41 protein-coding genes and 1 tRNA gene are annotated in these 43,374 nt (G+C 64.8%); 22 read left to right on the top strand and 20 right to left on the bottom strand.

From position 1 onward, the window contains the following. Together ACEQXV_RS12895 and ACEQXV_RS12890 are read left to right on the top strand one after the other, a co-directional pair. The coding region (locus ACEQXV_RS12895) for an isocitrate/isopropylmalate family dehydrogenase (RefSeq protein ID WP_370269542.1) at positions 1 to 306 on the top strand (306 nt) is incomplete at its 5' end. Positions 307 to 378: 72 nt separating this feature from the next. Next, positions 379 to 1,149: a hypothetical protein gene (locus tag ACEQXV_RS12890; RefSeq protein WP_372525810.1), complete on the top strand. Its 771-nt coding sequence runs from the start codon at positions 379 to 381 to the stop codon at positions 1,147 to 1,149. Here ACEQXV_RS12890 and ACEQXV_RS12885 read toward each other — a convergent pair. Together ACEQXV_RS12885 and ACEQXV_RS12880 are read right to left on the bottom strand one after the other, a co-directional pair. Beyond that, positions 1,131 to 1,904 (bottom strand): class II glutamine amidotransferase, encoded by a 774-nt coding sequence (locus ACEQXV_RS12885; RefSeq protein WP_370251635.1) that lies wholly within the window; start codon positions 1,902 to 1,904, stop codon positions 1,131 to 1,133. The two genes, ACEQXV_RS12890 and ACEQXV_RS12885, sit on opposite strands and share 19 nt — an antisense overlap. A 63-nt stretch (positions 1,905 to 1,967) precedes the next feature. Next, positions 1,968 to 2,174, bottom strand: coding sequence for a DUF6356 family protein (locus ACEQXV_RS12880; protein ID WP_370251637.1), 207 nt, complete (start codon positions 2,172 to 2,174; stop codon positions 1,968 to 1,970). 132 nt (positions 2,175 to 2,306) lie between these two features. Between ACEQXV_RS12880 and ACEQXV_RS12875 the strand changes: the two genes are divergently transcribed. Next, entirely contained in the window at positions 2,307 to 2,765 is a 459-nt protein-coding gene (locus ACEQXV_RS12875; protein WP_370269541.1) for an Lrp/AsnC family transcriptional regulator, read from the top strand. Between the two features lie 85 nt (positions 2,766 to 2,850). On the opposite strand, the gene ACEQXV_RS12870 is transcribed toward ACEQXV_RS12875, so the two are convergent. The 3 genes from ACEQXV_RS12870 to recA form a co-directional block, all read right to left on the bottom strand. After that, positions 2,851 to 3,141, bottom strand: coding sequence for a DUF1330 domain-containing protein (locus ACEQXV_RS12870; protein WP_370251639.1), 291 nt, complete (start codon positions 3,139 to 3,141; stop codon positions 2,851 to 2,853). 3 nt (positions 3,142 to 3,144) lie between these two features. Next, complete coding sequence (alaS, locus tag ACEQXV_RS12865; protein ID WP_370269539.1) at positions 3,145 to 5,823, bottom strand: alanine--tRNA ligase; 2,679 nt, start codon at positions 5,821 to 5,823, stop codon at positions 3,145 to 3,147. Positions 5,824 to 5,980: 157 nt separating this feature from the next. Then, on the bottom strand, positions 5,981 to 7,048 hold the full coding sequence (recA, locus tag ACEQXV_RS12860; RefSeq protein WP_370269538.1) for a recombinase RecA: 1,068 nt from the start codon (positions 7,046 to 7,048) through the stop codon (positions 5,981 to 5,983). Positions 7,049 to 7,232: 184 nt separating this feature from the next. On the opposite strand from recA, the gene ACEQXV_RS12855 reads away from it, so the two are divergent. Beyond that, positions 7,233 to 7,832 carry a gamma-glutamyl kinase gene (locus tag ACEQXV_RS12855; RefSeq protein WP_370255021.1) on the top strand — a complete coding sequence of 200 codons (600 nt, stop codon included), beginning with the start codon at positions 7,233 to 7,235 and terminating at the stop codon, positions 7,830 to 7,832. A gap of 3 nt (positions 7,833 to 7,835) precedes the next feature. Here ACEQXV_RS12855 and ACEQXV_RS12850 read toward each other — a convergent pair whose 3' ends face one another. From ACEQXV_RS12850 to ACEQXV_RS12830, 5 genes are all read right to left on the bottom strand, one after another. After that, positions 7,836 to 10,136, bottom strand: a complete 2,301-nt coding sequence (locus ACEQXV_RS12850; RefSeq protein ID WP_370269537.1) for an ATP-binding protein — start codon at positions 10,134 to 10,136, stop codon at positions 7,836 to 7,838. Positions 10,137 to 10,200: 64 nt separating this feature from the next. After that, positions 10,201 to 11,355, bottom strand: a complete 1,155-nt coding sequence (locus tag ACEQXV_RS12845) for an RsmB/NOP family class I SAM-dependent RNA methyltransferase (protein WP_370269536.1) — start codon at positions 11,353 to 11,355, stop codon at positions 10,201 to 10,203. Positions 11,356 to 11,386: 31 nt separating this feature from the next. Continuing rightward, complete coding sequence (guaB, locus tag ACEQXV_RS12840; protein WP_370250912.1) at positions 11,387 to 12,841, bottom strand: IMP dehydrogenase; 1,455 nt, start codon at positions 12,839 to 12,841, stop codon at positions 11,387 to 11,389. A gap of 107 nt (positions 12,842 to 12,948) precedes the next feature. Next, positions 12,949 to 13,650, bottom strand: a complete 702-nt coding sequence (locus tag ACEQXV_RS12835; RefSeq protein WP_370250911.1) for an RlmE family RNA methyltransferase — start codon at positions 13,648 to 13,650, stop codon at positions 12,949 to 12,951. A gap of 201 nt (positions 13,651 to 13,851) precedes the next feature. Next, positions 13,852 to 14,958, bottom strand: a complete 1,107-nt coding sequence (locus tag ACEQXV_RS12830) for a Ppx/GppA phosphatase family protein (RefSeq protein ID WP_370269544.1) — start codon at positions 14,956 to 14,958, stop codon at positions 13,852 to 13,854. 338 nt (positions 14,959 to 15,296) lie between these two features. Here ACEQXV_RS12830 and ACEQXV_RS12825 point away from each other — a divergent pair, with 338 nt between their 5' ends. From ACEQXV_RS12825 to ACEQXV_RS12775, 11 genes are all read left to right on the top strand, one after another. Next, complete coding sequence (locus ACEQXV_RS12825) at positions 15,297 to 15,608, top strand: virulence factor (protein WP_370269534.1); 312 nt, start codon at positions 15,297 to 15,299, stop codon at positions 15,606 to 15,608. Positions 15,609 to 15,643: 35 nt separating this feature from the next. Then, entirely contained in the window at positions 15,644 to 16,582 is a 939-nt protein-coding gene (locus tag ACEQXV_RS12820) for a methylenetetrahydrofolate reductase (protein ID WP_370269533.1), read from the top strand. Between the two features lie 10 nt (positions 16,583 to 16,592). Beyond that, positions 16,593 to 17,558, top strand: a complete 966-nt coding sequence (locus ACEQXV_RS12815; RefSeq protein ID WP_370269532.1) for a methyltetrahydrofolate cobalamin methyltransferase — start codon at positions 16,593 to 16,595, stop codon at positions 17,556 to 17,558. Positions 17,559 to 17,593: 35 nt separating this feature from the next. Beyond that, a complete protein-coding gene (locus ACEQXV_RS12810; protein WP_370251412.1) occupies positions 17,594 to 17,824 on the top strand; it encodes an N-(5'-phosphoribosyl)anthranilate isomerase in 231 nt (76 codons plus the stop codon). A gap of 150 nt (positions 17,825 to 17,974) precedes the next feature. Continuing rightward, complete coding sequence (locus ACEQXV_RS12805; RefSeq protein WP_370269530.1) at positions 17,975 to 18,682, top strand: hypothetical protein; 708 nt, start codon at positions 17,975 to 17,977, stop codon at positions 18,680 to 18,682. 105 nt (positions 18,683 to 18,787) lie between these two features. Continuing rightward, the gene (locus tag ACEQXV_RS12800) at positions 18,788 to 20,833 is read left to right on the top strand and encodes an ASKHA domain-containing protein (RefSeq protein ID WP_370269529.1); all 2,046 of its coding nucleotides are present in this window, start codon (positions 18,788 to 18,790) and stop codon (positions 20,831 to 20,833) included. A 123-nt stretch (positions 20,834 to 20,956) separates the two neighbouring features. Next, entirely contained in the window at positions 20,957 to 21,514 is a 558-nt protein-coding gene (locus ACEQXV_RS12795; RefSeq protein ID WP_370269528.1) for a carboxymuconolactone decarboxylase family protein, read from the top strand. 70 nt (positions 21,515 to 21,584) lie between these two features. Then, positions 21,585 to 22,970 carry a DUF2235 domain-containing protein gene (locus tag ACEQXV_RS12790; RefSeq protein ID WP_370269526.1) on the top strand — a complete coding sequence of 462 codons (1,386 nt, stop codon included), beginning with the start codon at positions 21,585 to 21,587 and terminating at the stop codon, positions 22,968 to 22,970. 38 nt (positions 22,971 to 23,008) lie between these two features. Beyond that, positions 23,009 to 23,082 (top strand) — tRNA-Gly (locus tag ACEQXV_RS12785). Positions 23,083 to 23,567: 485 nt separating this feature from the next. Beyond that, positions 23,568 to 24,173 (top strand): LuxR C-terminal-related transcriptional regulator, encoded by a 606-nt coding sequence (locus ACEQXV_RS12780; protein ID WP_370253371.1) that lies wholly within the window; start codon positions 23,568 to 23,570, stop codon positions 24,171 to 24,173. Positions 24,174 to 24,595: 422 nt separating this feature from the next. Continuing rightward, positions 24,596 to 25,834: a hypothetical protein gene (locus ACEQXV_RS12775; RefSeq protein ID WP_370269525.1), complete on the top strand. Its 1,239-nt coding sequence runs from the start codon at positions 24,596 to 24,598 to the stop codon at positions 25,832 to 25,834. A gap of 10 nt (positions 25,835 to 25,844) precedes the next feature. Here the strand turns inward: ACEQXV_RS12775 and pgi are convergent, their stop codons facing one another. The 3 genes from pgi to zwf are packed head-to-tail and all read right to left on the bottom strand — an operon-like array spanning position 25,845 to position 29,627. Continuing rightward, positions 25,845 to 27,458 carry a glucose-6-phosphate isomerase gene (gene pgi / locus ACEQXV_RS12770; protein ID WP_370269524.1) on the bottom strand — a complete coding sequence of 538 codons (1,614 nt, stop codon included), beginning with the start codon at positions 27,456 to 27,458 and terminating at the stop codon, positions 25,845 to 25,847. A gap of 46 nt (positions 27,459 to 27,504) precedes the next feature. Then, positions 27,505 to 28,176: a 6-phosphogluconolactonase gene (gene pgl / locus ACEQXV_RS12765; protein ID WP_370269523.1), complete on the bottom strand. Its 672-nt coding sequence runs from the start codon at positions 28,174 to 28,176 to the stop codon at positions 27,505 to 27,507. Continuing rightward, positions 28,173 to 29,627 carry a glucose-6-phosphate dehydrogenase gene (zwf, locus tag ACEQXV_RS12760; RefSeq protein ID WP_370269521.1) on the bottom strand — a complete coding sequence of 485 codons (1,455 nt, stop codon included), beginning with the start codon at positions 29,625 to 29,627 and terminating at the stop codon, positions 28,173 to 28,175. The genes pgl and zwf overlap by 4 nt, the downstream gene beginning before the upstream one ends. Positions 29,628 to 29,844: 217 nt before the next feature. Here zwf and ACEQXV_RS12755 point away from each other — a divergent pair, with 217 nt between their 5' ends. Beyond that, the gene (locus ACEQXV_RS12755) at positions 29,845 to 30,786 is read left to right on the top strand and encodes a radical SAM protein (protein WP_370269520.1); all 942 of its coding nucleotides are present in this window, start codon (positions 29,845 to 29,847) and stop codon (positions 30,784 to 30,786) included. Between the two features lie 91 nt (positions 30,787 to 30,877). Here the strand turns inward: ACEQXV_RS12755 and speB are convergent, their stop codons facing one another. The 5 genes from speB to ACEQXV_RS12730 all read right to left on the bottom strand — a co-directional run bounded on the left by speB (position 30,878) and on the right by ACEQXV_RS12730 (position 35,303). Then, positions 30,878 to 31,825 (bottom strand): agmatinase, encoded by a 948-nt coding sequence (gene speB, locus ACEQXV_RS12750; RefSeq protein WP_370253731.1) that lies wholly within the window; start codon positions 31,823 to 31,825, stop codon positions 30,878 to 30,880. 31 nt (positions 31,826 to 31,856) lie between these two features. After that, a complete protein-coding gene (locus ACEQXV_RS12745) occupies positions 31,857 to 33,071 on the bottom strand; it encodes a reductive dehalogenase domain-containing protein (protein ID WP_370269519.1) in 1,215 nt (404 codons plus the stop codon). Positions 33,072 to 33,080: 9 nt separating this feature from the next. Next, entirely contained in the window at positions 33,081 to 33,671 is a 591-nt protein-coding gene (locus ACEQXV_RS12740) for an HNH endonuclease (RefSeq protein ID WP_370269517.1), read from the bottom strand. Between the two features lie 322 nt (positions 33,672 to 33,993). After that, a complete protein-coding gene (locus ACEQXV_RS12735) occupies positions 33,994 to 34,677 on the bottom strand; it encodes an alpha/beta hydrolase (protein WP_370269516.1) in 684 nt (227 codons plus the stop codon). Next, positions 34,674 to 35,303 carry a DNA-3-methyladenine glycosylase gene (locus ACEQXV_RS12730; RefSeq protein WP_370269515.1) on the bottom strand — a complete coding sequence of 210 codons (630 nt, stop codon included), beginning with the start codon at positions 35,301 to 35,303 and terminating at the stop codon, positions 34,674 to 34,676. The genes ACEQXV_RS12735 and ACEQXV_RS12730 overlap by 4 nt, the downstream gene beginning before the upstream one ends. Before the next feature lie 86 nt (positions 35,304 to 35,389). On the opposite strand from ACEQXV_RS12730, the gene ACEQXV_RS12725 reads away from it, so the two are divergent. Together ACEQXV_RS12725 and ACEQXV_RS12720 are read left to right on the top strand one after the other, a co-directional pair. Beyond that, on the top strand, positions 35,390 to 36,364 hold the full coding sequence (locus ACEQXV_RS12725; protein WP_370269514.1) for an arginase family protein: 975 nt from the start codon (positions 35,390 to 35,392) through the stop codon (positions 36,362 to 36,364). A 79-nt stretch (positions 36,365 to 36,443) separates the two neighbouring features. Next, on the top strand, positions 36,444 to 37,664 hold the full coding sequence (locus ACEQXV_RS12720; RefSeq protein WP_372525799.1) for an MFS transporter: 1,221 nt from the start codon (positions 36,444 to 36,446) through the stop codon (positions 37,662 to 37,664). A gap of 108 nt (positions 37,665 to 37,772) precedes the next feature. On the opposite strand, the gene ACEQXV_RS12715 is transcribed toward ACEQXV_RS12720, so the two are convergent. Further along, positions 37,773 to 38,639: a DUF6456 domain-containing protein gene (locus tag ACEQXV_RS12715; protein WP_370253344.1), complete on the bottom strand. Its 867-nt coding sequence runs from the start codon at positions 38,637 to 38,639 to the stop codon at positions 37,773 to 37,775. A gap of 491 nt (positions 38,640 to 39,130) precedes the next feature. Here ACEQXV_RS12715 and ACEQXV_RS12710 point away from each other — a divergent pair, with 491 nt between their 5' ends. Beyond that, positions 39,131 to 39,385, top strand: a complete 255-nt coding sequence (locus ACEQXV_RS12710) for a DUF6477 family protein (RefSeq protein ID WP_370269511.1) — start codon at positions 39,131 to 39,133, stop codon at positions 39,383 to 39,385. Positions 39,386 to 39,394: 9 nt separating this feature from the next. Here ACEQXV_RS12710 and ACEQXV_RS12705 read toward each other — a convergent pair whose 3' ends face one another. Next, entirely contained in the window at positions 39,395 to 40,942 is a 1,548-nt protein-coding gene (locus tag ACEQXV_RS12705) for a trimethylamine methyltransferase family protein (protein WP_370269510.1), read from the bottom strand. Between the two features lie 178 nt (positions 40,943 to 41,120). Here ACEQXV_RS12705 and ACEQXV_RS12700 point away from each other — a divergent pair, with 178 nt between their 5' ends. The 3 genes from ACEQXV_RS12700 to guaA form a co-directional block, all read left to right on the top strand. Next, positions 41,121 to 41,291 (top strand): hypothetical protein, encoded by a 171-nt coding sequence (locus tag ACEQXV_RS12700; RefSeq protein WP_370250782.1) that lies wholly within the window; start codon positions 41,121 to 41,123, stop codon positions 41,289 to 41,291. Between the two features lie 53 nt (positions 41,292 to 41,344). After that, a complete protein-coding gene (locus tag ACEQXV_RS12695; protein ID WP_370250783.1) occupies positions 41,345 to 41,881 on the top strand; it encodes an NUDIX domain-containing protein in 537 nt (178 codons plus the stop codon). A gap of 60 nt (positions 41,882 to 41,941) precedes the next feature. Then, positions 41,942 to 43,374: glutamine-hydrolyzing GMP synthase (gene guaA / locus ACEQXV_RS12690; protein ID WP_370269509.1), on the top strand; the 1,433-nt coding region annotated here is incomplete at its 3' end.

Genomic DNA, 43,374 nt, shown 5'->3' with positions numbered 1-43,374 from the left:
GAGGCCGCCCACGGCACCGTCACCCGCCATTACCGCCAGCACCAGGCCGGGCAGCAGACCTCGACCAACTCCATCGCTTCGATCTTCGCCTGGACCGGGGCGCTCAGGCACCGGGCCAAGCTCGATGACAACACCCCGCTCGCCAATTTTGCCGAGACGCTGGAACGGGTCATCGTCGAAACCGTGGAAGCGGGCCACATGACCAAGGACCTCGCGTTGCTCGTTGGCCCCGACCAGGGCTGGCACACGACGATGAGCTTCCTCGAGAAGATCGACGAGAACCTCAACAAGGCGCTCGCAGGGTAACTCACCGGCCCGGCGGCACTGGACAAGAGCCGCCGGGCTTGTCACCTCTAGCCCATGTTCTGGCGCGCCCTGTTGCTTCTCATCCTTGTCGTCGGCCTGTCGGTCCTGCTGACCCTGTGGCTCGGCGACGAGGTGCTGATCGCGCTTGGCCTCATTCTCGTGCAACTCAAGGTCATCGGGCAGAAGATCGTCTCGATCGAACTGCCCGCGGTGCTGGTCTGGCTGAAAACGCAAGCGGCGCTTTTCTTCCGGATCGAGCTTTTGAAGAAATGGGTGATGACCACCCTCCTGCCGCTTGTCATGGGATCGGCCCTGCGCAACCGGCTCGATGCGCTATTCCGCCGTTTCAAGGCCGCTGCATCCGACCGCTACGCGCGGATGATGGGCTGGTATGGCGGGCTGGAATGGTATGAACAGCTGGTCGCGGCGCTGATCGTGATCTTCGGTACGCTGGCGCTGTCCGTCAGTTCCATCGGGCTCTGGGTCATCCTCTTTTCCGTCAAGCTGCCCTTCATGATCGCCGCGGGCGTGGGCGCGCTCTGGCGGATGCTGTGGACGACGCTGGCGCGTTGGCTCTTCAAGCTCATCGCCTTCCTGCAACTGGGATGGGCCTGGAAATGGGTCCGGCGCCGCCTGCCCGCAAGCTACCTGGACCAGAAACGCCGGTGGGACTTTCGCGTGGCCCGCGCCGTGGTGCGCCGCCGCCGGATGACCGTACGCCAGTTGCACGAGCAGAAAGACAGCCTGTCACTGCGCCTGTCGTTGATCGCCGGCTATTTCCGCCAGGCCCGCCCCGAGATGCCGGACCCCGAAGGCCCGGAGGATCACAGCGGCAGGTCGTAAAGCGCCATCTGGTCGCCCTCGAACCGGGCGATCTTGCCTGGGCAAAGCGGCGTCCAGTCTGCTTCGCCCATTTCCAGAGGCTCCGACACCACGGCCCAGCCTTTGCGCGTCTCCGACCAGCGGTAATAGACCGTGGGCGAGATGGAATCGCAGGATCCGCGCGCGGCCCACAGCGCCTGCCCGTCGCTGAACGCCGCCGACAGGCGCAGATGCGGCCCCTCGCCATGATCCCGCGACAAGCCGGCCAGCTTGCCCGCCGCCCGCGCCAGTGCACCCGGCGCGTTCTCTTCCAGCCCCTCGGCCAGCGCCAGCAGGAACAGAACCTCGCTGTCGGTGGCCCCCTTGCGGAAACCGTAAAGGTGATCGGGCACCAGCATGTCGGCGCGCTTGCGGAAGGCCTCGAACCCGCCCACCTGGCCGTTATGCATGAAGCTCCAGCGCCCCACCACGAACGGGTGGCAATTATTGCGGCTGATGGCCGAGCCCGTCGAGGCCCGCACATGGGCGAGGAAGAGCCCCGAGCAGACCTGTTCCGCCAGGCTGCGCAGGTTCGGGTCCGACCAGGCCGGGTAGACGTCGCGATACAGCCCCGGTTCCGGCCTTCGGTCATACCAGGCCAGCCCGAAGCCGTCGCCATTGGTGGCGGTCTTGGCCTCGGCAGCGCTCTGGCTCTGGCGGATCAGAGAGTGGCCGGGGCGGCTGACCACCTCGTCCAGAAAGATCGGTTCCCCGATATAGGCGGCCCAACGGCACATTTGGCGGCTCCTTCGCGCGGATCCCTCTTTTCTGCCCCGGATCGGGGGCGGCGAAAAGGGGGCTCAGCGGCCGCGATTATGGGTCCGTTCGTAAAGCCGTGCAGTGATGCGGCTGGCGGTTTTCTCGAACAGGAAGGGCAGCACAGCGTGCACGGCGGCAGCGAAGGCAGCAAGGAAGAGCCAGCCCGAAAAGCGGGCCGCGAAGGCGGCATGTTCAAGATAGCTCTCGTCAACGCTTTGCGGATGATCGGTGAAAAGTCGTGCAATCATGTCCGGCGCTCCCTTGCTGCCCGTTCGCGTGGTGATGTCCGGACATCCTGCCGCGACGCGCCTGCAAAGGGATCCCAAATACTCAACTGATTAGGGGTTCTCATGGGATAATTTCCCAACTATCATTTAAATATGGAAAATTTAGACGCACAGGATCGAAAAATCCTAAACGCGCTTCAACGCGATGCCACCCTGTCGCTCGATGCGCTGGCCGAGCTTGCCGCGCTGTCGCGCAACGCGGTCTGGCGGCGGGTCAAGGCACTGGAGGATCGCGGGCTGATCCGGGCGCGCGTGGCCCTGCTGGACCCCAAGGCGCTTGGGCTTGGGCTGTCGGTCTTCATGCTGATCCGGGCGGGTGCCCACAGCCCCGACTGGTCCACGCGCTTCGCCCGTGCCACGCGCGAGATGCCCGAGATCCTGGCCGCGTATCGCATGACCGGAGAGCTCGACTACCTTCTGCATGCACGCGTGGCCGACATGGCCGGTTATGACCGGCTCTACCAGCGCCTCACCGCGAAGGTCGAGATCGCCGATGTTTCCGCCAGCTTCGTGATGGAAGAGATCAAGCACACCACCGCGCTGCCGTTGTGATCTGCGGCAACGCGGCCCGACGAGGGCCCCGACGGGGCCTGAGGAGGGCCGCCCCCGGTCGACGCCGGCAGGCGGCGAAATCGCCCTACTCGAATTCCTCGACGATCACGAGGTCGCGCTCGGACGCGCCGCGCGCGTGGCTCAGCGCCTCCTGGTAGCGCTCCGATTCATAGCAGGCATTGGCCGCCTCGACCGACGGGAAGCGGGCCACGACGTTTCGCGGGTGGTCGCGGCCTTCCTTCTGGATATGGCGTCCACCGCGCGCCAGGAAGACGCCGCCATGCGCGGCGATGGCCTCGGTCGCGATGGCGGCATATTTCGAATAGGCCGCCTCGTCGGTGACGGTCACGTGGGCGATCCACAGGGCTGATGGCATGTCTTACACTCCCTTCAACAGCGCTTCGGCCGCGGCGATGGCGGCATCCGCCCCGCCGATATCCCTGCCGCCGCCCTGGGCAAAGTCGGGCCGGCCACCGCCGCCCTTGCCGCCCAGTTCCACGACCGCAGCCTTGAGCAGATCCACGGCAGAGATGCGATCCGTCAGGTCAGCACTGACCCCCGCAGCCACCGCCACCTTGCCCCCTGCATCGGCCATGAGCAAGACCGCTGCCTTGTCGCCCATGCGCGCCTTGTGCTCGTCCACCAGCCCTGCCAGGTCCTTGCCAGTCACCCCTTCCAGCACCTGCGGCAGGAAGGTGATCCCGTTGACCTCGCGATCGGCCGGGGCGCCCGCGGCACTGCCACCGGCCATGGCCAGCTGGCGGCGCAGCTGTGCCACCTCGTTTTCCAGCGCCTTGCGCTCGGACATCAGCGCCTGCACCCGCTCGCCCACCTCGGCGGGCTGCGCCTTGAGGCTGCCGGCCACATCGCCCAGCATCCGGGCCTGCCCGCTGAGATAGTCGAAGGCCGCAGCCCCCGTCAGTGCCTCGATGCGGCGCACGCCCGCGCTTGACGCGCTGTCGCCAAGCGCCACGAAGACGCCGATATCGCCGGTCTGGCCCACATGGGTGCCGCCGCAGAGCTCCAGCGAATAGGTTTCGCCATCCGCACCTTTGCCGGACCCGGCAAGGTGGCCCATCGAGACCACGCGCACCTCGTCGCCGTATTTCTCGCCGAAGAGCGCCTGCGCCCCCAGTCCACGGGCATCGTCAGGCGTCATGATCCGGGTTTCGACCGGGGCGTTCTGGCGGATGAAGGCGTTCACCTCCTCCTCGACGCGGGTCAGTTCCTCGGCGCTCAGCCCCTTGGAGTGGCTGAAATCGAACCGCAGCCGGTCCGGCGCATTGAGCGAGCCGCGCTGCGCCACGTGATCGCCAAGCGCGCGCCGCAGCGCCTCGTGAAGCAGGTGCGTGGCCGAATGGTTGGCGCGGATCATGCCGCGACGGCCGTGATCGACCTCCAGCTCCACCGGATCGGACTTCACGATCGTGCCGCGTTCCACCGTCACCTTGTGGGCATAGATCTTGCCATCGGCAAACTTGCGGGTGTCCTCGACCAGTGCCACCTCGTCACGGTCCTCGATTCGGCGGATCACGCCGGTATCGCCCACCTGGCCGCCCGCCTCGCCATAAAACGGCGTCTGGTTCACCACGATCCAGCCCTCACCGCCTTCCGCGATCTTGTCGACAGGCTTGCCATCGACCACCAGCGCGATGACCTGGCCCTCGGCCTTCTCAGTGTCATAGCCCAGGAAATCGGTCGCGCCCGAGGCATCCGCTATGTCGAACCAGACGGCATTGTCCGCCGCCTCGCCCGAACCAGACCAGGCCGCGCGGGCCTTGGCCTTCTGCTCTTCCATCGCCTCATCGAAGCCCGCGGTGTCGACCGCCCGGCCCTTTTCGCGCAGCGCGTCCTGCGTCAGGTCGAGCGGGAAACCATAGGTGTCATAGAGCTTGAACGCCGTGCGCCCAGGCAGCTCTGCCCCGTCGGGAAGATCGCCCAGTTCCTCGTCCAGAAGCTTCAGGCCGCGGTCAAGCGTCTGGCGGAAACGGGTTTCCTCCAGCTTCAGGGTCTCCTCGATCAGCGCCTGCGCCCGGCCCAGTTCCGGGTAAGCCTGGCCCATCTGGCTGACCAGCGCCGGCACAAGGCGGTGCATCAGCGGGTCCTGTGCGCCCAGAAGATGCGCGTGGCGCATGGCGCGCCGCATGATCCGGCGCAGCACGTAGCCCCGGCCCTCGTTCGAGGGCATCACGCCATCGGCGATCAGGAAGGAGGTGGACCGCAGGTGATCGGCGATCACCCGGTGATGGACGTTCTTGTCACCATAGGGGTCGACGCTGGTGGCATGGGCCGAGGCCTCGATCAGCGCCTTGAACAGGTCCGTGTCATAGTTGTCGTGGCTGCCCTGCAACAGCGCGCCGATCCGCTCCAGCCCCATGCCGGTGTCGATCGACTGCATGTCCAGCTCGCGCATCGAGCCGTCCTCGAACTGCTCGTTCTGCATGAAAACGATGTTCCAGATCTCGATGAAGCGGTCGCCATCTTCCTCAGGGCTGCCCGGAGGTCCGCCCCAGATATGATCGCCATGATCGTAGAAGATCTCGGTGCAGGGGCCGCAGGGACCGGTCGGGCCCATTTGCCAGAAATTGTCAGAGGTCGCGATACGGATGATCCGGCTTTCAGGCACGCCCACCTTCTTCCAGATCTCGAAGGCCTCGTCATCGGTATGGTAAACCGTCGTGTAGAGCCGGTCCTTGGGAATGCCGAAATCCTTGGTGATCAGCTCCCAGGCGAATGGAATGGCCTCGTGCTTGAAGTAGTCGCCAAAGCTGAAATTGCCCAGCATCTCGAAGAAGGTGTGGTGGCGCGCGGTGTAACCCACGTTGTCGAGGTCGTTGTGCTTGCCGCCCGCGCGCACGCATTTCTGCGCGGTCGTCGCCCGCTTGTAGTCGCGGTGTTCGACCCCGGTGAAGAGGTTCTTGAACTGCACCATGCCCGAGTTGGTGAACATGAGCGTCGGATCGTTGCGCGGCACCAGCGGCGAGCTGGCAACGATCTCGTGTCCATTGCGGGCGAAGTAGTTGAGGAAGGTCGAGCGAATGTCGTTCAGGCTGGCCATCTGGCAGGGCCCCTTTCCGGCAGGCGAAGTGGCAAGTTTTCAGCGATGTAACCCCCACCCGGCCCTCTGTCCACAGGACAAAGCGGCCACGCGGGTGCTGAAACGCGAAAGGCGGCCCATTCGGGGCCGCCTTTCCGTGTGAAGCTGCGGGGGAAGGTCAGTCCTCGACCATGTCCCCGTCGTTGTCATCCATGTGGAAATCGAGCCCATGCGCGGCGCGGATCTTGTCCTCGATCTCGGTGGCCACCGGGGCATTGTCCTTCAGGAACTGCTTGGCATTCTCGCGGCCCTGGCCGATCCGCTCGTCCCCATAGGAATACCAGCTGCCCGATTTCTCGACCACGCCGGCCTTGACCCCGAGGTCCAGCAATTCGCCGGTCTTGGAAATGCCTTCGCCATACATGATGTCGAATTCGACCTGCTTGAAGGGCGGGGCCACCTTGTTTTTCACCACCTTGACGCGGGTAGCGTTGCCCACCACCTCGTCGCGATCCTTGATCGAACCGATGCGGCGGATGTCGAGGCGCACGGAGCTGTAGAATTTCAGCGCGTTGCCGCCCGTGGTGGTTTCGGGGCTGCCGAACATCACGCCGATCTTCATGCGGATCTGGTTGATGAAGATCACCATGCAGTTCGAGCGCGAGATGGAACCCGTCAGCTTGCGCTTCGCCTGGCTCATCAGGCGGGCCTGCACGCCGACCGAGCTGTCGCCCATGTCGCCTTCCAGTTCCGACTTCGGCGTCAGTGCCGCCACCGAGTCGACCACGACCATGCTGACCGCGCCCGAGCGCACCAGCGTGTCGGTGATTTCCAGCGCCTGTTCGCCGGTGTCGGGCTGGCTGATCAGAAGCTCGTCCAGATCGACGCCCAGCTTCTTGGCATAGAGCGGGTCAAGCGCGTGTTCGGCGTCGACGAAGGCGCAGACACCGCCCTTTTTCTGCTCTTCCGCGATGCAATGCAGCGTGAGCGTCGTCTTGCCCGAGCTTTCGGGACCGTAAATCTCGATGATCCGCCCCTTGGGCAGGCCGCCGATTCCAAGCGCGATGTCGAGCCAGAGCGAACCGGTCGAGGTCGCCTCGATCTCGGCCACCGGGTTGTCGGCGCCCAGTTTCATGATGGAGCCCTTGCCGAACTGACGTTCGATCTGGGCCAGGGCGCTGTCGAGCGCCTTTTGCTTGTCTGCGGATTTACGGTCGGTCATGTCGAGAAGGTTTGCCACTGCCATGTTTCCGGCTCCTTATTCCATACCGCATGTCCCGCGGCAATGATGCTCATGTTCGCCTCTTGTTCTCTCACTTCTTTTGAGACCAAAAAGAGAACATTTCAAGTAAAATCTTGTGGACCCCAGTTTTTACATGAAGGGTTAAGGAAGCGTTTAAGTTAGGGGTGACTCGGGAAAGGAGCTGTCGATGCTGGTGTTCTGGAAGCAGAGAATCGTTTTCCTCGCCGTTCCCAAGACCGGGACGACGGCTCTGGAACAGGCGCTCCTGCCCCATGCCAGCGCAGCCATCCTGCATCCGCCCGGCCAGAAGCACGTGAACCTGATGGGCTATCGCAACCGGCTCTCCAAGTTTTTCGAACAGCGGGGGGATCGCCCGATGCGCACCGTCGCGGTCATGCGGGAGCCCATCGACTGGCTTGGCAGCTGGTATCGGTATCGGTCGCGTCCCGACCACTCCAACCCGGAAAAATCCACCGCTGGAATGAGCTTCGACGATTTCGTGCTGGCCTGGCTGTCCGAGGATCAACCCGAGCTGGCGAGAGTTGGGTCCCAGGCACGGTTTCTCTCCGACCGCGATGGTGCCGCCGGGATCGATTACCTCTTCCGCTACGACCGACAAGACGCCCTGATCGACTTCTTCGAAGACAAGCTTGGCACATCGCTGGAACTCGGCCGCGAAAACGTGTCCCCGAGGAAGGCGCTCACCCTCTCCGCGGACGTGGAGGCGCGGCTGAGGGAGGAGGCCCGCGCCGAGTTTGACCTGTGGGAGCGCCTCTGCGCCAATTGAAGTTCAGTGCAACTGGCGTTGTACCGTCGCGGTAAGATCCGACAGGGTGAAGGGCTTGGCAAGGAAGACCGAGTTCGGCACGTCCTTGCCATTGCGCTCCAGCGCGTCCTCTGCATAGCCCGAGACGAAGACCACCCGAACATCGGGGCGATCCTTCAGCGCTTCGCGCACCCATGTCGGCCCGTCCATCCCCGGCATGATCACGTCCGTTACGAAAACATCCACCTCAAGATCGCTGTCGGCGAGCTTTTCCAGGGCGACTTCAGCGTTTTCCGCCTCGATCACCGTGAATCCCCGCATCCTGAGCGCACGAGACGCGAAGGCCCGCACCGAGGCTTCGTCTTCGACGAGCAAAACAACCGCATCACCGGAGAGATCCGTCGGACGCGCGGGTGCTGACGACTCGGGCTGCGAGTCCGGACTTTGACCCTTGGGCCGGTCGTAAACGGGGAAGTAGAGGGTGAAATCCGTTCCCCGCCCCGGCTCGCTGTCGGCAAAGATGAATCCGCCCGATTGCTTGACGATGCCATAGACCATGGACAGGCCGAGCCCGGTGCCCTTGCCCGTGCCCTTCGTGGTGAAGAAAGGCTCAAAGATCCGACCGATCTGGTCGGGGGGAATGCCCGTGCCTTCATCGCTGACACGAACGGTGACGTAGTGACCGGCCGGCACTTCTGCCTGGTCGCGGCGCAGCGGCTCTCTCAGGCGGGCCACGCGGGTTTCCACCAGCACCCTGCCCCCATCCGGCATCGCATCGCGCGCATTCACGATCAGGTTCATTATCACCTGTTCCATCTGGCGGCGATCCGCCCGGATCGGCAAGAGGTGCGGGTCATGATCCAGTTCCAGCCGCACCTTCTCTCCGATCAAACGGTTCAAAAGATGGGTGATATCGGACATCGTGTCCCGCAGGTCGACGACCTCCGGGCGCAGCGTCTGCTTGCGTGAAAAAGCCAAGAGCTGCCCCACGAGACTGGCGGCCCGATTGGCATTCTGGTTGATCTGGGCCAGGTCCGCATAGTCCGGATCGCCCTCGTCATGGCGCATCATCAGAAGATCACAGTGACCCGTGATCGCCGTGAGGAGATTGTTGAAATCATGGGCCACGCCGCCTGCAAGCTCGCCGATGGCCTGCATCTTCTGGCTTTGAACGAATTGCTGCTCCATGGATTTGAGCGCCGTTGCGTCATGAAGTACCCCAAGCAGGGTCGGCCCGCCTTCGCCCGCAATCCGCCCAAGGGTGATCTGCACGAAACAATCATCCTCCCTGAGCGTCGCCTGCACCATTTCCGGTCGCGAGGGGATGCGTTCGGCCAGCACATCCTCCACCCAGTCATTGATGGGCCGCCCGAGCCCTTCCACCACCGCCGAAAGCACCATCTCCCCGCCCGGATGCAGGTTGAGCAGGCTTTGGGCACGCGGGTTCGCCGCAAGGATTTCCCCGCCAGCGCCAATATGCACCAGCGCCACCGGCAACGCCCCGAAGGCGCGCGCGGCGATTTCATCTTCCATTGGCAGGAGATCGACCGGAAGAACATGAATCTCGCGCCGACCGTCTCCGGCCTGAAGCTCGATCACCATCACCTCGGTCCAATCCTCCGCCGCCCTGATGCGCGTGCGCTGCCCGGATTGGACCGGCAAGGTTTCGAACACCTCAGACAAGGCTTTGCGGCGCTCCCCGAGCGTTCGGCGCATTGCGTCATTCATCGACAGGATGGTGTCATTTCGGCTGACAACCATCATCGGCAGACCGTTGCTGGTAGGCGCGCGCCCCGCCCCATCTTCGGCCTCATCGACCCTCCACAGCGTTCCGGACCCGATCCGGAAGGCGGTGATCTTTACCGTACCGCGCCGCGTCACCACCGTTTCGCGTGCAGCACGGTCCCGCATCAGCGTCGTTTCATGGCGAAAGGCAATGGCCGAGGCATTGGGGATAAGCCCTGCCAAAGCGCGCGACATGGGCTGGCCCTCTCGCGGGCCGAAGCGATCGCGTGCGGCGGGGTTTTCAAACAGGATCTGCCCCTGGCTGTCGGTCAGGAAAACAAGCGCAGGGTCATCAGTCGCAAGCTCCGCCGCCTGGCGCATCGCGGCGCGCTCCGCCCGTTCGCGGCGAAAGCGCCAGATATTGAGCAAGGCCGCCGTCAGCGTGATCGAGGCCGCGACGGCAAAGCCCGTGATCCGGGCAAGAATGCCCTCGGCCAGGAACGCGACCGGCAAACAGCCCACGGCCAACAAAACAAGGGCCCAGGTCGCGCCATCCCCAGGCAGTCGCCGCCTGCGAGCCATCACCGCTTGATCCGCCACCCTGACCCTCCTGCTCGATTCGTCACGAGGATCAGACTGCAATTTCGTTAATTGGGGATTAATGTCAGCCCTTTGACGGGGCCGTCAGAACCCCGAGAAAGAACCCGTCAGAGGCATCACCAGGCAGAAAGCGGCGCTCGGTTTTCACCTGCCAGCCATGTCGCGCCTGGAACGCGCGCAGCTGCCCGCCGTTTTCCGCGTCCAGCAAGGAACAGGTCATGTAAACCAGCTGCCCGCCGGGGGCGACGAGGGCCGCAGCCGCGTCGAGGATCTCGGCCTGAACCTGCTCCAGATTGGTCAGCTTTTCCCGAGATAACAGCCACTTGGCCTCCGGGTCCCGGCGCCAGGTGCCTGAACCGGAACAGGGCACGTCGCAAAGGACGGCCGCGTAGGGGGCCTGCGCTTCGGGGCGCTCAAGCGCGGTCAGGCGCACACCGGCCCGATCGGCGCGGGCAGGAATGTCGGCCATGCGGCGCGGGTTGGCGTCATGGACGAAGACCTGCGCCTCGCTGACGGCCGCAATTGCCAGCGCCTTGCCGCCACCCCCGGCGCAGTAATCCAGCACGCGACCTGAACGGGGCCAGTCCACGGCTGCGCAGGCCAGTTGCGGCGAGAGATCCTGGATTTCGACCAACCCGTCCAGATAGGCCTGGGACTGCCGCAGGCGACGCGCGCCCTCAACCACTTCCAAGGCGTGAGGCAGAATGGTTTTTCTCGTTACTATTCCATCGCTTGCAAGCCATTCCTCAATTTCTCCTGCCGATCTGCGCGCATTGATCCGCAGATAGAGCGGGGCCCGCTCCTGCATGGCCGCAATCACCCGCTCGGCCTGCTCGTCGAGCGAGTCACGCAAGGGATCATGCAACCAGTCCGGAATATCAGACCAGGCCGTCAGCCCTTCTGCGCCAAGGTCACGTTCCGCCTCGCCAAGACCCGCAGGCGCATGGCCTTCGCCCGTAAAATACTCATCCGGGTCAAGGCCTTGCAGGCGCAGCAGCCCCAGAACAAGCGCGCGCCCGCTCCCCCCCCCGCCAAGCGCGGCACAGCTGCCCTTGCGGCGCAGAACATCGTAAACATGATCACGTACCGCGGCCCGATCCTTCGACCCGGCATAGCGCGCCCCGCGCGCCCACCCGGTCAGGGCCCGCTCAACCGGATTGCCGCCCGCCCAGGCATCCAGAACCCCGATGGCGGCGGCCAACCGCGCCGCCGGAGTCATGAATTCACCTTAGCTATGACATACAAACTACTCATCCAAAACGATAATTCGGACTTTCACGAGTGATCTGCACATCATGCACATGGCTTTCCTTCAGCCCGGCACCCGTGATCCGCACGAAGCTGCACCCGCTGCGCATCTGGTCCACCGTGGCCGAGCCGGTATAGCCCATGGCCGCTCGCAGGCCACCCACCAGCTGGTGAATCACCGCGCTCGCAGACCCCTTGTAGGGCACCTGCCCCTCGATCCCCTCGGGCACCAGCTTGTCGCTGGCCGCATCCTTCTGGAAATAGCGGTCGGCCGAGCCGCGCGCCATGGCTCCGAGCGACCCCATCCCGCGATAGGATTTGAAAGAACGGCCCTGGTAGAGGATGACCTCGCCGGGGCTTTCATCGGTGCCCGCGATCATGCTGCCCACCATGGCGCAGCTGGCGCCCGCCGCGATGGCCTTGGCGAAATCGCCCGAATACTTGATGCCGCCATCTGCGATGACGGGGGTGCCGCTGGCGTCGGCCGCCTTGGCGCAATCCATGATCGCGGTCAGCTGCGGCACGCCCACGCCCGCAACGATCCGGGTGGTGCAGATCGAACCAGGCCCGATTCCCACCTTGACCGCATCCGCGCCCGCGTCGATCAGCGCCTGCGTCGCCTCGCCCGTGGCCACGTTACCGGCGATGACCTGCACGTTGTTCGACAGTTGCTTGGCGCGTTTCACCGCGTCGATGACGCCCGCCGAATGGCCATGGGCGGTATCGACCACGACAATATCGACGCCCGCGTCGATCAGGGCCTCGGTGCGCGCAAAGCCCGCATCCCCCACCGAGGTCGCCGCAGCCACACGCAGCCGGCCCAGTTCGTCCTTGCACGCCGTGGGGTTCAGCACCGCCTGTTCGGTATCGCGCAGGGTCAAAAGCCCCGTCAGCTTGCCCTTGCCGTCATGGACCAGCAGCTTCTCGATCCGACGCGCCCGCATCAGGCTCTTGGCTTCTTCGAGGTCCGCGGGCTCGGCCAGCATCGCCAGGTTGTTCGAGGTCATCATGACATGCACCGGCGTATCGTCCGAGGAGGCAAAGCGCATGTCGCGGTTGGTCAGGATCCCCACCACGCGCCCCTCGGCATCCACCACCGGGAAGCCGGTGAAGTTGTAGCGTTCCACCAGTTCCTTGGCATCGGCCAGCGTCTGGTCGGCGCGCAGTGTTACCGGGTTGTAGACGATCCCGCTTTCAAAGCGTTTCACGCGCCGAACCTCGCGCGCCTGTTCCTCGACGCCCAGGTTCTTGTGAATGACCCCGATCCCCCCAGCCTGCGCCATGGCAATGGCCATGCGCGCCTCGGTCACCGTGTCCATGGCAGAGGACAGCAGCGGGATGTTCATCTTGATGGATTTCGTCACACGGGTGCGCGTGTCGGCTTCGCTCGGCAGCACCGAGGATGCGCCGGGCACCAGCAGAACGTCGTCGAAGGTAAGAGCCTCGCGAATCTCCATGGGGCCTCCTTGGGCAGGGAGTTACGGTTGGCACGTCCCTATCTCATGGGTTTGGCCCGAGGGAAAGCCCTAAATCCGCCCTTGGGGCCGAAGGACGCGGATGCGCCCTAGCCCCGAAAGCCGGTGGCAACCACAAACTTCTCGGACGAGTCGGAGCGGCTCGCTTCGGGTTTCACATTGGCGACCTTGGTGAACTTCTGCTTCAGCATCTGCTGAAGATCGCCTTCCGCGCCTCCTGCCAGCACCTTGGCCACGAAGGTCCCGCCCTCTTCCAGAACGTCAAAGGCGAAATAGGCCGCCGCCTCGCACAGCGCGATGATGCGCAGGTGATCGGTCTGCTTGTGCCCCGACGAGGCCGCCGCCATGTCGCTCATGACCACGTCGGCCTTGCCGCCAAGCCAGGTCTTCACCTTCTCGTCGGCATCGTCCTCCATGAAATCCAGCTGGTGAATCTCGCAGCCGGCAATGGGCTCCACCTCCTGCAGGTCCACCCCCAGGATCGTGCCCACCCGCTTGCCGGGCTTCTCGCCCAGCGCATTGACGCGCTTCACAGCCACCTGGCACCAGCCCCCCGGCGCGCAGCCCAGGTCCACCACCCGAGCCCCCGGCACCAGGAAACGATACTTGTCGTCCAGTTCCAGGATCTTGAACGCCGCCCGGCCCCGGTAGCCCTCGCGCTTGGCGCGCTGCACGTATGGGTCATTGAGCTGACGCTCCAGCCAGCGCGTCGAGGACAGCTTACGCCCCCGCGCGGTCTTGACCTTGACCTTCAGATCGCGCTGCCCGCGCCCGCTCGTGTTCTTCGCCATGGCTTTCATCACCTTTCCAGGGCCCCAATATAGGCAGCTCCGCCGCGAAGTAAGCCCCCGCTCCTTCTTCTTTGTGAAAATACTCCGGGGTCCGGGGCAGAGCCCCGCGCGGGCCGACGAGGCCCCCGCGTCAGCGGGGGGTGAGGCGGCCCGCCCCCGGGTCGACGCGCAAAGCGCGGCGAAACGGCCACCGGGATCGGTTCAGAAGGGTCCGTCCTCCAGCACCCCGTCCGAGGACATCTGCGCATAGAGCAGCCCCTCGCGCAGCCCCCGGTCGGCCACGCTCAGCCGGTCCGTGGGCCAGGCCCGCAAGAGCGCCTGCAGGATCGCGGCCCCCGACATGATCAGCGAATGCCGGTCGCGCCCGATGCGCGGGTCGCTGCGCCGGCCCGAGGGCCCCAGCACCAGGTAGTCCTGGATCACCGAATCGATCTGGTCCGAGGTCATGCGCAGACCGTCCACCTTGTTGCGGTCATAGCGGCGCAGACCCAGGTGCGAGGCCGCGACCGTGGTGACGGTGCCCGAGGTGCCGATGATCTGGAAGCCGTCGCGCGCCGGGTCGGCGGCGTCATCATAGGGCGAAAACTCGGCCAGCTGCTCTTCGAAATACCAGCTCATCAAGGCAAAGCGCGCGCCGTCATCGACCACGTCGCGATAGAGGTCCTTGAGCGTGGCAACGCCGAGCGGGATCGAGATCCAGTCCACCACCTTGGCCTTGGGAAACACCGTGTCGTGGTGATCGAAGCCCTGGTGCAGCCGCATGATAGCGCGCGGGCGTTCCACGCGCGGCACGCGGCTGAGGTCGATCCAGACCAGCTCGGTCGAGCCGCCGCCGATATCGACGACCAGCAGCTGTTCGGTGCGGGTGGACACCAGAGGCGCGCAGGCCACCACGGCCAGCCTTGCCTCTTCCTCGGGCTTGATGATTTCCAGCTCCAGCCCGGTCTCGCGCTTGACCAGCGAAATGAACTCGCCCGCATTCGTGGCCCGGCGGCAGGCTTCGGTCGCCACCAGCCGCATGCGCTTCACGTCATGGCGCTGCAGCTTCTTCTTGCAGATCTTCAGCGCCGCCACCGTGCGCGCCATCGAGTGGCGCGAAAGCTGCCCCGAGGCCTCCAGCCCCTGCCCCAGTTGCACGGATTTCGAAAAGCTGTCGACCACGTGCAGCTGGTTGCCCTTGGGCTGCGCGATCAGCATGCGGCAGGAATTGGTCCCCAGGTCGAGCGCGGCATAGAGATCGGCCGGGTCGGGCCGGGCGGGCGCTGCGGCCTGCGCGGGGGGCGGCTGAACGGGGGCGATCCGGGGCATGGGGGCTCCCACGCTCGGGGTCTGGTTTTCCTGCTTCGACTTGCCCCGGCGGGGGCGTCGGCGGCCCATCACGCGCGTCCTTTACTCGATCCTGCCCCGATCCTAGCCGATCCTTGGTGCGTCGCACAATGGCCCTGCCGCGACTTCGGGACCGATCGCTTCACGCCCCCTCATGATCTTCATGAGAATTTTGGGCCTCTCCGGCTCTGGCCGCGAGGGGGGGCAAGCGCCTATGCAAAAGACCGGCGCGTCGCAGGGGCGCGTCACGAGGTCGAAAACGGAACGGGCGGATGCCGCGGAGCGCCCTAAATTGATCCGAAGCAATGAGGGAGTTCACAATGCCTGCCGTCACCATCGTCTACTGGCGCGACATTCCTGCCCAGGTCATCGTGGGCAAGGGCCGTTCCGGTGCCAAGGCGCCGCTGCCCGAACGTTTCGAACAGGCGATCGACCGCGCCGCCATGAAGGTGGGCGCCAAGGATGACGACGCCTACCTGGCCGGGTTTCGCAAGGCCGCGCCCTTCGAGGTCGAAGGTGAGGCCCAGGAGGTCGCAAATGCTCAAGCTGCCTCGATCGATGCCGCATACGACGCGGACAAGCTGAAGCAGCTCATTGCCAATGACGGCTACGCCGAAGCCCCCGCCGAATGACCGACGCCCCGCCACCCTCTTTCCCGGAGAAACTGATGGCCCTGCTCAAATTCCGCTCCGCCGCCGCTACCGCGCCTGCCGCACCTGCTGGCGATCCCGCCGCTCTTGAGGCCTTCCTCCAGGGCTACTCGATCGAGGTGATGCCGCGCACCGCCGAGAAGGTGGAAAACTTCCGCGATCTGCTGCCCGAAGGCACCCGCGTCTACATCGCCCATATCGAGGGCACGCCGATTGCCGACATGGTGGCGACCGCCAAGCGCCTGAAGGGCGAAGGCTACGATGTGATGCCCCATTTCCCGGCCCGCATCATCAAGGATGCGGCAACGCTGGAAAACTGGATCGCCATGTACCAGGGCGAAGCGGATGTGAAACAGGCCCTGCTGCTGGCCGGTGGCGTCGAGACGCCCCACGGTGACTTCCACAGCTCCATGCAGCTGATGGAGACCGGGCTCTTCGACAAGGCAGGCTTCGAGCGGCTGCATGTCGCCGGCCACCCCGAGGGCAACCGTGACATCGACCCCAAGGGCGGTGACGCGGTGGTAATGGAAGCGCTGCGCTGGAAACAGGCCTTCTCAGACCGCACCGATGCACAGATGGCGCTGGCCACCCAGTTCGCCTTCGAGGCAGGCCCTGTCATCGAATGGGCCAACCGGCTCTCGGCCGAAGGGATCACCCTGCCCATCCATATCGGCATCGCGGGCCCCGCGAAGCTTCAGACCCTGATCAAGTTCGCCATCGCCTGCGGCGTCGGCCCCTCGCTCAAGGTCCTGCAAAAGCGCGCCAAGGACGTGACCAAGCTGCTGCTGCCCTTCGAGCCCACGGAAATCCTGAACCAGCTCGCCGCCCACAAGGCCGCCAATCCGGCGTTCAACATCGAGAAGGTCCACTTCTTCCCGCTTGGCGGCATCAAGACCAATGCCCAGTGGGCGATCGACAATGGCGGCGCATCCGGCCGCCCCGCAAACCAGAACTGAGAAAGAGCCAATGACCCGTACCGTTCTCGAATCCAAATCCAAGACCGTCGTCATCGGCTTTGACGAGCCCTTCTGCGTGATCGGCGAGCGCATCAACCCCACCGGCCGCAAGAAGCTGGCCGCCGAACTGGAAGCGGGCGATTTCTCGACCGTGGAAAAGGACGCGCTGGAACAGGTCGCCTGCGGGGCGATGGTGCTCGATGTGAACGCGGGCGTGGTCTATAACTCCAACCCCAACCCCAACGAGACCGAACCGCCTTTGATGCGCAAGATGATCGAGCTGGTGCAGGGGCTGGTCGACGTGCCGCTCTGCATCGACAGCTCGGTGCCCGGCGCACTTGAGGCGGGTCTCGCCGCCGCCGAGGGCCGTCCGCTTCTGAACTCGGTCACCGGGGAAGAGGACCGACTGGAACTGGTGCTGCCGCTGGTCAAGAAATACAACGTGCCGGTCGTGGCCATCTCGAATGACGACACCGGCATTTCCGAAGATCCCGACGTGCGCTTCGCCGTCGCCAAGAAGATCGTGGAACGCGCCGCCGATTTCGGCATTCCCGCCCATGACATCGTGGTCGATCCGCTGGTCATGCCCGTGGGCGCCATGGCGACCGCTGGCCAGCAGGTCTTCACCCTTGTGCGCAAGCTGCGCGAGGAACTGGGCGTGAACACCACCTGCGGGGCCTCGAACATTAGCTTCGGCCTGCCCAACCGTCACGGCATCAACGCGGCCTTCCTGCCAATGGCCATCGGCGCGGGCATGACCTCTGCGATCATGAACCCGGTGCGCCCGGTAGAGATGGAAGCGATCAACGCCGCCAACTTCCTGATGAACCACGACCCCAATGGCGGCAAGTGGATCAACTTCGCCAAGGTTCTGGACGCCACCAAGGAAGGCACCCCCTTCCCCGAGGCCGCCGCAGCGGCCATGGCCGCAGGCGGTGGACGCGGCGGGCGTCGCGGCGGACGTCGCCGCGCTTAAGCGCCTGTTACCCTGGATCAGGCGAAGGTGGCCGCATGAGCTACCTTCGCCCCATTCATAGCAATGACATCTGGTTCGATCAGGTCTTCTCGGCGAAGGCCGTGTCAAAGGGCGGTGTGATCCGCCGCAGCAAGGCGGATGTGGACCGCAAGATCGGCCGCGACAGGCTGGAACTTGAAGTGCGCAAGCGCGGCTTTCACCTGGTCGAAGCAGGCAACCAGTTTCTGATCATCTGCGACCGGGGCGACATCCGGCTGATCTGCTGAGAAAAATCTTCCAGAAGATTTTTCGAGGCACAGGGAAGAATTTTCCAGAAAATTCTTCCCGATCGATATGAAGATTTTTCCCGAAAAATCTTCTTTTTCCGGCCCAGAACCCCTACCTGTGCCCTGCGACCCCCAGACCAGGCTTCCACCATGTCCGCGCGCCCAGAGATTGACACGACGCCCCCGACATGGGGCGAGTCGCTGCCGCGGCTTGCCGTCAAGCTCGTCGTGCTGATCGCCATCGTCTTCCTGTCGCATTTCGTCATCGACTACGCGCTGTCCTGGGCCGAAAGCCTGCCCGCACGGGCCGAGGCACGCGCAGAGCGGCTGATCCTGCTGGCCATTTTCATCACCTACGCCCTGCTCATCGCCCTGCCATTCGTGCCGGGAATCGAGATCGCCATCGCGCTGCTGGTCCTGCGCGGACCGGAATTTGCCCTGCCCATCTACCTGGCGACCATGGGCGGGCTGTCACTGGCCTTCCTGGCCGGGCGGCTTGTTCCGATCCACTCGCTCAAGCGCTTCTTTCTCGACCTGCACCTGGTCAAGGCGGCTGCCCTGGTGGACCGGCTCGGTCCCATGGGCCCGGCGCAGCGCGTGCGCGAGCTTCAGCGCAGCCTGCCGCGCAAGCATGCGCGTTTTGCGCTGCGGTATCGCTACGTGGGGCTCGCGCTTCTGATCAACATGCCCGGCTCGGGGCTGATCGGCGGCGGCGGCGGCATCTGCCTCATGGCCGGGATGAGCGGCGTCTTCACCCCCCGTATCGCACTGCCCACGATCGCCATCGCGATCCTTCCGTTCCCGCTATTCATGTGGTTCGCGGGCAATAGCGGGCTGATGCCCTGGCTACCGGCCTGAGCCCTTTTTTCACCTCATGCCGCAACCCGGCCGGATTTTGCCGTTTCGCTCCTTTCCCTTTCCGGCCCGCGCGTTAAAACAGCCGCAAAGGAGAAAGGCGCGCGCATGTCTGACCATCCTCTGGTGATCTTCACGCCCTCGGGCAAACGGGGCCGTTTCCCTGTTGGAACCCCGGTTCTGACGGCGGCCCGCAAACTCGGCGTCGACCTCGATTCCGTCTGCGGCGGCCGGGGGATCTGCTCCAAGTGCCAGGTGGCCCCGTCCTATGGCGACTTCCCCAAGCACGGGGTGACCGTGCGCGAGGACGCGCTGTCGGAATGGAACGCGGTCGAGGCCCGCTATGACCGGGTGCGCGGCCTGAAGAAGGGCCGCAGGCTGGGCTGCCAGGCCACCGTGCAAGGCGATATCGTCATCGACGTTCCGGCCGAGAGCCAGGTCCACCGCCAGGTGGTCCGCAAGGCGGCCTCTGATCGTCCCATCGTCATGGACCCGGCAACGCGGCTGGTCTTCGTCGAAGTCGAAGAACCCGACATGCACGAACCTTCGGGCGATTTCGAGCGGCTGCGCAGCGCGCTCAAGGACCAGTGGCAGATCGAGAATGTCACCGCTGGCCTGCCGCTGATGCGCAAGCTGCAACCTGTTCTGCGCAAGGGCAAATGGCAGGTGACCGTGGCGCTGCACCAGGCGCAGGGCTCCGACGCGATGCGCATCCTCGACATCTGGCCCGGCCTGCACGAAGGCGGCATTTACGGGCTGGCGATCGACCTGGGGTCCACCACCATTGCGGCGCATCTGTGCGACCTCAGCGACGGGCGCGTTCTGGCCTCCTCGGGCCTCATGAACCCGCAGATCCGCTTCGGTGAAGACCTGATGAGCCGTGTCTCCTACGCGATGATGAACCCGGGCGGCGATGCCGAGATGACCAACGCGGTGCGCGAGGCCATCAACACGCTGGCGGGCGAGATTGCCGCCGAGGGCGGGATTGCCCCCGACCTCATCGTGGAAACCGTCTTCGTCTGCAATCCGGTCATGCATCACCTGCTTCTGGGCATCGACCCGGTGGAACTGGGCCAGGCGCCCTTCGCCCTGGCCACCTCCTCCGCGCTGTCGCTGCCCGCGCGCGACCTCGATCTCACCGCGCTCAACACCGAGGCTCAGGTCTACGTACTGCCCTGCATCGCGGGCCATGTCGGGGCCGATGCCGCCGCCGTCGCCCTGTCGGAAGAGCCAAACAAGTCGGAAGACCTGGTGCTGGTCGTCGACGTGGGCACCAATGCCGAAATCCTTCTGGGCAACACGAGCAAGGTCCTGGCCTGTTCCTCGCCCACTGGGCCCGCCTTCGAAGGGGCACAGATCAGTTCGGGCCAGCGCGCCGCCCCCGGCGCGATCGAACGGCTGGAAATCGACCCTGTCACCAAGGATCCGCGTTTCCGCATCATCGGTTGCGATCTGTGGTCCGACGATCCCGGCTTTGCCGAGGCAAGCGCCGCCACCGGAGTCACCGGCATCTGCGGATCGGGCATCATCGAGGCGGTGGCCGAGATGCGCCTTGCGGGCATTCTCGATGCCTCAGGCCTCATCGGGTCGGCAGACCAGGTCGGCACCCCCCGCTGCGAGCCAGAAGGCCGGACCCATGCCTATCTCATTCACGATGGCAGCGCCGATAGCGGACCGCGCATCACCGTCACGCAAGGCGATATCCGCGCAATCCAGCTGGCGAAGTCTGCGCTTTATGCCGGGGCGAAGCTCCTGATGGACGAAATGGGCGTCGAAACCGTGGACCGCGTCACGCTGGCCGGGGCCTTCGGGGCCCATATCAGCCCCAAGCACGCGATGGTGCTGGGCATGATCCCAGATGCGCCGCTGGACAAGGTCACGAGTGCAGGCAACGCTGCCGGCCATGGTGCGCGCATCGCGCTTTGCTCGCGCGAGGCGCGGGGACGCATCGAACAGGTGGTGCGCCAGATCCACAAGATCGAGACCGCGGTCGAACCCCGCTTCCAGGAGCATTTCGTGAACGCCTCGGCGATTCCCAACTCGGTCGAGCCCTTCCCGATCCTCAACAGCGTCGTTGACCTGCCCAAGGTGCATTACGGCGCGGCCGGGGCCGACGGCGGCGATGGCGGACGGCGCAGGCGTCGGCGCGGCTGATCGCCTTCGGTCGACGCGACCGTTGTCCACGAGGCTGGCAAGCGCCGATCCGGCAGGCTGCACAAGGGTGCACGCGGCGGGCAGATTACACTAGACTGGGCGGGCCACAATCGGAGCCCGCCCATGCCCCTCTTCCCCAGCCTGCCCAGCCCTGCCCGGCTGTCTGACCTTCTGACACGCCACCCGGCCCATGCGGGGCCCCTGCTGATGCATGTGGAAGCCGTCATGAAGGCGGGCGCGCCGCTGACCGCCGCGCAATGCGAGCTGATCGCCGCCTATGTCTCGGGCCTGAATGCCTGCGCCTTCTGCCTTGGCTCGCACCGCATCTATGCCGAGGCGCTTGGGGTTGCGCCGGGACTGGTCGAGGCGCTTCTGGATAATCCCGACACCGCCCCCGTCGCGCCCGAGATGCGCCCGCTGCTGGCCTATGTGAGGAAGCTGAACCACCTGCCTAGCCGCCTGACACGCGAGGATGTCCGCGCCGTGCTGGACGCAGGCTGGAGCGAAGAGGCGCTGTATCACGCAGTGCAGGTCTGTGCGCTTTTCAACCTGTTCAACCGGCTCGTCGAAGGCGCGGGCGTCGATTTCGCCTATGGCGACGGCGACGCGATGACCGAGGCAGACCGCAGCAGCGACTATCGCGGCTTTGCCGAACGGCTCGGGGTCGCGGGGCAAGGATAACCCCCCTTGCCCCCGGGCCACCCGCCCCGCCACACTGGGCACGGGTAACTAGTAGGCAAGGGTTTGGGTCATGAAAGCGCGCAAGATCGTCATCTGCTTTGACGGAACCGGCAACGAGGTCGGCGATTACCAGACCAATATCATCAAGCTTTACAATGCCTTGCGCAATGATGACCAGCAGATCACCCATTACGTTCCGGGGGTCGGCACCTTCGACGAACCCCGGTTGTTCGACTGGAAATGGCGGCAGAAGGCGCGCGCGGTGGCGGGTCTGGCCTTCGGGCTTGGGCTGGAAGATGACGTGCTGGACGCCTACCGTTTCCTGTGCCGCAACTACAAGAGCACGCAACAGAAGAACCGCGAATGGAACTTCGAACAGCGCCTGAAACGCGAGCTTGGCGGGAAGAAACCCGCCCCCCGCCCGGAGGCGCAGAAAGACCAGATCTACATTTTCGGCTTTTCGCGCGGGGCCTACGCGGCGCGCATCCTGGCGGGCTTCATCCACAATTTCGGGCTGATCGCGCCCGACAAGCTGCATCTTGCGACCGGGGCCTTCCGGGCCTATCGCGCCGTGACCGATACCGACCGCGCCCTGCCCCATTCGGTCACTTTCCGCCAGTTGCGGCGCTACGAGGACACGCTGAAACCCGATGCCAACGTGCCGATCCGGGCGCTTTGCCTGTTCGATACGGTCAGTTCCATGGTCAGCTTCCAGCGCCCGATCCGCAACCTGCCGCGCAACTTCAGCCCGATGGAGCTGCGGGTGCACGCGAACGTGGACTCGAACCCCTCGGTGCGCATTGTCCTGCACGCGCTGGCCACCGACGAAAAGCGCAGCATGTTCCGCCCCCTCTTCTGGACGCCCGACCCCGCCTATTACGGCAACCGCTTCCGCCACGAAGGCCAGAAGCGGCGCCAATACGTGCGCCAGCGCTGGTTCCCGGGCTACCATTCCGACATTGGCGGCAGCCCGCGCGAACGGGAATCCGGGATCGGCAAGCTGACGCTTCTATGGATGCTCGACGCGCTGCATGAGGCCGAGCTTGCCGCCAACCGCGAGGACCGCGCCAAGGCCCCGCCCGATCGCAGACGCGACCTGCCCCTGCCCGCGCCGGGGCTGCGGCTCAACCCGAAACGGCGCGAGGTGCATTTTGAGGGCAGGCGGCGCGAAGTCAAAAGCCTCGACGGCACGCCCTATGCCCGCCCCGACGCCATGGCCGAGATCCATGACAGCATGTCGATCTGGTGGTATCCGCTTGAAATCCTGCCCAAATCCATCAAGCGACGTGGCTGGCCGGGGCGAATTGCCTGGCTGTGGAAATGGTATCTGCCACTGGAAGAACCCCGCGCCATCCCCATGGGGCACGAATTGGACGACAGCCTGGCCGAGCGCACCCGCCGCTGGCCCTTCTACCAACCCCGAAATCTGCCACCGCCGGGGACGAAGGCATCTTGACGACAGCCGGGCATCCGATTACCTCAACCCTCCAGAGCGCGGGTATGGTGAAAAGGTATCACGCGAGCTTCCCAAGCTTAAGTTACGGGTTCGATTCCCGTTACCCGCTCCAAAGAAGGCGCCCCGCAGTGGGCGCTTTTTGTTTCCCCCATCTCAGGATGCGCATTGGCCAAGGTGCCGGTGAAGCGCTCGTGCAAGTCTTCCTAAATAGCTCACTTCTTGGGTAGCAGGTTGGAATCACGGGGCAGAGGTTCTGCTATCTTTAGCTGCAGCACACGGACTCTGATTGATCAAATTACGTCAGCGCATCCCAATTTTGCACTCAGTTTCGCAGATGTTACGTCACGGAATTTCACGTCATCCTTAAGAGGAAAAGCAGAAGCCTCCAGAGACACAAAGCATTGTAATATATATATAATTCACGAGAAATGCCGAAAAAAGCTTATCAGGCAGACCCTCGTGACTCCTCCTTAGATACAAAGCCATTCGATCGCATAGTTTTGGATTTCGGTTAATTTTGATCAAATCTTGCCCATCGAAACCGCGGTCTTCAAAATCTTCCGACTGCGCGAACAGACGCCTAGAAGGACCAACTCAATGTCCCGCATCCTCCTGATCGACGACAACGAACTCTTTGGCACCTCGATTTGTGTGGCCATGGAAGCGAAAAGCGACTTGGAACTTGTCCGGGCCTGCTCACTTGAACAGGCAGATGACATCCTGTCTGCGCCAGAACCCGTCGATCTCATCCTGTTGCGGCAGGACCTTCTGGGGCAGAACAGCGTCTCTGCCTTCCCAGGTTTCTTGAAGGATCACCCGGCTCATCCCGTGGCTCTCGTCTCGGATTGCCGCTCGTCCACAACGCTGAAACTGATGGAGGCCGGCGCATTCGGCATTATCTCCAGGTCCATGTCCCTGGACTCGGCGATCACCGCCATCCAGTACATGCTTACCGGTGCACGCTACTTCCCCTATGACCTGCACCAGGCGCTTGCGGTATCGGCGGCCAAGAACGACCTAACCTTGCGGGAATCCCTGACCCTGATGCACCTGAGCCAGGGCCTGTCCAACAAGGAAATCGCAAGACAGATGGGCTTGGAGGAAACCACCATCAAGTTGCAGGTCAAGCGGCTGATTTCCAAGCTCGGCGTCTCGAATCGAACCCAGGTCGCCGTGGCTGCCATCGGTCGGCAACTGGTCTGAGCCCATCCGACACGAAACGACCGGAGGCCCTCCCTGTGCTCCGGTCGCTTCTTGGCTGGTGCTGTCCCCGGGGCAAGCGGGCTTCCCCCCCAAAGCCCCGCCCCGGGGGCAGTATCAGCCCAAAGTGGTTTGCCGGGGCTTTCACGCGCGTCGCGCGCCTGCTCGGCCAGAAAGGCCTTCAGCGAAGGCCGCCAGCCCAGGCATCGAGCCGCCCTTGACCGGTTAACCTGCCCCTTGTCTTGGCTGTTGATGCCGGGAATCGCCCCCCCCCGACGAGACAGCGGTTCAGATCACGATCCGCGAAAATTGACTAGATCAACAAAAGTCGGGTTATACTCCCTGGCAATGCCGGGCGATGGCATTACCGGGGGCTTTTGACCGATATGACGATGAATGCCAGCTATAAAAAGCTATGCGATTTCATGTGGTTCGCATTCCTGCCAAGCTTGTCCAAGGCCGAGGAAAAAGCAGCTTTCTACCGCACCATCCTGACCGATGATGGCGTCGATTGCTTCGATCCTGCCTCGCCCGCCTCGGCGCGCGACCTTGCAGTGCGCATCTTCCGGGACCGGTTCGAGGAGACCGGCACCGAAAAGCTTCGCCTTGGCGTCACGTCCGGCATGGATTCCCGTGGGTTGCTTGGCGTCGCTCTGGAAGTCCTGCCCCCCGAAAACATCATCGCCTATACGACCGGCCAGAAAGGCAACAGGGATATCGAGCGTGCCCGCTACTTCACCGATCATGTTCTGCCCACCCATTTCCTGATCGAGACGCAAGGCGGCACCTATGATGTCGATGACTGGATCAAGCGGTTCCAGGCCCGTCCAGAGGGAACCGCCGGAACGCTCTACGGAATGAAGACCCAGCTCACCAATCCGCTGAAACCTTATTCTTCCTACCCGTCGATGTCCGGCTTTCTGGGGGATGCCACCAGCGGAAAGCGCCTGCATGGGGTCTGGCATGACAGCTGGCAGGACGCGCTGGCCGCCTTCGCCAAGAAGAACGAAGTGTTCCGCCCCTCCACCAAGCGGCTGGTCCAGACGATGGTGCCCGAGGACTACGACCCGTTCAGCGTTCTGCCCAAGGCTCCACTTCTTCCGCAAGAGATCATGGGCTACGACGACCAGCTGGACATGTGCTATCGCCAGCACCAGAGGATCGGGATCAACTTCATTGGCGATGGCGGCACAGCGCAGCATCAATCCGTGCGCAAGGGGATCATCACCATCTACAACGATCCGCGTTGGCAGAAATCCTATCTGACAATGGCCCCCGAAGAACGGCTGGGACAGGCCCACTATCATCGCATGCTGAAAGAGAATTGGCCCCGGATCTTCGACGACCTCGTGCACCCAGAAGATCCCCGCTACGCCCCTGAACCGGAACCAAAGACCCCGGAGGAAAAGCTGGAACGCTCGGCCAGGACGGCCCTTCACACCAATTGGGAGCTGCTGTGGACGAAGAACGCGCAGTTCAACGACTTCGCACACGGCCTGTTGAGCGATCTTGCGGAACGTGACGTGCTTTACTGGCTTGATGTGAAGGGGCTGATCGAGGAGTTCGACAAGAACATCCTCGGGCTTGGCAAGATGCTTTGGTGCCTGTGCTCGGTCGAACTGAACCTGCGCTCCGGCAACATACCAGTGCCGGAGCGCAGCTGATCCCCGCGCGTCAGCCCGCCCGCGACCCGGTCAGGAAGCGGACCAGCCCAAGCGTCGAGCCGTCCTTGCCCGCCCCGTCGCTCTCGCCGCTCAGCACCGGCTCCAGCGCCTTGGCCAGTTCCTTGCCCAGTTCCACGCCCCACTGGTCGTAGCTGTTTATGCCCAGGATCACGCCCTCGACGAACACCCGGTGTTCGTACAGCGCGATCAGCTGGCCCAGGACGAAGGGGGTGAGCTTGGGGTATATCAGCGTCGTGGAGGGCCTGTTGCCCGGGACGACGCGGTGGCGCGCCTGACGGTCGCGCTCGGCCCCGGTCAGTCCCTTGGCGGCCATGATCGCGGTTGCCTCTTCCAGCGACCGCCCCCGCATCAACGCCTCGGACTGCGCCAGGCAATTGGCGACCAGCAGACGGTGATGATGGGCCAGATCGGGCTCGTGCCCCTCTGCCCCCACCAGGAATTCGCACGGCACCACGCGGGTTCCCTGGTGGATCAACTGGTAGAATGCGTGCTGGCCGTTGGTGCCCGGCTCGCCCCAGACGATGGGGCCGGAATTCATCTCCAGGTCGGCGCCATCCATCGACACGCGCTTGCCGTTGCTCTCCATCTCCAGCTGCTGAAGATAGGCGGGCAGACGCAGCAGGCGTTGTTCATAGGGCAGCACGGCGCGGGTCGCATGGCCCTGCACCTGGTTATGCCAGATCCCCACAAGGGCGAGCAGAACCGGCAGGTTATCGGCAAGGTCGGCCTGGCGGAAATGCGTGTCCATGGCGTGACCGCCGGCCAGGAAGTCGCCAAATGCCTCCGGCCCCACGGCCAGCATCAGCCCAAGCCCGATGGGCCCCCACATGGAATAGCGCCCGCCAACCCAGTCCTCGAAGCCGAAGACGCGCTCGGGCGCGATGCCGAAATCGGCGGTCAGCTCAGCCGCCGTGGACAGCGCCGCGAATTGGTCGGCCGGGGTCTCGACCGTGCCCGCCATCCAGGCGCGCGCGGTGTCGGCATTGGTCATGGTTTCGATGGTGGTGAAGGTTTTTGACGCGACGATGACCAGCGTGCGCGCGGGATCGAGCCCCTTCAGCACGTCATGGATATGCGCCCCGTCCACGTTCGAGACATAGTGGATGCGCGGCCCGTCATGGTAGGGGGCCAGCGCCAGCGTGCCCATGACCGGGCCGAGGTCCGATCCGCCGATGCCGATATTGACCACGTCGGTATAGGCCCCGCCCTGCCCGGCAATCTCGCCCGAGCGCACGGCGCGGGCAAAACGCTCCATCCGGGCGCGGGTCTCCAGGACACCCGGCATGACGTTCTGCCCGTCCACCTCGACCACGCCGCCCGGTGCGCGCAGCGCCGTATGCAACACCGCGCGGCCCTCGGTTTCGTTGATCCTGGCACCGGTGAACATGGCCTCACGCCGATCCTCGACCTTTGCCTGGCGCGCCAGCTCGATCAGCAGAGACAGCGCCGCAGTGTCGATCGCGGTCTTGGAAAAGTCGAACAACAACCCGTCAGACTGACGGCTGAAACCCGCGAACCGGTCCGCGTCGGACAAGAACAGATCGGCAATCGTGCGGCCCGACTTGGCCGCGTTATGCGCTTTCAGATCGTCCCAGATGGACATGGGCGACTTCCTTCCAGTTTATATTTCAATATGTTGAGGGTCGTTCTTAAGGTGCCCAATGCACCGTTGCACCGGACAGGACCGCGCGCACCGGGGCTTCTTCCACGGGCAGGCTCTGCGCCTTTTCAAGCGCCGCACGCTTTTCCGCGCCGGTAATCACGATATGGGTGGACACCGCCGCCGCAAGCACCCGGGCCGACAGCGTGACGCGCGGCTCGGGCGCGCCGCCCCCGCGCATCGGCACCAGGATCGGCGCGTGATCGTCCAGCGCGTCGGCCAGCCGGTCGGCGCCGGGAAAGAGCGACGCCGTGTGCATGTCCGCCCCCATGCCAAGCAGCAGAAGGGTGATGGGCAGGTGCGGTTCCAGCCCGCGGGCCAGGTCGGTCACGTAATCCTCGGGCGTGGGCGCGGTGGCATAGAGCGGCACGAAATTGGCCTGCCGCGCCTTGGAGACCATCAGCCGTTCCATGATGAGCCGCGTGTTCGAGCGCGGATGATCGGCAGGGACCCACCGTTCGTCCGACAGGAAGACCGTCACCCGATCCCAATCCAGCGCCTGTTCGCTCAGAACGTCGAAGACAGGCCCCGGCGTGCTGCCGCCCGGCACGCAGAAGCTGACCGCATCCTCACGGCGCAGATGATCCGCCAATTCGCTGGCCAACGCGTCGGCCAGGTCCAGCATCATCATCTCGCTGTCGGGGTATTCGACCAGGTTCATGCGGAAATCTCCCTCCATCGCCGACCGTCGCGGTAGAGCAGGATAAGCGCATCCTCCGGCCCCGCCGACCCGGCCTCGTAGGGCAAGGGTACATCTTCGCGCGCCGTCCATCCAGAGATGATCGGGTCGGTCCAGGCCCAGGCTGCCTCGACCTCGTCGCCGCGCATGAACAGCGTCTGGTTGCCCCGGATCACGTCCATGATCAGGCGTTCATAGGCGTCGGGAATATCGGCCGCTTCGGGCCCGAGCGCCTCGGCGAAGGTCATGTCCATCGGCACCTCGACCAGGCGCATCCCGCCCGGCCCCGGTTCCTTGATGGTCATGCGCAGGTCGATGCCTTCATCGGGTTGCAGGCGGATGGTCAGGATATTGGCGCGCGGTTCCACCGCCTCGGTAAAGATGTTGTGGGGCGGTTCCTTGAAATGCACCACGATCTCGGACATGCGCGCCTTCATCCGCTTTCCGGTGCGCAGGTAGAAAGGCGTGCCGTTCCAGCGCCAGTTCGAGACATGCACCTTCATCGCTACGAAGCTTTCGGTCAGGCTGTCGGTGTTTTCCGCGTCCTCGCGGTAGCTCGCGCCATCCTTGCCGGCCCGGTATTGGCCCCGAACGATGTCACCCGGATCGACCGGATCAAGCGCCCGGATGACCTTGAGCTTCTCATCGCGCACGGCGTTCGGCTCGAAATGGGCGGGGGGCTCCATCGCCGTCAGGCACAAAAGCTGCATCAGGTGATTCTGCACCATGTCGCGCATCGCGCCCGACTTGTCATAGTAGGACCCACGCCCGCCGACGCCCACGGTTTCGGCCACGGTGATCTGAACGTGATCGACATATTGCGCGTTCCACAGCGGCTCGAAGAGCATGTTGGCAAAGCGCACCGCCATCAGGTTCTGAACCGTTTCCTTGCCCAGGTAATGATCGATCCGGTAGATCTGCGCCTCGTCGAAATGGGCCGCCAGCGTGGCGTTGAGCGCGCGGGCGGTTTCCAGGTCTCGCCCGAAGGGCTTTTCGACCACGATCCGCGCGTCGCCGCGCGCGATGCCATTGTCCTTGAGCCGTTCTGCGATCGAACCGAAAAGGCTGGGTGCAACCGAGAAATAGAACGCCTGCACCACGCCCTCGCGCATGTGGCCCTTCAATTCGGACCAGCCGCCGGTGCCCATGGCGTCGATCGGCACGTAGCTGAGGCAATCCAGGAAGGCCTCGATGGTCTTGGGGTCGCGCTTGCGTTCGGACACGAATGCCTCGATCGCCTCGCGCACGAAGGCGCGCCAGGCATCGCTGTCCTGCTCGGTGCGCGCGGCCCCGATGATGCGAGAGCCCGGCGGCATCTGCTCGGCCCAGAAGCGGCGGTAGAGGCCGGGCAGGATCTTGCGGCGGGCGAGATCGCCGGTGCCGCCGAAGATGACCAGATCGAATTGCTCTACCGGGATGACGCGCGCAACCATGGAACCTTCCTTCGGACTGCCGTGGGGCGGCGGGGCGCCGCCCGGAATTGCCTTGCCTATGTTAGCGCTATCAGGCGCTGTCGCGCAGGCTCTACACCGATAATTCTTTCACGTCCAGCCTTTCACGGAAAGATCACAATGGCGTGGTGGCGCATTTGCCCTGTTTTCATTTCGGGACCAAATGCTTAGCCATGGGGCAGCAAAAAGGCCGCATTCGATGAAAGACACGCTCGATCCCCAGAAATTCCGCGACCCCGAGGTGACCGCCAAGGGCGAGCCGCGCGCACGCGTGGCGCTGTCCAACCCGCAGACGCTGTGGTTCAACACCGGGACACTGTGCAACATCACCTGCGCCAATTGCTACATCCTGTCGAGCCCGACCAATGACGCGCTGGTCTATATCACCCGCGCCGAGGTGGAGACGTATCTCGACCAGCTCGAGGCGCAGAACTGGGGCGTGCGCGTGATCGGCTTCACCGGGGGCGAGCCCTTCTTGAACCCCGAGATGATCGACATGGCCGAGGCCGCCCTGGCGCGCGGCTACGCGGTTCTGATCCTCACCAATGCCATGCTGCCGATGATGCGGCGCAGTGTGCGCGAGGGGCTCGCGCGCCTCGATGCCGCCTATCCCGGGCAGATGACGCTGCGCGTTTCGCTCGATCACTGGTCCGAGGCCCGCCATGACGAGGAACGCGGGCCCGGAAGCTTCGCCAAGACGCTGGAGGGGATGGACTGGCTGCGCGACGCCGGGATTGCCATGGCGGTGGCCGCCCGCACGCTCTGGGGCGAGTCCGAGGCCGAGGCGCGTGCACGTTTCGCGTCCCTGTTCGAGACGCGGGGCTACCGGGTCGATGCCGCCGATCCCGGCGCGCTGGTGCTCTTCCCCGAGATGGATGCCGCGGTCGATGTGCCAGAGATCACGACCGCCTGCTGGGGCATCCTGGGCAAGTCGCCCGACAGCGTCATGTGCGCCTCGTCGCGCATGGTGGTCAAGCGCAAGGGGGCCGAGCGTCCGGTGGTGCTGGCCTGCACGCTCCTGGCCTATGACGAGGCTTTCGAAATGGGAGAGACCCTGCAAGAGGCCGAACGCGACGTGGCACTCAACCACCCCCATTGCGCCAAGTTCTGCGTCCTGGGCGGGGCAAGCTGTTCGGCCTGAGGGGATCGCCGCGCAAGGCGCGTCGATCCAGGCGGGGGGATCCTCCCCCCGCACCCCCCTGGAGTATTTATGCAAAGAAGAAGGCCCTGTGTCAGACCATGACGCAGAGCAGTTCGAACATGATCGATGCGCCGAGATAGGCCGTGCCACCCGAGGTATCGAAGGGGGGCGACACCTCGACGAGGTCGGCGCCAACGATGTTGACGCCCTGAAGCGCGCGCACCACCTCGAGCGCCTGCCAGCTGTTGGGCCCGCCCACTTCGGGCGTGCCAGTGCCCGGCGCGAAGGCGGGATCGACGAAGTCGATATCGTAGCTCACATAGGTATCGCCCGTGCCCGCGATCTCGCGCGCCTCGGCCATCACGTCTTCGACGCCGCGGGCATGGAATTCGCCGATGGGGATCACGCGAATGCCGACGCTGTCGGCAAAATCACGGTCCTCGCTGTCATAGGCCGTGCCGCGAATGCCGATCTGGACCACGCGCTTGGGGTCGAGCAGGCCTTCCTCGACCGCGCGCCGGAAGGGGGTGCCGTGGGTATACATGCGCCCGTCGAAATAGCTGTGGAAGAGATCCGTGTGGCTGTCGAAATGGATCATGCCAAGCGGCGCATCCTTGGCCAATGCGCGCAGGATCGGGAAGGAGGACAGGTGATCGCCCCCCGCCGTGAGCGGCTTGATGCCATGGGCCTTCACCCGGTCGTAGAACCGCGTGATCCGGTCGAGGCTGTCCATCAGGTCGGCCGGGTTGGGGCCGACATCGCCCAGATCGGCGCAATTCTTCGCCTCGAAGGGGCGGATGCCCGTGGCGTCGTTCTGGGCCCGGATCATCGTCGACATATCGCGGATCTGGCGGGGCCCGTGACGGGGACCGGGGCGATTGGTGGTGCCCGCATCCCAGGGCACGCCAATGAGCCCGATCTCCACCTCGTCGATGCGGGCATGGTCGAGCCCCACATGCGGCAGGCGCATGAAGCTGGGGATGCCTGCGAAGCGCGGCAGGTCGAAGCCCGAGATCGGGGTGAAGAACGGATCGGCCATGGATGACTCCCTGTCTGGATTTTGCGCGAGGCTAGCGGGGATTTTGCCACCAGTCACGCGGCTTTAGGCGGGGGCGGACGCCCTGGCGTTCTTGCCAGGCGCGGGCAAGCCGCACGCCCGTTCGCCCCGCCCCGCCCGTGGCCAGCCAGCGCCAGAGCCGGTCCTGCCAGCCGCCGCGCCGGTTGAAGGGGCAGACCCGCATGCAGATCGCGCAATCGGATTTCAGTTTCGCCCAGTAACCAAAGCAGGCCTCGCAATTGGCCGACCACTTGCGCACGCCGCGTTGCGTCGACGGGCTGCCCGCCGCTTTTTCTTCGCCGAAATCGGGCGCGCCGAAGGGCAGCGCCTTGGGCGGGCAGCTCTCGGCGCATTGGGTGCAGCCGTGGCAATAGGCAGCGAGCCCCAGGTTGCGCGGCCGATCGACCGCCAGCGGCATATCGGTGAAGATCTTGGAAAACCGCACGCGGGGGCCAAATTCGGGCGTCAGCACCATCTGGTTGCGCCCGTATTCGCCAAGCCCCGCCTTGACCGCATAGGGAATGACGAGGGCGGTGTCGTTCATGCTGGCCACCGCCTGATAGCCGAAGTTGCGGATATAGGCGGAAAGCTGCATGGCGATGGCCGCCTCGTGGGAATATTCGAGCCCCGTCGCGGCCCCTGCCAAGGCGCTTGGATAGGTCTCTACCAGGTCGAAATCCATGGCATGGGCCATCACGATCACATGGGTCAGGCCGTCGGGCAGGTCATTGGGCACAGGCGTCATGTCGCGCGTGTCGGGCCGGTCGGCATAGTGCCAGCGCAGGTCCAGATGGGTGATCCCCACCAGATCGGCCCCGAAAAGCCGGGCGATATGCTTGATGCCCTGCGCCTCCTCCTCGGGCGTGCCAAGGTCGGCCTTCTCGCTCGCGACCGGCGTGTCGCTGCGCAGGGGGGCCTGGAAGCCTTCCCGTTCGCCCTCCCCCGCGTGCCGTTCCGAGACCATGTCGGAGATGCGCCAGGCGGCATTGCGCAGCGCGAAATCGCGGGTCTGAAAGCCCTCGCCGCGGCGCGGGGCGGCCTCCATCCGGTAGGAGGCGAAAAACCCGTCACTGTCCTTCGAGCGCACCGCCGGGTCCCAGAAGGCCCGGGTGAAGATGTCGTTCATCTGGGAAAAGCGGGTGTAGGCGGGCGTGATCTCGAAGCCCGCCGCGCGGTCACTTTCGAGAAGATGCGGGGGCGTGTCGGTCTGATTGCGGGGCCAGGTCATGGCGCGAGCTTACGCTTCAAGCTCTGCATCCCAATAGAGAAAATCGAGCCAGCTGTCGTGCAAGTGACCTGGCGGAAACTTGCGGCCCATGTTGCGCAGCTCCTCGGCGCCGGGCTGGCGCGGCGGTTTGCGCAGCGAAAGCCCCGACTGGCGCAGGCTCTTCGAGCCCTTTCGCAGGTTGCAGCGCGAACAGGCCGCCACCACGTTTTCCCACGACGTGATGCCCCCCTTGGCCCGCGGCACCACGTGGTCGAAGGTCAAATCCCCCTTGCCGCCGCAATACTGGCAGGAAAACTCGTCGCGCAGGAAGAGGTTGAAGCGGGTGAAGGCCACGCGTTTCTGCGGCTTCACGTAGTCTTTCAGCACCACCACCGAGGGGATGCGGATGCGGGTCGTAGGCGAATGCACGAAGGCATCGTACTCGGCCACGATATCGACCCGGTCGAGGAACACGGCCTTGATTGCATCCTGCCAGGGCCAGAGCGACAGGGGGTAGTAGGAGAGCGGCCGGTAATCGGCGTTGAGCACCAAGGCCGGGTGATGCCGGAGCGATCCGGACTCTCTTACGAAACTGGTTCTGAAACTGCCGTCGCCGTCCATGAGTGACTCCGCTCTCGCCCTGTGCCTCGGTTGTTCCGGCATCAGAGCGGGAGCACCCGCTCCAGCCATGTAACCACTATATCTGCCAATAATCGGCTGACAAGCTCCACATTTTGGGTGGAGCGCTTTTGTCATAGGCGATCAGGATGACGGGCGCGTGACAGCCTGCGCCTGTTGGGGGGTCGCCCTGCCCTGCGGGCCGGGCGACCGGCGCGATCCGCTGCGGATCGCGGGCGTTTTCCGCCGCGGAAAACGGTCGGGGGGCGCTGCCCCCGTCGCCTTTCGGCGACTCCCCCGGGATATTTGGGGAACAATGAGGGGGTCAGTCCTCTTCGGGGCTGTCCTCGATATCCAGCACCTGGCGGATGAAGGCCAGCGCCACCGACAAGCCGTCGGGCGCGATGCCATGGGCCGTCCCGCGCATGATGTGGGCATAGACATCGATGCCCGCGCCCTGCAGCGCCTCGGCGGCCTGTGGCAGGCTTTGCGGCGGCACCACGTCGTCCTGGTCGCCATGGATGAGAAGCACCGGCGGCCGGCTGACGATTTCATCGGCCAGAAGTTCGGGCTCCATCAGGCGGCCCGAGAAGCCGACGACGCCCGCGAAGGGCGCGGCGCGGCGGGGGGCCACGTGCAGGCTCATCATCGTGCCCTGCGAGAAGCCCACCAGAACGGTGCGATGCGCGGGCACGCCTTCGGCCTCCATCGCGGCATCGAGGAAGGCGTTCAGATCATCTGCCGCACGCGCCATGCCCTCGGCGGCGGCCTCCTCAGAGGAGCCGTCGATCCAGGGAATCGGGAACCACTGGAAGCCCATCGGGTTCATCGCCGAGCGTTCCGGCGCATCGGGGGCCATGAAGACCGTGTTGGGCAGGTGCGGGCTGAGCGGATCGGCCAGGCCCAGAAGGTCGTTTCCGTCGGCGCCATAGCCGTGCAGGAAGATCACCAGGCTGTCGGCCTCGCCCGAGGCGGCGGGGCGTTTGGAGAATTCGAGCGTGCGGGTCATCTGATGCCTTCCCTGTCCTTTGCCACATGGTAGTAGGCCCAAAGCGCGCGGGCGGCAACCGCGCGCCAGGGCGACCAGGCCTCGGCCATCTGCCGCAGGGCGCGCTCGGTGGGGCGCTCGGGCAGATCGAACAGAAGCCGCGCCGATTCCTGCAAGGCCAGGTCAGCCGGCGCGAAGACATCGGCCCGCCCGAGCGAGAACATGGCATAGATCTCGGCGGTCCATCGGCCAATGCCCGGTACCTCGGTCAGCACGGCAATGACATCCTCCGTGGGGGCATGGCGCAGGCGGGGAAAATCGATCCGCGCCTCGGCCAGGGCCCTTGCGTAGCGGATCTTCTGGCGGCTGAGGCCACAGGCGCGCAGGTCCTCGTCGCTGGCCCAGGCAATCTTGCGTGGCCCGGTGAGCCGCGCGTTTTTCAGCCGTCCCCAGATCGCATCTGCCGCCGCGACCGAGACCTGCTGGCTGACAATGGCCGAAAGCACCTGGTCGAACCCGTCCTTGCGGCGGCGTAAGGGCAACGGCCCGGTCTGGCGCAGGGCATGGGCAAAGCGCGGCTCGGCTGCCGCCAGCCAGGCCGCGCCCTCGGCCACGCATTCAGGGGTTTCGATAATCCGTCCAACCATGGGGGCCACCCTTTCAGAGCGGAAATGTTTTGCCAAGCAAGCAAAGCCGCGCCACGCTGCCCGAAAACCGCAAGGGGAGATGGGGCATGGCCCAGGAACATGACGCCAGCATGATGAACAACCTCTACTGGTGGGGCATTCCCACCTTCTTTCGTGCACCCAACGAGGTGCCCGAGGGGGCCGATATCGCTCTGGTCGGCGTGCCACATTCTACGGGCAACGGCACGACGGAGCGTGACCAGCACCTTGGCCCGCGCGCGGTGCGCCATGTCTCGGCGGTGCAGCGGCGGGTGCATGGCGGTTTTGGCATCGACCCCTGGGCGCGCAAGGTGGTCGATGTCGGCGACGTGCCCTTCCCGCGCGCCAATGACAACGAACACTGCATCCAGCAGATCACGGATTTCTATGAAACCATAGACGCCAGCGGCGCGCGGCCCGTGTCGATCGGGGGCGATCATTCGATTACCGGGGGGATCGTGCAGGCGCTTGGGAAGGGAAAGATCGCGGGGGGCGAACCGATCAGCTTCCTTCACCTTGATGCGCATACGGACGTGTTCACCAAGGTCGATCACTTCCTGGGCGCGGAAAAGTCGGCGGCCCATTGGGGGGCCTACCTGGCCGACCAGGGCAAGGTCGATCCGACCCGGTCGATGCAGATCGGCCTGCGCGGCCACCCGCGCACGCTCGACTGGCTGCAACCCTCTTACGACTATGGCTACAACGTCGTGACCATGGCCGACTATCGCAGGCGTGGTGCGGCGGACGTGATTGCCCAGGCAAAGGACGTACTGGCCGGCCGGCCCGTCTACATCACCTTCGATCTCGACTGCCTCGACCCCACGGTCGCCCCCGCGGTGTCGAATATCGAGCCCGGCGTGAAGGGCTTCGATATCGACGAGGTAATGGCGTTGCTGCATGCGGCGCGCGGGCTCAACATCGTGGGCGGCGACGTGGTCTGCCTGATGCCCACCAAGGACAGCCCCAACAACATCACCGCGATGGTCGCGGGCGCGGTCATGTTCGAAATGATCTCTATGATCGCCGAAAACTGCGAAAGCTGACCCTGATCAGGACTTAACAACACAAGTATTTTGCCCTGCCCCCTTTTCATCGGCTGGAAACGGGTCTAGCGATTTTGCCATGAGCGATATGTCCGAGTCCCAACACGACAATGCACGTGCCTGGCGCAACGTGAGCGTCCTGGTGCTGGCGCAGGCGATCCTGGGCAGCCAGATGCCGATGATCTTCGTCGTGGGCGGGCTGGCGGGCCAGATGCTGGCACCCAATCCCTGCCTTGCAACCTTGCCGATCTCGCTGATTGTCTTCGGTTCGATGACCACGGCACCGTGGCTGTCGGGGGCGATGCAGCGCTTTGGACGGCGCACGGGCTTTGCCATCGGCACGCTTGGCGGGGCCACGGGGGCCGGCATTTCGGCGCTCGGGCTATGGATCGACAGTTTCACCGTCTTCCTGCTCGGCTCTTACCTGACGGGTATCTACATGTCGGCGCAGGGCTTTTACCGCTTCGCCGCCGCCGACACCGCCTCGGACAGTTTCCGCCCAAAGGCGATTTCCTACGTCATGGCGGGGGGGCTGGCCTCGGCGCTGATCGGGCCGCAACTGGTGAAACTGACCAATGATCTGACCGTCGTGCCCTTCTTCGGCATCTACCTGACGGTGGTGGCGATCAACGTGCTGGGCACTGGTCTGTTTGCCTTTCTCGACATACCCAAGCCGCCCGCGCGGGCGGAGGGCGACCCTGCGGGTCGCAGCCGCGCCGAATTGCTGAGGGACCCCAAGATCATCGTGGCGATCATCTGCGCGATGGTATCCTACGCGCTGATGAACCTTGTCATGACCTCGACCCCGCTGGCGGTGGTGGGCTGCGGCTACGAACAGGACACGGCCGCCGACATCGTGTCGGCCCATGTCCTTGCAATGTTCGTGCCTTCGTTCTTTACAGGCCACCTGATTGCAAGGTTCGGATCGCAAACCATTGTCGCTCTTGGTCTTTTCATCCTGGCCGGGGCGGGTGGCGTGGCGCTGATGGGGGTCGATCTGGAAAACTTCTTCATCGCGCTGGTGTTGCTTGGCGTGGGCTGGAACTTCGGTTTCATCGGCGCAACCACCATGCTGCAAAGCGCGCACAGCCCCGCGGAGCGGGGCCGGGTTCAGGGGCTCAACGATGCGCTGGTCTTTGGCTGCGTAACCGTGGCTTCGCTGGCTTCGGGCGGGCTCATGAACTGTTCGGGTGGCTCGGTCACGGCAGGCTGGACGGCGGTGAACCTCGCCATGATCCCCTTCCTTGCCCTGGCTGGCGGCGCGCTGATCTGGCTGGCGCTGCGCCCAAAGGACGCCTGAGACCCCGGCCCGAAAGGCCGCCCGACCGGGCACGGACGGGCGGCTAGGTGGCGCAGGAGACAAGGGAGAGAGAAAGCCAGCCCCCGCGCCGGATCGGTCAGCCCGGGCTCAATCCAACCGCGCCGGAACGAAGCCGTAGGCCTCGTGATAGTGCTTCAAGAGACGCTGTAGACCGATCTTGAGCACGATCTTGCCCGACCGCGCCGACCAGCCGAGCCGCTTTTCCGCCGATTCCAGCCCTTCGAGGAAGCAGCAGACCCGCAGCACCACATCGGCCAGCCCTGGCCCCATTTCATCGAGCGCCCGCGTCACCCGATCCCGCGCGGCCTGCGGTCCTTCCGCGATACCGCCATCCGAAAACCCCGCCCCCCGATCGCCGCCCGTCAGGAACTTTTCCCAGTTCTGCGCCACGCGCGGGCCCATCTGTGCACGCTCGAAATCCTCGCGCAGCTTTTCTCCCGCCTGCACCAGGTCCATGCCCAGGAAGGGTTTGCCGTCCGGTCCCTTGCGCCGCGCCAGCGCCGCCAGCGGCGATTCCGCCAGGTTGATGCGCATTTTCGCGATCGAGCCGTCCTCCTGCTCGACGGGCTTTTCGCCCCAAAGCTGGTGCTGCGCGCGGAAGGGCGTCGCGGCCTCGGCCAGTTCCATCGGCGCGCGGCGGCGCTTGCGGTCTTCCTCGATCAGACGCTTGAGGGCCGATTTCCCGGCCTCGGTGATCGCGTAGACGCTGACCCGCCCCTGCCGGGCGGTCTGGATCCAGTCCTTGAGCGCGAAAGCATGGGCCACCTTGCGATCCAGAACCGCCGTCCGGGTCTGGCTGCCATCGCTGCCCTGGCGCAGCACGATGGCCTTGTCCATGTCCTGCGCCAGCACCAGCGAGGCCCCCTTCTCGCAGAGCCTGCGCAGGATGCGGCGGGCCTCCCGCTGGACGGTGCTTTCGTCGGAAACCAGGGGGGGGCGGAGGGGGGCTGTCATATGTGGATGCTCCTTGCTCGGGTTGGTTGTTTCTGATTTGGAAACACAACTCGCCTGGAGCGCCGTCAGGGCCTCGTCGATCAACGGATCGTCGCGGCGCGCCTCGACCGCACGCACCCGCCGCCCCACCGTCGAAGGGTGGCAGCGGCTGGCTTGCGCGATCTGCCTGAGCGAGGCCCCGCGCCCGACGTGATCGAGGTAATTCCGCGCGGATTCCGGCACCCAGGCCGGGTAGCGGGCGGGGGGAATACCTTGGATCGGGTCAGCACACATCGGGTTGGCCTCCGGGCAGGCAAGCTGTGGATAAGCCCCGCAAGCCTTTGTGAGCATTGATTACTGATTGGTTAAAATCTGTGGATAACGCGGCAATTTGTTTCCAATTAGTAAACAAATGAGGAACACCGCGCGCCGCTTTCGGGATCGGCGCAACAGCCCGGCCCGCCGGGGCAGCATGGAGGGCGACTCACCTGAAATGGGAAAGGAGCCCCGCCATGACCAAGCCCGCACTCGACCTGCCCGCGCTGCGCCGCCCCCGCCTTCTGGTTCAGGCCGCCCGTCACGGGGCAGCCATCCTAACCCGGCGCGGGGCGCCGGTTCCCCGCATGGGGCTCGACCGGATCCTGTCGGAGGAACTGGAGATGGAGGTCAAACGCAAAGACGGCGAGGCCGATTACTCGCCCCGCCGTCATGTGGACCTACTGGTCGCGGTGATGCTGGCCGCGCAGGCTGCGGGCCAGGTGATCTGAACCCTGCCCTCAGACGAAGGCGTCGGGCATCTCTTCCTTGCGCTTGGCGACATAGGCCGTCAGCGCCTCTTCCACGGCCGGGTCGATCGCGGGCTTCTGGTAATCGGCCAGCAGCTTGCGCACCCGGTTCGCGGCCAGCTGGCGGGTGTCGCGCCCGCCTTCCTCGGCCCATTGCTCGTAGGGCTTGTAGTCCAGCAGCTCGGTGCGCCAGAAACCCGACTTGAAGTTCGCCTGGGTATGGGCGCAGCCCAGGAAGTGACCGCCCGGGCCTACCTCGCGCAGCGCATCCATGGCCTGCGCATTCTCGTCATAACTGACGCCCGCCGCCATCTTGTGCAGCGTGCCAAGCTGGTCGGCATCCATCACGAATTTCTCGAAGCTGGAGACCAGGCCGCCTTCCAGCCAGCCGCAGGCGTGCAGCATGAAGTTCACGCCCGACAGAAGGCCCGCATTGAGCGAGTTGGCGGTTTCATAGGCGGCCTGCGCATCGGGCAGCTTGGAGCCGTTGAACGACCCCGCCGAGCGATAGGGCAGACCCATGCGGCGGGCCAGTTGCCCGGCACCCATGGTGATATGCGACGCTTCCGGCGTTCCGAAGGTGGGCGCGCCCGAGTTCATGTCGATCGAGGTCACGAAGGCCCCGAAAATGACCGGCGCACCGGGGCGGATCAGCTGGCTGTAGGCCACGCCTGCCATCACCTCGGCCAGCACCTGCGTCAGCGTGCCCGCGACCGAAACAGGCGCCATCGCGCCGCCCACGATAAAGGGCGAGATGATCGCGGCCTGGTTGTGGGCGGCGTAATGTTCCAGCGCGCCCATCATGATCGAGTCGAAGGTCAGCGGCGAGTTGATGTTGACCAGCGAGGTCATCACCGTGTTCTGCTCGACGAAGTCATCCCCGAAGAGGATCTTCGACATCTCGATGGAATCGAGCGCCCGCGACGGTTCGGTGACCGAGCCCATATAGGGTTTGTCCGACAGCGTCATGTGCGCGTAGAGCATGTCGAGATGGCGCTTGTTGACCGGGATGTCGGTCGGTTCGCACACCGTTCCGCCCGAATGGTGCAGCCACTTGGACATGTAGCCCAGTTTCACGAAATCGTTGAAATCGGCCATCGTGGCGTAGCGGCGATTGCCTTCGAGGTCGAGCACGAAGGGCGGGCCGTAGACGGGGGCCAAAACCAGGTTGCGGCCGCCGATCTCGACATTGCGCGCGGGGTTGCGGGCGTGCTGTGTGAAGCTCGATGGGGCGGTGGCGCAAAGCTTGCGCGCCAGGCCCTTGGGCATGCGGACCCGCTCGCCATCGACATCGGCCCCGGCCTCGCGCCAGCGTTCCAGCGCGGCGGGGTTTTCCACGAAGTTGACGCCGATTTCTTCGAGCACAATCTCGGCATTGGCCTCGATGATTTCCAGCGCCTCGTCGTTCAGCACTTCGAAATTGGGAATGTTGCGCTCGATATACCTGGCGGTCTCGATGCTGACGGCGGTGCGTTCGGCCCGTCGGGCGGCCCCGCCACCACCACGTCCACGGCGTCGGGCGGTTGCTGCATCACTCATCGCTGTCGTTCCTTCAGAAGGGGGTAAGTTTCCGATGTGATACAAACTGAGCCCCGCAAACCGCGGGTGAATTGCGGCGATTGCGGGGGAAAAGCGACATGGACCACCCCGGGATGAGCCAGATCAAGGCGCACAGGGGCCGCTTGCGAGGAGAATTCCGACCCGAGGAGGACATCTCATGGATTGGAAGAGTCGCAAGACACCCCTGATGGGGTTCATCGGCGGGCTTGGCGTCGTGGCGTTTTTGTTGGGCGTGCCGGGCGGGTTCTATTCGCTGACCACGGCCATCGTCCTGGCCCTTGCCATCTGGATCATCGGCGCGACCCTGATCAACGTTCTGATCCCGTGACCCTTGCCGCGCGGGCGCGGGGCGGCTAGCCCTTGGGGCAAGGAGACCGACGGATGCCCCACGACCACGCCTGCACCGACCCCGCCTGCGGCTGCGGGCACGACCATGGCGCAGACCACGGCCCGCGCCCGCCCGTGGCGACGGCCCCTGCCCCGTGGCGCCCTGCGCCGGGGATCGCGGTCACGGCCGTAGCGGTCTTTCTGCGCGAAGGGCAAATCCTGTGCGCCCCGGTCCATGCCGATGACGGCACGATCAAGGGCTGGCGGCCGCTTGGCGGGCCGGTGGTCCCGGGCGAGCGGGCCGCCGACGCAGTTCAGCGCTGGATTAGCGACAGCGCCGGGCAACAGATCACCGACCTGGCCCCGCTCGGCGTGCTGGAACATCTCTACCGGCACGAGGGTGCCATTGGCCACGAGATCGTCTTTGCCTTCACCGCGCGCTTCGCCACCCCCGAGATCTACGAGGCCGACGCGCTGGCCCTGACCCTTGCGGGCCGTCCCGAAGAGGCCAAGTGGGTGTCGCTGGCCAAGGCCCGCGCTGGCCGGCTGATGCTCTGGCCCGAGGGGCTGGCCGATCTTCTGCCCGGCTAGGTCCGCCCGCGACCCTTATCGCGCTTGCACAAAGGCGCGAGCGCGCCTATTGGCTGGCGCATGACCCAAGACACGCATGACCGCCTTCTGATCATCGACTTCGGCAGCCAGGTGACGCAACTCATTGCCCGCCGCCTGCGCGAGCTGAACGTCTATTGCGAGATCCACCCCTACCAGAACGTGACCGACGCGTTCCTGGCAGAGTTCGCGCCCAAGGCCATCATCTTTTCGGGTGGCCCCGACAGCGTGATGCGCGAGGGCAGCCCCCGGCCGCCGCAATCTGCCTACACACTGGGCGTGCCGATCCTGGGCATCTGCTATGGCCAGCAGGTGATGATGCATGACCTGGGCGGTCGCGTGGAAGCGGGCGAACACGCCACCGCGGAATTCGGACGCGCCTACGTGGAGCAGGCCGGCGACAATGACGACTTCCTGTTTGGCTGGTTCCTGGACGGACGCGAACAGGTCTGGATGAGCCATGGCGACCATGTCGCCGAAATCGCCCCCGGCTTCGAGGTGCTCGGTACCTCGCCCGGTGCGCCCTTCGCCATGACCGCCGATCCCGCGCGCCGCTTCTTCGCGGTGCAGTTCCACCCCGAGGTGCACCACACCCCGAACGGCAAGACGCTTTACGAGAACTTCGTGCGCATGGCCGGGTTCAAGGGCGACTGGACCATGGGCGCCTATCGCGAAGAGGCGATTGCCCGCATCCGCGAACAAGTGGGCGAGTCCCACGTGATCTGCGGCCTTTCGGGCGGCGTCGACAGCTCGGTGACCGCCGTGCTGCTGCACGAGGCCATCGGCGACCAGCTGACCTGTGTCTTCGTCGATCACGGGCTCTTGCGCCAGAACGAGGCCGCCGACGTCGTCAAGATGTTCCGCGACCACTACAACATGAAGCTGATCGCCGCCGATGAAAGCGAGCTGTTCCTGGGTGAGCTGGAAGGCGTCAGCGACCCCGAGGTGAAGCGCAAGACCATTGGCCGGCTCTTCATCGACGTGTTCCAGAAATACGCCAACCAGATCGAGAATGCCGAGTTCCTGGCGCAGGGCACGCTTTACCCCGACGTGATTGAATCGGTCAGCTTCTCGGGCGGTCCCTCGGTCACGATCAAGAGCCACCACAACGTGGGCGGCCTGCCCGAGAAGATGGGGCTGAAACTGGTGGAACCCTTGCGCGAGCTCTTCAAGGACGAGGTGCGCGCGCTTGGTCATGAACTGGGCCTGCCCGCCAGCTTCATCGGGCGCCACCCCTTCCCCGGCCCCGGTCTTGCCATCCGCTGCCCCGGCGAGATCACCCGCGAAAAGCTGGAGATCCTGCGCAAGGCGGACGCGGTTTATATTGATCAAATTCGCAAGCACGGGCTTTACGACGAGATCTGGCAGGCTTTCGTGGCCATTCTGCCCGTGCGCACCGTGGGCGTGATGGGCGACGGGCGCACTTACGACTATGCCTGCGCGCTGCGGGCCGTGACCTCGGTCGATGGCATGAC

The sequence above is a fragment of the Nioella sp. genome (assembly GCF_964229645.1).
Taxonomy (GTDB): domain Bacteria; phylum Pseudomonadota; class Alphaproteobacteria; order Rhodobacterales; family Rhodobacteraceae; genus Nioella.
The sequence above is the reverse complement of the archived record's forward strand: the minus strand, read 5'-3'. Positions and strand labels throughout refer to the sequence as shown.

Coding starts and splice junctions, on each gene's coding strand:
- ACEQXV_RS12715 (WP_370253344.1), bottom strand. CDS start 38,639: ATGACAGCCCCCCTCCGCCCCCCCCTGGTTTCCGACGAAAGCACCGTC.
- alaS (WP_370269539.1), bottom strand. CDS start 5,823: ATGGCCAGCCTGAACGACATTCGCTCGACCTTCCTCAACTACTTCGCC.
- recA (WP_370269538.1), bottom strand. CDS start 7,048: ATGGCAGTGGCAAACCTTCTCGACATGACCGACCGTAAATCCGCAGAC.
- ACEQXV_RS12790 (WP_370269526.1), top strand. CDS start 21,585: ATGAAAGCGCGCAAGATCGTCATCTGCTTTGACGGAACCGGCAACGAG.
- ACEQXV_RS12745 (WP_370269519.1), bottom strand. CDS start 33,071: ATGACCTGGCCCCGCAATCAGACCGACACGCCCCCGCATCTTCTCGAA.
- ACEQXV_RS12725 (WP_370269514.1), top strand. CDS start 35,390: ATGGCCCAGGAACATGACGCCAGCATGATGAACAACCTCTACTGGTGG.
- ACEQXV_RS12705 (WP_370269510.1), bottom strand. CDS start 40,942: ATGAGTGATGCAGCAACCGCCCGACGCCGTGGACGTGGTGGTGGCGGG.
- ACEQXV_RS12780 (WP_370253371.1), top strand. CDS start 23,568: ATGTCCCGCATCCTCCTGATCGACGACAACGAACTCTTTGGCACCTCG.
- ACEQXV_RS12835 (WP_370250911.1), bottom strand. CDS start 13,650: ATGGCGAAGAACACGAGCGGGCGCGGGCAGCGCGATCTGAAGGTCAAG.
- ACEQXV_RS12720 (WP_372525799.1), top strand. CDS start 36,444: ATGAGCGATATGTCCGAGTCCCAACACGACAATGCACGTGCCTGGCGC.
- pgl (WP_370269523.1), bottom strand. CDS start 28,176: ATGAACCTGGTCGAATACCCCGACAGCGAGATGATGATGCTGGACCTG.
- ACEQXV_RS12825 (WP_370269534.1), top strand. CDS start 15,297: ATGCCTGCCGTCACCATCGTCTACTGGCGCGACATTCCTGCCCAGGTC.
- ACEQXV_RS12695 (WP_370250783.1), top strand. CDS start 41,345: ATGCCCCACGACCACGCCTGCACCGACCCCGCCTGCGGCTGCGGGCAC.
- ACEQXV_RS12870 (WP_370251639.1), bottom strand. CDS start 3,141: ATGCCATCAGCCCTGTGGATCGCCCACGTGACCGTCACCGACGAGGCG.
- ACEQXV_RS12805 (WP_370269530.1), top strand. CDS start 17,975: ATGTCCGCGCGCCCAGAGATTGACACGACGCCCCCGACATGGGGCGAG.
- ACEQXV_RS12855 (WP_370255021.1), top strand. CDS start 7,233: ATGCTGGTGTTCTGGAAGCAGAGAATCGTTTTCCTCGCCGTTCCCAAG.
- ACEQXV_RS12740 (WP_370269517.1), bottom strand. CDS start 33,671: ATGGACGGCGACGGCAGTTTCAGAACCAGTTTCGTAAGAGAGTCCGGA.
- ACEQXV_RS12700 (WP_370250782.1), top strand. CDS start 41,121: ATGGATTGGAAGAGTCGCAAGACACCCCTGATGGGGTTCATCGGCGGG.
- ACEQXV_RS12810 (WP_370251412.1), top strand. CDS start 17,594: ATGAGCTACCTTCGCCCCATTCATAGCAATGACATCTGGTTCGATCAG.
- ACEQXV_RS12845 (WP_370269536.1), bottom strand. CDS start 11,355: ATGACTCCGGCGGCGCGGTTGGCCGCCGCCATCGGGGTTCTGGATGCC.
- ACEQXV_RS12800 (WP_370269529.1), top strand. CDS start 18,788: ATGTCTGACCATCCTCTGGTGATCTTCACGCCCTCGGGCAAACGGGGC.
- guaB (WP_370250912.1), bottom strand. CDS start 12,841: ATGGAGATTCGCGAGGCTCTTACCTTCGACGACGTTCTGCTGGTGCCC.
- ACEQXV_RS12885 (WP_370251635.1), bottom strand. CDS start 1,904: ATGTGCCGTTGGGCCGCCTATATCGGGGAACCGATCTTTCTGGACGAG.
- speB (WP_370253731.1), bottom strand. CDS start 31,825: ATGGCCGATCCGTTCTTCACCCCGATCTCGGGCTTCGACCTGCCGCGC.
- ACEQXV_RS12830 (WP_370269544.1), bottom strand. CDS start 14,958: ATGCCCCGGATCGCCCCCGTTCAGCCGCCCCCCGCGCAGGCCGCAGCG.
- ACEQXV_RS12710 (WP_370269511.1), top strand. CDS start 39,131: ATGACCAAGCCCGCACTCGACCTGCCCGCGCTGCGCCGCCCCCGCCTT.
- ACEQXV_RS12730 (WP_370269515.1), bottom strand. CDS start 35,303: ATGGTTGGACGGATTATCGAAACCCCTGAATGCGTGGCCGAGGGCGCG.
- ACEQXV_RS12795 (WP_370269528.1), top strand. CDS start 20,957: ATGCCCCTCTTCCCCAGCCTGCCCAGCCCTGCCCGGCTGTCTGACCTT.
- ACEQXV_RS12880 (WP_370251637.1), bottom strand. CDS start 2,174: ATGATTGCACGACTTTTCACCGATCATCCGCAAAGCGTTGACGAGAGC.
- ACEQXV_RS12820 (WP_370269533.1), top strand. CDS start 15,644: ATGGCCCTGCTCAAATTCCGCTCCGCCGCCGCTACCGCGCCTGCCGCA.
- ACEQXV_RS12815 (WP_370269532.1), top strand. CDS start 16,593: ATGACCCGTACCGTTCTCGAATCCAAATCCAAGACCGTCGTCATCGGC.
- zwf (WP_370269521.1), bottom strand. CDS start 29,627: ATGGTTGCGCGCGTCATCCCGGTAGAGCAATTCGATCTGGTCATCTTC.
- ACEQXV_RS12735 (WP_370269516.1), bottom strand. CDS start 34,677: ATGACCCGCACGCTCGAATTCTCCAAACGCCCCGCCGCCTCGGGCGAG.
- ACEQXV_RS12755 (WP_370269520.1), top strand. CDS start 29,845: ATGAAAGACACGCTCGATCCCCAGAAATTCCGCGACCCCGAGGTGACC.
- ACEQXV_RS12875 (WP_370269541.1), top strand. CDS start 2,307: ATGGAAAATTTAGACGCACAGGATCGAAAAATCCTAAACGCGCTTCAA.
- ACEQXV_RS12775 (WP_370269525.1), top strand. CDS start 24,596: ATGTGGTTCGCATTCCTGCCAAGCTTGTCCAAGGCCGAGGAAAAAGCA.
- pgi (WP_370269524.1), bottom strand. CDS start 27,458: ATGTCCATCTGGGACGATCTGAAAGCGCATAACGCGGCCAAGTCGGGC.